General features: G+C 59.6%; 44 protein-coding genes and 1 pseudogene (1 of these 45 only partly in view). 21 read left to right on the top strand and 24 right to left on the bottom strand.

What is annotated here, in order from left to right:
- From FHL16_RS16425 to FHL16_RS16415, 3 genes are all read right to left on the bottom strand, one after another.
- On the bottom strand, positions 1-1,225 hold a 1,225-nt coding region (locus FHL16_RS16425; protein WP_077748726.1), incomplete at its 3' end, for a sigma-54-dependent transcriptional regulator.
- Positions 1,219-2,985: a sensor histidine kinase gene (locus FHL16_RS16420; RefSeq protein WP_077748725.1), complete on the bottom strand. Its 1,767-nt coding sequence runs from the start codon at positions 2,983-2,985 to the stop codon at positions 1,219-1,221. The genes FHL16_RS16420 and FHL16_RS16425, both read right to left, overlap by 7 nt.
- A 163-nt stretch (positions 2,986-3,148) precedes the next feature.
- Positions 3,149-4,672: a fumarate hydratase gene (locus FHL16_RS16415; protein ID WP_008156025.1), complete on the bottom strand. Its 1,524-nt coding sequence runs from the start codon at positions 4,670-4,672 to the stop codon at positions 3,149-3,151.
- Positions 4,673-5,242: 570 nt separating this feature from the next.
- Here FHL16_RS16415 and FHL16_RS16410 point away from each other — a divergent pair.
- From FHL16_RS16410 to FHL16_RS16400, 3 genes are read left to right on the top strand one after another with little or no spacing between them, the layout of a single operon-like run.
- Positions 5,243-6,349, top strand: coding sequence for a GGDEF domain-containing protein (locus tag FHL16_RS16410; RefSeq protein WP_010457559.1), 1,107 nt, complete (start codon positions 5,243-5,245; stop codon positions 6,347-6,349).
- Positions 6,342-7,277, top strand: coding sequence for an iron-sulfur-binding ferredoxin reductase (locus FHL16_RS16405; protein ID WP_077748724.1), 936 nt, complete (start codon positions 6,342-6,344; stop codon positions 7,275-7,277). The genes FHL16_RS16410 and FHL16_RS16405 overlap by 8 nt, the downstream gene beginning before the upstream one ends.
- Positions 7,278-7,308: 31 nt before the next feature.
- Positions 7,309-8,058, top strand: a complete 750-nt coding sequence (locus tag FHL16_RS16400) for an enoyl-CoA hydratase-related protein (protein WP_077748723.1) — start codon at positions 7,309-7,311, stop codon at positions 8,056-8,058.
- 91 nt (positions 8,059-8,149) lie between these two features.
- On the opposite strand, the gene pyk is transcribed toward FHL16_RS16400, so the two are convergent.
- Positions 8,150-9,601 (bottom strand): pyruvate kinase, encoded by a 1,452-nt coding sequence (gene pyk, locus FHL16_RS16395; RefSeq protein WP_077748722.1) that lies wholly within the window; start codon positions 9,599-9,601, stop codon positions 8,150-8,152.
- Positions 9,602-9,758: 157 nt separating this feature from the next.
- Between pyk and FHL16_RS16390 the strand changes: the two genes are divergently transcribed.
- Both FHL16_RS16390 and FHL16_RS16385 read left to right on the top strand, forming a co-directional pair.
- A complete protein-coding gene (locus tag FHL16_RS16390; protein WP_077748721.1) occupies positions 9,759-10,136 on the top strand; it encodes a tetratricopeptide repeat protein in 378 nt (125 codons plus the stop codon).
- 245 nt (positions 10,137-10,381) lie between these two features.
- Positions 10,382-10,741 carry a PilZ domain-containing protein gene (locus FHL16_RS16385; protein ID WP_010457554.1) on the top strand — a complete coding sequence of 120 codons (360 nt, stop codon included), beginning with the start codon at positions 10,382-10,384 and terminating at the stop codon, positions 10,739-10,741.
- A 146-nt stretch (positions 10,742-10,887) separates the two neighbouring features.
- Here FHL16_RS16385 and FHL16_RS16380 read toward each other — a convergent pair whose 3' ends face one another.
- The 8 genes from FHL16_RS16380 to FHL16_RS16345 all read right to left on the bottom strand — a co-directional run bounded on the left by FHL16_RS16380 (position 10,888) and on the right by FHL16_RS16345 (position 18,578).
- The gene (locus FHL16_RS16380) at positions 10,888-11,271 is read right to left on the bottom strand and encodes a DUF6124 family protein (RefSeq protein WP_077748720.1); all 384 of its coding nucleotides are present in this window, start codon (positions 11,269-11,271) and stop codon (positions 10,888-10,890) included.
- 265 nt (positions 11,272-11,536) lie between these two features.
- Positions 11,537-11,755 carry a hypothetical protein gene (locus tag FHL16_RS16375; protein ID WP_010457552.1) on the bottom strand — a complete coding sequence of 73 codons (219 nt, stop codon included), beginning with the start codon at positions 11,753-11,755 and terminating at the stop codon, positions 11,537-11,539.
- Between the two features lie 106 nt (positions 11,756-11,861).
- Positions 11,862-13,193, bottom strand: a complete 1,332-nt coding sequence (locus FHL16_RS16370; RefSeq protein WP_077748719.1) for a DUF58 domain-containing protein — start codon at positions 13,191-13,193, stop codon at positions 11,862-11,864.
- The gene (locus tag FHL16_RS16365; RefSeq protein ID WP_010457549.1) at positions 13,190-14,191 is read right to left on the bottom strand and encodes an AAA family ATPase; all 1,002 of its coding nucleotides are present in this window, start codon (positions 14,189-14,191) and stop codon (positions 13,190-13,192) included. Before FHL16_RS16365 ends, FHL16_RS16370 begins: the two co-directional genes overlap by 4 nt.
- A complete protein-coding gene (locus FHL16_RS16360; RefSeq protein ID WP_077748718.1) occupies positions 14,188-15,351 on the bottom strand; it encodes a DUF4350 domain-containing protein in 1,164 nt (387 codons plus the stop codon). Before FHL16_RS16360 ends, FHL16_RS16365 begins: the two co-directional genes overlap by 4 nt.
- Complete coding sequence (locus tag FHL16_RS16355) at positions 15,348-16,892, bottom strand: DUF4129 domain-containing protein (protein WP_077748717.1); 1,545 nt, start codon at positions 16,890-16,892, stop codon at positions 15,348-15,350. The genes FHL16_RS16360 and FHL16_RS16355 overlap by 4 nt, the downstream gene beginning before the upstream one ends.
- Positions 16,879-17,856 carry a stage II sporulation protein M gene (locus tag FHL16_RS16350; RefSeq protein WP_077748716.1) on the bottom strand — a complete coding sequence of 326 codons (978 nt, stop codon included), beginning with the start codon at positions 17,854-17,856 and terminating at the stop codon, positions 16,879-16,881. The genes FHL16_RS16355 and FHL16_RS16350 overlap by 14 nt, the downstream gene beginning before the upstream one ends.
- Positions 17,853-18,578, bottom strand: a complete 726-nt coding sequence (locus tag FHL16_RS16345; protein WP_077748715.1) for an RDD family protein — start codon at positions 18,576-18,578, stop codon at positions 17,853-17,855. The genes FHL16_RS16350 and FHL16_RS16345 overlap by 4 nt, the downstream gene beginning before the upstream one ends.
- A gap of 182 nt (positions 18,579-18,760) precedes the next feature.
- On the opposite strand from FHL16_RS16345, the gene sbcB reads away from it, so the two are divergent.
- Entirely contained in the window at positions 18,761-20,191 is a 1,431-nt protein-coding gene (sbcB, locus tag FHL16_RS16340) for an exodeoxyribonuclease I (protein ID WP_077748714.1), read from the top strand.
- A gap of 99 nt (positions 20,192-20,290) precedes the next feature.
- On the opposite strand, the gene mvaT is transcribed toward sbcB, so the two are convergent.
- Complete coding sequence (gene mvaT / locus FHL16_RS16335) at positions 20,291-20,668, bottom strand: histone-like nucleoid-structuring protein MvaT (protein ID WP_007933316.1); 378 nt, start codon at positions 20,666-20,668, stop codon at positions 20,291-20,293.
- Between the two features lie 340 nt (positions 20,669-21,008).
- Here mvaT and purU point away from each other — a divergent pair, with 340 nt between their 5' ends.
- Positions 21,009-21,857: a formyltetrahydrofolate deformylase gene (gene purU, locus FHL16_RS16330; protein ID WP_010457535.1), complete on the top strand. Its 849-nt coding sequence runs from the start codon at positions 21,009-21,011 to the stop codon at positions 21,855-21,857.
- A gap of 86 nt (positions 21,858-21,943) precedes the next feature.
- Positions 21,944-22,120: a hypothetical protein gene (locus tag FHL16_RS34045; protein ID WP_010457533.1), complete on the top strand. Its 177-nt coding sequence runs from the start codon at positions 21,944-21,946 to the stop codon at positions 22,118-22,120.
- Here the strand turns inward: FHL16_RS34045 and FHL16_RS16325 are convergent.
- The 5 genes and pseudogenes from FHL16_RS16325 to FHL16_RS35025 form a co-directional block, all read right to left on the bottom strand.
- The gene (locus tag FHL16_RS16325) at positions 22,107-23,102 is read right to left on the bottom strand and encodes a lysylphosphatidylglycerol synthase transmembrane domain-containing protein (RefSeq protein ID WP_077748713.1); all 996 of its coding nucleotides are present in this window, start codon (positions 23,100-23,102) and stop codon (positions 22,107-22,109) included. The genes FHL16_RS34045 and FHL16_RS16325 overlap by 14 nt on opposite strands.
- Entirely contained in the window at positions 23,099-23,875 is a 777-nt protein-coding gene (locus tag FHL16_RS16320) for a DUF2334 domain-containing protein (protein WP_042932629.1), read from the bottom strand. The genes FHL16_RS16325 and FHL16_RS16320 overlap by 4 nt, the downstream gene beginning before the upstream one ends.
- Positions 23,868-24,989: a glycosyltransferase family 4 protein gene (locus tag FHL16_RS16315; protein WP_077748712.1), complete on the bottom strand. Its 1,122-nt coding sequence runs from the start codon at positions 24,987-24,989 to the stop codon at positions 23,868-23,870. Before FHL16_RS16315 ends, FHL16_RS16320 begins: the two co-directional genes overlap by 8 nt.
- Positions 24,990-25,183: 194 nt before the next feature.
- On the bottom strand, positions 25,184-25,948 hold the full coding sequence (locus FHL16_RS35030) for a methyl-accepting chemotaxis protein (RefSeq protein WP_427701491.1): 765 nt from the start codon (positions 25,946-25,948) through the stop codon (positions 25,184-25,186).
- Positions 25,949-26,041: 93 nt separating this feature from the next.
- Positions 26,042-27,073 (bottom strand): annotated as a pseudogene (locus FHL16_RS35025) (HAMP domain-containing protein); the annotation flags it as partial.
- A gap of 188 nt (positions 27,074-27,261) precedes the next feature.
- Between FHL16_RS35025 and FHL16_RS16305 the strand changes: the two are divergent.
- Positions 27,262-28,749, top strand: coding sequence for a helicase HerA-like domain-containing protein (locus tag FHL16_RS16305; RefSeq protein ID WP_010457524.1), 1,488 nt, complete (start codon positions 27,262-27,264; stop codon positions 28,747-28,749).
- 68 nt (positions 28,750-28,817) lie between these two features.
- Here the strand turns inward: FHL16_RS16305 and FHL16_RS16300 are convergent, their stop codons facing one another.
- Complete coding sequence (locus tag FHL16_RS16300; RefSeq protein ID WP_008147416.1) at positions 28,818-29,273, bottom strand: DUF721 domain-containing protein; 456 nt, start codon at positions 29,271-29,273, stop codon at positions 28,818-28,820.
- A gap of 307 nt (positions 29,274-29,580) precedes the next feature.
- On the opposite strand from FHL16_RS16300, the gene secA reads away from it, so the two are divergent.
- The 4 genes from secA to FHL16_RS16280 all read left to right on the top strand — a co-directional run bounded on the left by secA (position 29,581) and on the right by FHL16_RS16280 (position 35,332).
- Positions 29,581-32,316, top strand: a complete 2,736-nt coding sequence (gene secA, locus FHL16_RS16295; RefSeq protein WP_010457520.1) for a preprotein translocase subunit SecA — start codon at positions 29,581-29,583, stop codon at positions 32,314-32,316.
- A gap of 121 nt (positions 32,317-32,437) precedes the next feature.
- Positions 32,438-33,655, top strand: coding sequence for a bifunctional glutamate N-acetyltransferase/amino-acid acetyltransferase ArgJ (argJ, locus tag FHL16_RS16290; protein WP_010457517.1), 1,218 nt, complete (start codon positions 32,438-32,440; stop codon positions 33,653-33,655).
- Positions 33,656-33,752: 97 nt separating this feature from the next.
- Entirely contained in the window at positions 33,753-34,385 is a 633-nt protein-coding gene (locus FHL16_RS16285; protein WP_010457515.1) for a glutathione S-transferase family protein, read from the top strand.
- The gene (locus FHL16_RS16280) at positions 34,382-35,332 is read left to right on the top strand and encodes a Nudix family hydrolase (protein ID WP_077748711.1); all 951 of its coding nucleotides are present in this window, start codon (positions 34,382-34,384) and stop codon (positions 35,330-35,332) included. Before FHL16_RS16285 ends, FHL16_RS16280 begins: the two co-directional genes overlap by 4 nt.
- Positions 35,333-35,446: 114 nt before the next feature.
- Here FHL16_RS16280 and FHL16_RS16275 read toward each other — a convergent pair whose 3' ends face one another.
- Genes FHL16_RS16275 through FHL16_RS16265 form a run of 3 tightly spaced genes read right to left on the bottom strand, consistent with a single transcriptional unit; the run spans position 35,447 to position 39,031 of the window.
- Complete coding sequence (locus tag FHL16_RS16275; RefSeq protein ID WP_010457512.1) at positions 35,447-36,028, bottom strand: cob(I)yrinic acid a,c-diamide adenosyltransferase; 582 nt, start codon at positions 36,026-36,028, stop codon at positions 35,447-35,449.
- Positions 36,029-36,031: 3 nt separating this feature from the next.
- The gene (locus tag FHL16_RS16270; RefSeq protein ID WP_042933026.1) at positions 36,032-38,068 is read right to left on the bottom strand and encodes a sensor histidine kinase; all 2,037 of its coding nucleotides are present in this window, start codon (positions 38,066-38,068) and stop codon (positions 36,032-36,034) included.
- 45 nt (positions 38,069-38,113) lie between these two features.
- Positions 38,114-39,031, bottom strand: coding sequence for a putative 2-dehydropantoate 2-reductase (locus FHL16_RS16265; protein ID WP_077748710.1), 918 nt, complete (start codon positions 39,029-39,031; stop codon positions 38,114-38,116).
- Positions 39,032-39,170: 139 nt separating this feature from the next.
- On the opposite strand from FHL16_RS16265, the gene FHL16_RS16260 reads away from it, so the two are divergent.
- The gene (locus FHL16_RS16260) at positions 39,171-39,656 is read left to right on the top strand and encodes a YajQ family cyclic di-GMP-binding protein (protein ID WP_007906601.1); all 486 of its coding nucleotides are present in this window, start codon (positions 39,171-39,173) and stop codon (positions 39,654-39,656) included.
- Positions 39,657-39,809: 153 nt separating this feature from the next.
- Entirely contained in the window at positions 39,810-40,652 is an 843-nt protein-coding gene (locus FHL16_RS16255; protein WP_010457503.1) for a mechanosensitive ion channel family protein, read from the top strand.
- A gap of 167 nt (positions 40,653-40,819) precedes the next feature.
- Here FHL16_RS16255 and FHL16_RS16250 read toward each other — a convergent pair whose 3' ends face one another.
- Positions 40,820-42,088: an OprD family porin gene (locus FHL16_RS16250; protein ID WP_010457501.1), complete on the bottom strand. Its 1,269-nt coding sequence runs from the start codon at positions 42,086-42,088 to the stop codon at positions 40,820-40,822.
- A gap of 874 nt (positions 42,089-42,962) precedes the next feature.
- On the opposite strand from FHL16_RS16250, the gene FHL16_RS16245 reads away from it, so the two are divergent.
- Complete coding sequence (locus FHL16_RS16245) at positions 42,963-43,388, top strand: HIT domain-containing protein (protein ID WP_042933027.1); 426 nt, start codon at positions 42,963-42,965, stop codon at positions 43,386-43,388.
- Between the two features lie 3 nt (positions 43,389-43,391).
- Positions 43,392-43,598, top strand: a complete 207-nt coding sequence (locus tag FHL16_RS16240; RefSeq protein WP_010457497.1) for a SlyX family protein — start codon at positions 43,392-43,394, stop codon at positions 43,596-43,598.
- Positions 43,599-43,658: 60 nt separating this feature from the next.
- Here the strand turns inward: FHL16_RS16240 and FHL16_RS34715 are convergent, their stop codons facing one another.
- A complete protein-coding gene (locus FHL16_RS34715; protein ID WP_010457494.1) occupies positions 43,659-44,261 on the bottom strand; it encodes a cold-shock protein in 603 nt (200 codons plus the stop codon).
- Between the two features lie 307 nt (positions 44,262-44,568).
- On the opposite strand from FHL16_RS34715, the gene FHL16_RS16230 reads away from it, so the two are divergent.
- The 4 genes from FHL16_RS16230 to aspS form a co-directional block, all read left to right on the top strand.
- Positions 44,569-45,039, top strand: a complete 471-nt coding sequence (locus tag FHL16_RS16230) for a Dps family protein (protein ID WP_010457493.1) — start codon at positions 44,569-44,571, stop codon at positions 45,037-45,039.
- Between the two features lie 264 nt (positions 45,040-45,303).
- On the top strand, positions 45,304-45,642 hold the full coding sequence (locus tag FHL16_RS16225) for a ribbon-helix-helix domain-containing protein (RefSeq protein WP_010457491.1): 339 nt from the start codon (positions 45,304-45,306) through the stop codon (positions 45,640-45,642).
- Between the two features lie 135 nt (positions 45,643-45,777).
- Positions 45,778-45,999 (top strand): FmdB family zinc ribbon protein, encoded by a 222-nt coding sequence (locus tag FHL16_RS16220; protein WP_010457489.1) that lies wholly within the window; start codon positions 45,778-45,780, stop codon positions 45,997-45,999.
- Positions 46,000-46,093: 94 nt separating this feature from the next.
- Positions 46,094-47,232, top strand: the 5' portion of a protein-coding gene (aspS, locus tag FHL16_RS16215) for an aspartate--tRNA ligase (RefSeq protein ID WP_042932630.1). Its footprint extends 637 nt past the window's final position; 1,139 of the gene's 1,776 nt are visible here — the first part of the coding sequence; it begins with the start codon at positions 46,094-46,096; the stop codon falls past the right edge of the window.

Here is a 47,232-nt window from a genome sequence, read left to right as displayed (position 1 = left end):
TGTGCCGGGTCAGCGCCGCGCGCAGGCAATGCGCTTCGAACGCTTCGGCCTGCGCCGCCAGCGACTGGCCGGGATCGATGCCGGCCGGTTCCGGCTCGCCCAGCCCCAGCACCTGACGTTCGGCCACGTTCGCTAGTTCGCGCACATTGCCCGGCCAGTCGTGGCTCAGCAGATGGCTCAACTGCGGGCCGCTCAACGGTGGAAAAGTCCGTCCCAACCGCTCGGCGGCCTTCTGCGCAAACGATTCGAACAACAACGGAATGTCTTCACGCCGCTCGCGCAAGGGCGGCAGGCGCAACTCAGCGACGTTCAAGCGATACGCCAGGTCCTCGCGAAAACGCCCGGCCCGTGCCTCGTCCAGCAGATCAGGCTTGGTCGCGGCGATGATCCGCAAATCCACGCGAATGCTCTGATTCGACCCCAACCGCTCAAGCTTCTGCTCCTGCAACACCCGCAGCAATTTCACCTGCTGGGCGAGGGGCATGCTTTCGATTTCATCGAGAAACAGCGTGCCGCCATCGGCGTATTCAAGCTTGCCGATACGTTTACCCGAGGCGCCGGTGAACGCGCCGCTCTCATGGCCGAACAATTCCGCCTCGAACAGCTGCTCGGGAATCGCCGCGCAATTGAGCGCCACGAAGGGTTTGTCCGCGCGCGGCCCGAAGTCGTGCAGGCAGCGGGCAACCAACTCTTTGCCGCTGCCGGTTTCACCACGAATCAATACGTTGACCGGCAACGCCGCCAGATCCAGCACCTGTCGGCGCAACGTCTGCAAGCCGCGTGACACGCCCAGTAGCGTCGCGTCGAGTTTGGCGCGGTTGTCGGCCAACTCATGCAAGGCGCGGTTTTCCAGCACCAGCCGGCGCTTGTCCAGCGCCCTGCGCAAGCTGCTCAGCAGGGTTTCCGGGCTAAAGGGTTTTTCCAGAAAGTCGTAGGCGCCATCGCGCATGGCTTCGACCGCCATCGGCACATCGCCATGGCCGGTCAGCAGAATCACCGGCAAGTCGGCATCACGACGCTGAACCTCGGCCAGCAACTCAAGGCCGGTCATGCCGGGCATGCGCACGTCGCTGAGGATCACGCCCGGGAAGTGCCCCGGCAATTGCGCCAGGCACTCATCGGCGCGGCTGAACAGTTGCACCTCGAAACCCGACAGGCTCAGCCATTGCTCGACGGCGCTGCGAATGCTGCTTTCGTCGTCGACCACCATCACGGAATTCAGCATGGACTGTGGGCCTCCAGGTCGATGGGTAAAGTCACGGTGAACACGGCGCCGTTGGCATGATTGTCGGCGCTCAGGCGACCGCCCGATTCGTGCACGATGGCAAACGATACCGCCAAGCCAAGACCCAGGCCATCACCCACCGGTTTGGTGGTGAAGAACGGATCGAACACGTTCGGCAGATGCTCTTCGGCGATGCCGCCGCCATTGTCGGTGACGGTCAGGCGCCAGAGTTGCTCGTCGGCTTCGAGGCGGATTTCCAGGCGTTTGCAGGGTTTGTCCTGCATCGCGTCCAAGGCATTGCGCAGCAGATTGATCAACACCTGTTCCAGACGGATCGCATCGCCGCGCACCCACGCCGGGCGCGTCAGGTGCAGCACGGTGCTGACCTGCTCATCACGCAGGCGCGCGTCGAGCAATTGCAGCGATTGGTCCACCACCGCCGCCAGGTCCAGACGTTCGCGCAAGCCGCTGGGGCTTTTGCGGGCGAAGGTTTTCAGGTGGCCGGTGAGGGCGGCCATGCGCGTCAGCATGTCGTCCACCGGTTTCAACGCCTTGTAGGCATCGTCGACCCGACCGTGATCGAGCAGCAGACGCAAGGTCGCCAGTTGCATGCGCTGGGCGGTCAGTGGCTGATTGATTTCATGGGCGAGGGCGGCGGACATCTGGCCGAGGGCCGCGAGTTTGGCCGATTGCACCAGACCGTCCTGAGCGGTGCGCAGGTCGCGGGTGCGCTCTTCGACCAATTGTTCGAGTTCTTCACGGCTGCGCTGGCGCATTTTCGCCAGGCGCCAGCGCTGGTTGAGGAACAGCAACAGAAACACCAGCGCCAGCCACAGCCCGGCAGCGGCGAGTGCGGCGTTGCGGCTGTCTTCGAAGGCGACGTGCGGGCGGCGCAGCAGGTGCAGGGTCCAGCCTTCCGTGCTCAGCGGCAGTGATTCCCAGAGGTAATTGGCCGTGCCGTCAGGACCGACGACCCGCGCCAGATCGCTGTTGTCGTCAAAGCGCTGCAGCGATTGGTAGTCCAGCGGGGTCAGCGGTTGTTTGTCGTATTGGCGGGTGGCCTTGAGCTCGGCGTGATCGCTGTCGCTCAAGGGTTTCAACGAGCGGTAGCGCCAGCCCGGCTGGTTGGCGATGAAAATAATGCCGCGTGCGTCGCTGACCAGCAGCGTGTCGCTGCCCTGACGCCATTCGCGCTCCAGTTCCGGAAACTCAAGCTTCACCACCATCGCGCCGAGGAACTCGCCGCTGTCGCTGGTGACCGCGCTGGACAGGAAATAGCCCGGAATGCCGCTGGTCACCCCCACCGCGTAAAAGCGCCCGGTGCCCTGAGTGCGGGTCTGGCTGAAGTAGGGGCGAAAACCGTAGTTGTGACCGACGTAACTGCTGGGCAAGCGCCAATTGCTGGCCGCCACGGCGAGGCCGGTGCGGTCGAGCAGTTCCAGGGTCGAGGACTGCGCGGCGCCGTTGATTTTTTCCAGTTTGCGGTTCAACGCGTCCTGTTGTTCCGCCGTGACCTGACCGTTGAGCGCGGCGCGCAACTCCGGGTCCAGCGCCAGCACGGCGGGCAGGGCGCGGTAGCGATCAATCAGGGTGTGCAGGGAATTGGCGTAGAGCGCCAGTTGCTGATTGGCCCGCGCAGCGTCCTCGACCAGCGCTTGGCGTTCGGTGTGACGCAGGGCAATTCCGGCCGCCAGTGCGGCACCGACGAAGATAAGGAGGGTGTATAGAGTTATGCGCAAAGAGCGAGAAGACTCAAGCATGCCGGGGAGTACACAAGTGTGCGGAGGGCGCGAACCATATCACGACGGTGTTAAGCATTCCCACGCTGAAATCCACCGCCTTTTTGACATAGATATATAAAGCAAATAAAAAAGGCGGCAAGAGCATAGCTCCTGTCGCCTTTTTTTTTCGTCGTCGACGTGCTTATTGCACTTCGACCGCCAAGCTTTCACTGATCTTTTTCTGCCAGATGGCAGGACCGGTGATGTGTACCGACTCGCCCTTGCTGTCTACTGCAACAGTCACCGGCATGTCTTTGACGTCGAACTCGTAGATCGCTTCCATGCCCAGTTCGGCGAATGCCACGACACGGGATTTCTTGATCGCTTGCGCCACCAGGTAAGCCGCGCCGCCCACTGCCATCAGGTAAACGGCTTTGTGGTCCTTGATCGCTTCGATTGCGGTCGGGCCGCGCTCGGATTTGCCGATCATGCCCAACAGGCCGGTTTGCTCGAGGATCTGACGGGTGAACTTGTCCATCCGCGTGGCGGTGGTCGGACCGGCAGGGCCCACCACTTCTTCGCGCACCGGATCAACCGGGCCGACGTAGTAGATGAAGCGACCTTTCAGATCGACCGGCAGGGTTTCACCTTTGTTCAGCATCTCGACCATGCGCTTGTGCGCGGCGTCGCGACCGGTGAGCATCTTGCCGTTGAGCAGGACGGTTTCGCCCGGCTTCCAGCTCTGCACGTCTTCCGGGGTCAGGGTGTCGAGGTTGACGCGACGGGCCGACGGGCCCGCTTCCCAGACGATTTCCGGGTAGGCGTCCAGCGGTGGCGCTTCCAGCGAAGCCGGGCCGGAACCGTCGAGCACGAAGTGCGCGTGACGGGTGGCGGCGCAGTTCGGGATCATGCACACCGGCAGCGAAGCGGCGTGGGTCGGGTAATCCATGATCTTCACGTCGAGTACGGTGGTCAGGCCACCGAGGCCCTGGGCGCCGATGCCCAGTTGGTTGACCTTCTCGAACAGTTCCAGGCGCATCTCTTCGATGCGATTGGACGGGCCGCGCTTTTTCAGCTCGTGAATGTCGATGGATTCCATCAACACTTCCTTGGCCATGACCGCGGCTTTCTCGGCGGTGCCGCCGATGCCGATGCCGAGCATGCCCGGCGGGCACCAGCCGGCGCCCATTTCCGGAACGGTCTTCAATACCCAGTCGACGATCGAGTCGGACGGGTTGAGCATGGCCATTTTCGACTTGTTCTCGGAGCCACCGCCCTTCGCTGCCACGTCCACTTCCACGGTGTTACCCGGAACGATGGAGTAGTGGATAACGGCCGGGGTGTTGTCCTTGGTGTTTTTACGAGCGCCCGCCGGGTCGGCGAGGATCGAGGCACGCAGGACGTTTTCCGGCAGGTTGTAAGCCCGGCGCACGCCTTCGTTGATCATGTCGTCCAGGCCCATGGTGGCGCCATCCCAACGCACGTCCATGCCCACGCGGACGAAGACGGTGACGATGCCGGTGTCCTGGCAGATCGGGCGGTGGCCGGTGGCACACATGCGCGAGTTGATCAGGATTTGCGCCATCGAATCACGAGCTGCCGGCGATTCTTCGCGCAGGTAGGCCTCGTGCATCGCCTGGATGAAGTCAACGGGGTGGTAATAGGAAATGAACTGCAGGGCGTCGGCAACGCTCTGAATCAGGTCGTCTTGCTTGATCACGGTCATGAGTCGCGCTCCTCTAAAAGACGGGAACATTCAATAGCTCTTCGAGCCAGCTTCAAGCTTTGAGCTACAAGCGGCAAGTAAGGGCAGTGTGTGTACTGCTTTGAGCTTGCTGTTTGGAGCTTGCAACTTGAAGCTGGCTCGAAGAGTCAGGGCACGCCGGGGCTGCTGGCGCGACGCTAAAAAGGCGCGGCAGTATACCGCGCCTCGGTTCCGGGCACACCCGCCGAAAGTCAATCTTGCGGCAGGCGGATTTATCTGCGGTGTGGGGATTTAGCGAAACGTCGCACCGCCCCGTTGGGTGGCGAAGCCGCCCCCGATAGCTACACCTCGGTGAGACAGGTATACCCCGTGTGTCGGATGGGCGATTGCTTCGCAGTCGAACGGGGATAAATCCCCTCGCCACAGGCAAGCTCCCTCACCGCAGGTTTTGTGTCATTCAGGGACATGCTTTTGACGCCAGTTTTCTGCCCCGAAAATTGAATGGTCATTTATCAGACACCCCACTAAAGTGGCATTCGGTCTGTAGAGTAGGACACTCGATCAGCCTCCTTTCGCACGGTGAGTCAACGATTGACCCATAACGCCATCCAACGGCTTTTGCTCAAACGCTTCGCCCTCGCAGCCGGCACCTACGCCCTGGCTTTGGTATTGCTGTGGATGGCGTTTTTCACCGGGCATTACGATGAGCCGCTGACCAGCGTGGCCATCGGCAGCGCGCTGGTGGTGATCACCCAGGGGACGTTGTTCGCGGTGTTTTACAGCGGCTGCAACCTGCGCTTTTCCGACCCGAGCCTGACCGAAGCACAAGTATTGATGGGCCTGGGGTGGCAGACATGGCTGGTTGCCAATCTGGATGAGGCGCGCGGCGCGTTCCTGGTGTTCTACCTGCTGATCATGTTGTTCGGGCTGTTCCATCTTTCGCGCCGTGCGTTTGTGCGCTGTGCCCTGTTGGTGTTTTTCAGTTTCAGTGCGATCACGCTATGGGAGGGCTACCACTTCCAGTTGCACGACCCGGCGCTGGCCGCGTTGCAGGTGTGCGTGCTGTTTATCGTGTTGGTGTGGCTGGAGCTTTATGCCCGTTACGTCCAGGCCTCGCGTCAACGTATGCGCCAACGACGGTTTGCCTTGCAGGCGCACCAGGACACCCTGCGCGGGATGATGCGCCAGCTCGAAGACCTGGTCGCCACCGACGAACTGACCGGGCTGTTCAACCGCCGGCATTTCCTGCGCCTGGCTTCCCGCGAGCTGAACGCGATGGAGGCGGGCGTGGTGCACGGCCTGGCGTTGATCGACCTCGACCACTTCAAACGCATCAATGACGTTCATGGCCACGCTGCTGGCGATCAGGTGCTGCAAGCCTTTGCCGGCGTGGCCACCGCCTGCCTGCGAGAGGGCGATGTGCTGGCCCGTTATGGTGGCGAAGAGTTCGTGGTGTTGCTGCCCGACTGCAACGCCGAACGCCTGACCTCTTGTTGCGAGCGGCTGCGCATCGCCTTTACCGATGTCGAGTTGATCGGACTCAACGTCGCCCACCTCAGTTTGTCCGCCGGCATGACGTTGCTGGAGTTGGGCGATGATCTCGATGACGCCCTGCAGCGCGCCGACCAGGCGCTTTACCGCGCCAAGCGTGACGGGCGCAATCGCTGCGCGGCGGCGTGGGAGAACGTCGATGCCTGAGTTGCGCGTCGGCGAGCGCCATTGGTCCGTGGCCCCGGGCAGCAACCTGCTCGATGCCCTGAATCAGAACGGCGTGGCCGTGCCCTACAGTTGTCGCGCCGGCAGTTGCCATGCGTGCCTGGTGCAATGTGTTCAAGGCTTGCCCAGCGACAGTCGTCCCGATGCCTTGAGCGCTGAACAGCGTCAGCAAGGTTGGCGTCTGGCGTGTCAGTGCCAGGTGGTCGAGGACTTGCAGGTGCATGCCTTCGATCCACACGTCGACGGCCGTCCCGCGCAAGTCGCCGCCGTTGATTGGTTGAGCGCCAGCGTATTGCGGTTGCGCCTGACCACCGAGCGACCGTTACGCTACAGCGCCGGGCAGCATCTGGTGTTGTGGGCGGGCAACGTGGCACGGCCCTACTCCTTGGCGAGCCTGCCGGAAGAGGACCGCTTTTTGGAGTTCCACCTCGATTGCCGGCAGCGGGGTGAATTCAGCGACGCGGCCCGTCAGCTGAAAATCGGCGACCCGATCCGCCTCGGCGAACTGCGTGGCGGAGCGTTGCAATATGACCCGGACTGGAGCACTCGACCACTGTGGCTGATGGCTGCCGGTACGGGACTGGGGCCGTTGTTCGGTGTGTTGCGCGAAGCGTTGCGTCAGGATCACCAAGGCGCCATCCGCGTCATTCACCTCGCCCATGACGCCAGCGAGCATTACCTGGCCAAGCCCCTGCAAGCCATGGCCGATGTGCGTGAAAACCTCAGCATTGAATGCTGGACCCCGGCCGAGTTGCCGCAGGCGTTGGCGCAACTGCGGCTTGTTTCCCGGCAAACCCTGGCCTTAGTCTGCGGAGCCCCCGACAGTGTCGACGCCTTCGCCCGGCGTTTGTACCTGGCCGGATTGCCGCGCAACCAACTGCTGGCGGATGTCTTTGTTCCCCGTGGTTGAGCGCTGATCGTTTAACGACGCGAGACTCGCCATGACCGATGCCATCCAGCTTGAACGCGAACGCGGCCTGCTGACCCTGCGCCTGAACCGCCCCGACAAGAAAAACGCCCTGACCCGCGCCATGTACAGCCACTTGGCCGACGCGCTGAAACAAGCCGACACGGACCCCGACATCAACGCCGTGCTGATCACCGGCAGCGCCGAGTGCTTCACTGCCGGCAACGACATCGCCGATTTCATCCAGCAACCGCCGAGCAACCTCGACAGCCCGGTGTTCCACTTCATGCTCAACTTGCTGGAATGCCGCAAACCGGTGATCGCCGCCGTGGCGGGCGCGGCGGTGGGGATCGGCACGACGCTGTTGCTGCATTGCGATCTGGTGTATGTCAGCCGTGATGCGCGGTTGCGCATGCCGTTCGTGAACCTCGGGTTGTGCCCGGAGTTTGGTTCGAGCCTGATCCTGCCGCGATTGCTCGGGCATGCCAAAGCAGCGGAGCTGTTGCTGTTGGGTGAAGGGTTTAGCGGTGAGCAGGCTGCGGCGTGGGGCATTGCCACCGAAGCGTTGGGCAGTGGCGAAGCGGCGTTGGCCAAGGCGCGGGGGATGGCGTTGCGGTTTGAGTCATTGCCACCGGAAGCGGTGCGGATCAGCAAGCAATTGATGAAAGCGCCGGACCGGGAGCAGCTGCGCAAAGTGATCGAAGAAGAGGGCGCGTTGTTCACCCAAAGGTTGCGTTCGCCGGAAGCGTTGGCGGCATTGTCGGCTTTTATCAGCCGACACTGACATCGATCGTTCCCACGCAGTTCGTGGGAGCGATCAACAAAAAGCCCCGCCATTCACATGGCGGGGCTTTTGCTTTTCAGCAGCCGATCACTCAGACCATCGGATCGCCAACGTGGAGGATTTTCATCCCGTTGGTGCCGCCGATGGTGTGGTAACTGTCGCCCTTGGTCAGGATGACCCAGTCGCCTTTATCGACAACGCCGCGCTTGAGCAACTCGTCGATCGCGGCCTGGCTGACTTGCTCAGGCGGCAGCGATGCCGGGTCGAACGGAACGGTGTAGACGCCACGGAACATCGCCGCGCGGGCCTGGGTTTCGCGGTGCGGGGAGAACGCGTAGATCGGCACCGAAGAACGGATGCGCGACATGATCAACGGCGTGTAGCCACTTTCGGTCAGGGCGATGATCGCCTTCACGCCCGGGAAGTGGTTGGCGGTGTACATGGCCGCCAGGGCGATGGACTGGTCGCAGCTTTCGAACACTTTGCCGATGCGGTGGCTGGAGGTCTTGCTGGTCGGATGCTTTTCCGCGCCGATGCAGATGCGCGCCATCGCTTGCACGGCTTCCAGCGGGTACAGGCCGGCAGCACTTTCCGCCGAGAGCATCACGGCGTCGGTGTAGTCGAGCACGGCGTTGGCTACGTCGGACACTTCGGCGCGGGTCGGCATCGGGTTCTGGATCATCGACTCCATCATCTGGGTCGCCACGATCACAGCCTTGTTGTGGCGGCGTGCGTGCAGAATGATCTTCTTCTGAATGCCCACCAGCTCGGCGTCGCCGATTTCCACACCCAAATCACCACGGGCAACCATGACCGCGTCGGAAGCCTGGATCAGCGCGTCGAGGGTTTCGTCGTCGGCCACGGCTTCGGCGCGTTCGATCTTCGCCACCAGCCAGGCAGTACCGCCGGCCTCGTCGCGCAGTTGACGGGCGTATTCCATGTCGGCGGCGTCGCGCGGGAAGGACACGGCGAGGTAGTCCACTTCCATCTCGGCGGCGAGCTTGATGTCGGCCTTGTCTTTCTCGGTCAGGGCCGGCGCCGTCAGGCCACCGCCGCGACGGTTGATGCCTTTATGGTCGGACAGCGGGCCGCCGATCAGTACGGTGCAGTTCAGTTCGGTGGCGGTGGCGGTATCGACGCGCATCACCACGCGGCCGTCGTCGAGCAGCAGCTCGTCGCCCACGCCGCAATCCTTGACCAGATCCGGGTAGTCGATGCCGACCACTTGCTGGTTGCCTTCGGTCAGAGGATGGCTGGTGGAGAAGGTGAATTGATCACCGATCTTCAGCTCGATCTTCTTGTTGGCGAATTTGGCGATCCGGATTTTCGGGCCTTGCAGGTCACCCAGCAGGGCCACGAAACGACCATGCTTGGCCGCGAGGTCACGCACCAGCTTCGCGCGAGCCTTGTGCTCGTCGGGGGTGCCGTGGGAGAAGTTCAGGCGGGCGACGTCCAGGCCAGCCAGAATCAGCTGTTCGAGAACTTCCGGCGAGTTACTGGCCGGGCCAAGGGTAGCGACGATTTTGGTACGACGGACGGACATGCAAAGACTCCTGAGTTCAAGCGCTGAGTGAGGCTACTATGGTCAGCGGGTGTAGTCATTGTTCGTTTGCACTACTTTTTCGTTTGTTTCTTTAACCGAACATTCCTGAAGATTTCTGCTCACGGGTCGATACAGAGCTCAAGACAGGAGATCCCCCATGCGATTCGTGCTCATTGCCGCCCTTGCCCTCAGTGTGACGGGTTGCGCCCGTTGGTCGATGAACCATCATTTGAATAATGCCTACAGCGCTTACGATCGCGGCAATTGCGAGCAGGTGATGCTCGAATTGTCCAAAGTCGAACGCTCTAGCCGTGCGCGGCCTTATGTGTGGCCGGAAGTGTCGATGATGCGTGGCCAGTGCCTGGAACGGCAGAAGCTGTTCATCGATGCGGCGCAGACTTATCAGTTCATCATGGCGTCCTACCCGCAAAGCGAATACGCCTACCGCGCCCGCGCCCGTCTGGAAACCTTGCAGAGCCTGGGCCATTACCCGACTCGCAGCGCCGCAGCGGTCGTGCGCCCGACGCGGTTCTGATTGCCGTTGTCGTGCAAAGGCTGGCCGCCCGGCGGTGGTGAGCTATAGTCGAATGGATCGGTTTTAGAGCCATGTCTCTAGACCGAGGTCATACCTGTGACCGGCAGCCGTAAGCGTCAGCGGATTCATGGACTGACGCACCGGGAACGGGGAGAGCGCGCCAGGCTTTTTCAACAAAAGCAAAAACGGCACGTTCCGAAGCATTAGTGCGGCCCTGCTTAAGGGCCTTGCTGGGCCAACTGCGCATGTTTACCGACCGCCGGATCGAGCGGCATCAACTGCCGTATTTTCTGAAAGTATTCAACAGTGTCACCGACAAACCCATCGGCTTTCTGGGCAATGTGTCCGCCGACGGGCTGATGCTCATCAGTCAGTTGCCCATGATGGTGGGCGTCGACTTTGACCTGCGTTTGAAAATCCCCGCCAGCGACGGCTGCCAGCAGGTCATTGACCTGACGGCGTGTTGTTTGTGGTGCCATGAAGACGAAACCCCCCACCATTACGACGCCGGGTTCAGCCTGCAACGGGCACCGCCGGAGTATGGGCAATTGGTGGAGGCGTTGACGCAGTACTTCAGTTTTCAGCCGATGCCGGCGTCTGCCTGAGTGTTGTGATGCATCGGCAATGGCCATCGCGAGCAGGCTCGCTCCCACAGGGGTATCGGCTGTCCATAAATTTTGTGGTCACTGAAAATCCCTGTAGGAGCGAGCCTGCTCGCGATGGCGTCAGCTCAGGCGCCTGATAATCAAGCTCAGGTCACCTTGATCGCCTTTTCGTTATCCAGCGAGCGTTCCACCAGCATCAGCCCCAACTCACTCATCCGGTAAATCGCCATCGCCAGATGCCGCGGCTTGTCCTCCAGACTTTCCGCCAGGTCGAGTAGCAGAATGCTGACCGTCGAGAATGTTTCGTAGGTCTCGATGGTCAAGGCTTCGGGGTTGGCATCAGGGACAACGGTGAACATCTTCATGGCGCGTTCCTCGGTGGTGCGTTCGTTAGCAAAGCACGATTTGGTTTTTTTTTGAGCGAGATGGTGGTTCAGCGCTTTTTGGGCGGCGGTATGAAGTTTTTTTGGATCGAAAGTGGCATAGGCTGAGCACGTAGGCTCGGAAGGGGCAGGTGTAGCCTTCGACATGGGGTTAACTCCTTATTGGATCGCTGATAAGTAGCGATAGGAGAACCTTAATCGGGGTGACTCTCGCCCGAAGTCAGTCGGGGGCACCGCAGGTTGTAGGCAGAAGCAACTGATTATGTAGCCGTTGTACGGCTTCTTGTATATACGTGTAGGACCAGGGTGAATGCAGGCTTGGCCAATGGTCATGACCATTGGCCACAGCAAAGCGAGTCTCTCCACTCCGTCACTCTTCGCTTCGGGTAAAGGGACTATAAAGCGGGGATACCTATTCTCCTTTGAAGTCAGTTGACACAGAGAGAAGAGCCAACGAGATAAACTCTTGATTTTGATCCAGCGTTTCTAGTGCATCTCTTATGTGGCCAGCGACATCGCTCGCACCTTGCTTCTCAGCCCAGATAGTGAGCTCATCCATAGCCGCACCCAACGCTAGTTGGTTCTGGTTGATCTTGATTAGCACTGACGCGAATAGATATTTATCGTCCATGATTTATTCCTTGCTAGCTATTTGGTATTTCGGATTGTCATTGAAATTATTAACTTCAGCTTTGCTGCATTGCTGAGACCGGACATCGCCACCTTTTTTATCGCTATTACATAGCACCTTCTTTCTTCCACCCCAAATACCGCGTCACCAACCCGGCCCCCAACTCTGAGGGCCGGGCATCCACCACCGGCACTCCATGAGCACTCAACTGCTCATGGAGTTGCGCCCGGTCATTCAGGTAATCCACCGTCCCGCAATAGGCCAGCGCCTCCGGCAAGGTTTGCACTGGCGCGTGCCGCAAATCGTCGAGCACGTCTTCGCGCAGACTCGCCACCAGCACCCGATGCAGTTTGCTCAGGCGTTTGACGGCGGTGAGCAGTTCGTCGTCGTCTTCGTCACGCAGGTTGGTGACCAGCACCACGAGCGCCCGGCGTTTCTGGCGGGCCAGTAGCTGGGTGGCGGCAGCCTGGTAGTCGGCGGGGCGTTGGGTGCTGTCGAGGTCATAGACGGTGTTGAGCAACACATTGAGCTGCCCCGTGCCTTTGACCGGGGCGAGGTAGTGCGCGCGATCACTGGCGAACGTGCTCAGGCCCACGGCATCACCCTGGCGCAGGGCGATGTAGCTGAGCAACAGGCAGGCATTGAGTGCGTGATCGAAATGGGCGAGTTCGCCGTCCTGGCTGCGCATCCGGCGGCCGCAATCGAGCATGAAGATGATTTGCTGGTCGCGCTCGTCCTGGTACTCGCGGGCGATCGGTGTACGTTGGCGGGCGGTGGCTTTCCAGTCGATCTGGCGCAGGCTGTCGCCTTCACGGAATTCGCGCAGTTGATGGAATTCCAGGCCCAGGCCGCGACGCTGGCGCTGGCGCACGCCGAGCTGGCTGAGCCAGTTGTCCACCGCCAGCAGCTCACCGCCATAGAGACGGGCGAAGTCGGGGTAGACGCGGGTGCTGTCGGTCACGTTCAGCAGGCGTTTGCCGGACCACAGGCCCATTGGACTCGGCAGGTTGATTTCGCAGTGTTCGAAGGTGAAGTGGCCGCGCTTGAGGGGACGCAATCGATAGCCCACAAGGCTCTGTTGACCGGGTTGCAGTGCTGCCAGCAGCGGGAGGTTTTCGAAGCTCAGGCCTTCCGGAACATGGTCGAAGATCTGGATGTTCAGTGGTTGATCAAAGTCATGCTCGACCTCCAGCCGCACTTCGCTCCAACGGCCGAGTGCAAGGCTGCCGGGCATCTGGCGTTGGAGGCGTGGCGAGGGCAAACGCTTGAGGCGAACGGCGTCGAGAACGGCCAGGGCCAGCAGCGCCAGCAACAATCCCCAGTTGATCGACAACAGGGTTGAGGGCATGTCGATGTCCAGTGCCCGCAACATGCCCAGCACGATGCCGATGGCGAGCAAGATGGCGAGCCAGATCAGCAACAGGCGCGACGGTTTCACAGACGCGGCGCCGGCACTTGATCGAGCAACTGCTTGAGCACCTGATCGACATCCAGCCCTTCGATGTCGAACTCGGGGGCGATCCGGACGCGATGGCGCAGCACCGACAAGGCGCAACCCTTGATGTCATCCGGGATCACGAAGTCGCCGCCACGCAGCAGCGCGCGGGCGCGGGCGCAACGCACCAGGGCAATGGACGCGCGAGGCCCGGCGCCGAGGGTCAGGCCTGGCCAGGTGCGAGTAGTGCGGGCCAGGCGCACGGCGTAATCGAGGACCTGATCGTCCAGCGGCAGGTCGCTGGCGATGCGCTGCAAGGCCATCACGTCCTTGGCTTGCAGCACGGTGCGCAGCGGTTGCACGTCGAGCATGTCGGCGCGGGTCGAGCGGCTGACCTGGCGGACCATGTTCAGCTCTTGATCGGCGTCGGGGTAATCCATGCGCACCTTGAGCATGAAGCGGTCGAGTTCAGCTTCGGGCAGTGGATACGTGCCTTCCTGTTCGATCGGGTTTTGCGTGGCAAGCACCATGAACGGTTGCACGATGGCCAAGGCGCGGCCTTCCAGAGTGACCTGGCGTTCCTGCATGGCCTCAAGTAACGCGGCCTGGGTTTTCGCCGGCGCACGGTTGATCTCGTCAGCCAGCAGCAAGTTAGTGAATATCGGACCCTTGCGCAGTTTGAACTGCTCGGTGTTCAGGTCGTAGACCGCGTGCCCGGTGACGTCGCTGGGCATCAGGTCCGGGGTGAACTGAATGCGCGCAAATTCGCCGCCGAAGCAGCGGGCGAGGGCACGTACCAGCAGTGTTTTGCCCAACCCCGGCACACCTTCGAGCAACACGTGGCCGCCGGCGATCAGTGCAGTGAGCACGTCGTCAATCACGCTGTTCTGTCCGATCACGGCTTTTTGCAACTCATTGCGCACGGCCTGGGCCAACTGACTGGCGCGCTGGCGTTGCTGGGCGGCGTGGGTCGCGCTGCCGGGCTCGATCTGTTGACTCATAGCGTGTTCCTCAAGGTTTGCAGGTGTGCGACCTGTCGACTGAACTCAGCGCTGGACAGCCGCTGTTTCGGTCGCGGGCTCATCGCCTGGCTGATGGCGCGTGTGGGCTGGCCGGTCAGGCGCGCGAGCACCAGCCATTGTTCGGCGACGCCGAGTTGTTCAAAGCCGGGGTGTCGGTGGCGGACACGGCGCAGGATGTCTTGCTGCAAGGCTTGCAACAGGCTGTGCTGACCGCTGCGGCGCAGCATGAAATCGGCGCTGGCGCGCAGGTGTTCCTGAAGTTGCCGGCGACCTTTAGACGCCGGTGCCAGCAGCGGACCCTGGCGTACCCCGACATGCCAGAGCGCAAGACCGATCAGGGCGATGAGGGCGACCAACGCCTGAGGGAAGTTGCGCAGCAGCAAGGTCAGCAGACTGTCGTGGTCGGTATTGAACAGCAGGGTCACGCGCGTGTCGGCGGTCAGGTACCAGAGCAGCCAGGCATTGTCGTATTGGGCAATGTCCGGAGTTTTCCACAGGTCGGCGTCGGTGACGACGATGATCGAGCCGAGCCCGTGTTTCAACTGCATCATGTGCGTGGCCTTGCCGCTGTTGGCCCAGGCTTGCGCGAGGTTATTCGGGTCTTCGAGGTGGAACGCCGTATCGAAACTGGCGTAGGCCGGCGCGTTCTCGTCTTCCAGGTACAGCTTGGTCAGTTTGGGGAACGGGTCGTCAAGGATGTCCGGTGGAGGCTCCTTGAGGTCTTTGCTCAGCGACTGATGCACCTGCACGCGATCGAGCAGCAGGTCATTGCTCTGGCCGGTCTTTTCATCCCACAGCGACTGGGCGACAAACAACAGGCGCCCGCCGGCCCGGGTCCAGTTCATCACTTGATCAATCTGGCGTGGGGTCATGTTGTAGCGATCACCGAGCAACAACAGGCTGTGCTGATGCGGATCGAGGCTGGGCAGCACGTCGAGACTGTTGGCATGGCCGACGGTCAGACCCTGTTTGCGCAGGAAATGCTCGGCGGCCAGATAGGGATTGGCCTGGGCTTCGGGCGTGGGGCCGTGATCGATTTCGGCCTGATACGGCGTGGCTTTCAGGTACAGATAAACACTCAACGCGCCCACCAGTACGGTGATGAACACGCCGACCGAAAGCCACCAGCGCCGGTTCAACGGACGGCTCCCGGGCCGAACAAGGTTCGCCAGCTGTCACACAGTTCCTGTTGCAAATGCGCGGGTGGCAATCGATGCCCGTAGGCCATGTTTTGCCAGTGCCCGGTCAAGGTTTTGCTGAAAGCGAGCAAGGCCGGTTGGTGCAGTTGTTCGACGCGTTGCAGCACCTCGCCTTCGGTGTCGGCGGGTTTCAGTGCCATGTTGTGGTCGTGCAACAAATGGCTGAGCAGGGCGCGATAGAGCAACCCGAGGGCTGCGCGCGGGTTGGTTTGCCAGAGACTTTCAGCGCTGGCGGCAATGTCGGCGGGCAGGGTTTCGCGGCTCAGGTCCAGGCCGAATGCTTGCTGCGGTAACGGACGCGCGGCTCGTCGGTTCAACACCGGCCGACGACTGACGAATGCCTGCAACCAGTCGCGGTAACGCCAGATCAACACGCCGATGGCGCTCATTACGGCGGCCCAGAGCAGAACTTCAATCAGGTTGGCAATAAAGCCGAAACGCTGGCTGTCGAGCAGACTGGCCAAAGCCTTCAGCCATTCGGGTGTTTTCCCGTCGTCCGGGGTTTTGGTGTCGGGTTTGTCTTCGCCAAATCGATAGCGGGTCACCGTTTCCTTGTTCGTGAACGGCGGCTGATCGAGGATTGTTTGGATGGTGTCCCTAGAGGCCTGGCTGGTCAGTGGTTGGTCCAGCAGACGTGGGCTGTCCGGGGTAATGACCGGCTCGGCGGCCCAGACGTTTTGCGTGGTCGGCACCAGTATTATCGCTGCCAGCAGCAGAGTGACCGCCGTGGTGTTGAGGCGTTGGCGCAATCGGCGGAACACCAGTTCGATGTCCCAGGCTTCCAGCACCGTGCGTCGATTCAGATAAAGGCTGAAACCGCAGGCCACGTAGATCGGTTCCCAGACAATCAGCACCAGCACGTAAAAGAAATTCGTCAGGTGTTCCAGCCAGCGCCAGTCCTGGCTGGCCACGTCGATCAAGGTCTGCCAGCTCCAGTCGAGTTCAACCTGCTGTGGCAGGAACATATAGAACAGCACCATCAGGCCAATCCACAGCGCACTTTCCAGGTGCACGCCAATGATCGTCAACCACTGCGCTGCACCGGCGTTGCGCTGCAGCAACACCCGCAAGCGCTGCTGTCGTTCATCGCCCGCCAGGCCTTCGAGTTGCACCACCGGCATCAGAAAGCTGCGGCTCAGGCTCAGGCGTCGCCAGGTCAGGCTGGCCAACAGTTGTGGCTTGAGCAGGTTCGGCCATTGGCGCAGCGCCTGTTTCAAGGTGGGCGTTTCGCCGAACATGGTTTTGGACAGGATATACAGCGGCAAGCGCTCGAATGCCGGTTTCAACCACCAAAAGATAAACACGGCGAGGGAGGGTGAATCCCACAGGAAAAAGCTGAGCAGCGCGAAGATCGGCAAGGTGATGATGGCCCAACTGGTCATCAGCAACCGTCGATGGCGCTGGCTCAGCAGCACGCCCAGGTCCATGGCTTCCCAGGAGTTGCGCGGGCGGATGACGACCGTGGCATCACTCAGGCGCATGGCGGGTCCGTCCGGCAAACAGCAAGTAAGTCGCCACCAACAACCAGAGCGCCGCGCCGACCAGGTATTTGGTCATGGGGGCCGGCGCGGTCATCGACGACCAGTAGGCTTCGATAAACGCGGCAATCAGCAGAAACAGCATGACGCCGCAGATCAGCAACACGCTTTTGCGCGCTGCCAGTCGCAACGCTTCGGCGCGGGGCAGGCGTCCCGGCGCGATCAACGCCCAGCCCAGTTGCAGGCCGGCGGCACCGGCCAGGGCGATGGCGCTCAGTTCGAACGCGCCGTGACCAATCACGAAGGACCAGAAGGTTTGCCCGAAACCGATGTGCGTCAAGTGTCCCGCCACCGCGCCGATCATCAAGCCATTGAACAGCAGGAAAAATGCGCTGCCCAGACCAAACAGCAACCCGCTGGCGAAGGTCTGAAAGGCGATGCCGATGTTGTGCATGATGTAGTAACCGAACATCACCCAGTCTTCGCTGGCGGCGCGTTCCGCCGAGCGGCCCAAGTGGCCGGCGACTGGGTCGTACATGCTTTGCATCTCACTGACCTGCTCGGCCGGGATCAGGCTGTAGACCAGGTCCGGGAACAGATACACCAGCAGCGCGAAGCCGATCAGACTGCCAAAAAACATCAGGCTGGCGGCGAGCACAAAGCGCCATTGTTCGCGCACCAGCCGCGGGAAGCCGGCAAGGATAAAGCTCAGTATGTTGGTGCCCAGTCGACTGCGATGCCGGTAAAGCTGTTGATGCCCGCGCAGCACTTGTTGCTGCAACGAGTCGATCAGGAAACTGCTGTAGCCCCGTTCCTGAGCCAGTGCCAGTTGTTGGCAGAGCCGTCGATAGTCTTTCGGGAAAGTGGCGATACCGGAAGCGTCCTTGCCGCGCTCCAGTTGTTCAAGCACCAGGGAAAACCTCGCCCATTCGGCCTTGTGGCGATTTTCGAAAAGGCTTTGCTTCATGCGGGCCCCAACAAACCACGAGCGATGGCGTTAAGTTCCGTCACGGCGCGTGGCGCGGGAACCTGCAAGGGTTGGGCAAGGATGGACGCGAGTTCATGGCTGCGCGCCTCGGAAAGTTCGCCTTGGCGCTCGGCAAACCCGAGGACGGCACGTTGCTCGGGTAGTGTCAGGGCAAAGGCCGGACGCCGAGGCTGGACGTCGGGCAGTTGCGGTCGGGTCAATGGCTGTTCGCGGTAGATCACCAGCGTGCCGGCGGCCAGGTCACCGAGGCGTTTGAAGGAGGGGTGTTGCAGGCAACTGATGGCGCCGAGGAAGTAGCCAAACGGCAACAGGTCGACGAATCGCAGCAGGTTACGCAACAGCGAGGCGGACCATCCGATCGGGGTGCCGTCGTCATGTACCACGCGCAACCCCATCCATTGTTTGCCCGGCGAACGGCCCTGATTGAGGACCTCGAACAGCACCATGTACCACCAGCTGACCCCGAACAGCAGGATCGAGCCCAGCCCGGCACCGAGTTTTCCCAGAAACGCCAACACGATAAACAGCACGCCGAGTATCAGCCCGCGCAACCCGAGGTCGATGGAGAACGCCAGCGCACGAACCATCAACCCGGCCGGGCGCAGTGGCAAGTCGATGCCTTCGGGCGTTTCGACTTGATACCGCGTGTCCAGTGGTGGGGGCAGCGTCGCTTTCCTTGGCAGTGCTGTGGTCTCGAGCATGGGCAACCTTGATGTGGCCTGTTCGGGATTCGATGTCCGTCCGATGCTAGCAGCCTCTCGGGGGAAAACGACATAACTATGTATTGCACGTTGCGAAACCATAAGTGATTGAATGACAAGTTACTGGCCGGGGCGGGATGTGAACGCCTAGACTTTGCCGATCTTCAGTTCAGGAACAGCCCGTGACCTCGATCTTCTGGTACGACTACGAAACCACCGGCATCAATCCCCGATGCGACCGCCCGCTCCAGGTGGCGGGGATTCGCACCGACTTCGATCTCAATGAAATAGACGAGCCGGTCAACCTCTTCTGTCAGCCCAGCGACGACATCCTGCCGCATCCAGCAGCCTGCGCGATCACCGGTATTACGCCCAGCCAGCTGGCCGAACACGGTTTGAGCGAAGCCGACTTCATGACCCGGGTGCACGCTCAACTGGCGGCACCGGGGACCTGCGGCGCGGGTTACAACACGTTGCGCTTCGATGACGAGATGACCCGTTACAGCCTGTACCGAAACTTTTTCGACCCTTATGCGCGCGAGTGGCAGGGCGGCAACAGCCGCTGGGACCTGATTGATGTGGTACGTGCGGCCTACGCCTTGCGCCCCGATGGCCTTGTCTGGCCAACCGATGATGAAGGGCGGGTGACGCTTAAACTCGAACGGCTGACCGCCGCCAATGGCATTGACCACGGCAATGCCCACGAGGCGCTGTCGGACGTTCGCGCCACCATCGGCCTGGCTCGGCTTATTCGCGAGAAGCAGCCGAAGTTGTATGACTGGTTGTTCCAGTTGCGCGGCAAACAAAAGGTGATGGATCAGATTCGGCTGTTACAGCCGATGGTGCACATTTCCGGACGATTCTCGGCGGCTCGCAGTTATGTCGGTGTGGTGTTGCCACTGGCCTGGCATCCACGCAACAAGAACGCCCTGATTGTCTGTGACCTGCATCTGGATCCCCAGGGGTTGCTTGATCTGGACGCAGAAACCTTGCGTCAGCGCCTGTATACCCGCCGTGATGACCTGGCCGACGGCGAATTGCCGGTGCCGCTCAAGCTCATTCATATCAATAAGTGCCCGGTGGTGGCGCCGCTGTCGGTACTTCGTCCTGACGATCAGCAACGCCTGGGGCTGGACATGGCGCTTTATCAGGATCGCGTACTGCGGCTAAGTGACGCACAACAAGTTTGGCGAGATAAAGTGTTGGCTATTTATGCCAGCGAAGATTTCACTCCGAGCCGGGACCCCGAACAACAGTTATACGATGGTTTTATCGGTGATCGGGATCGTCGTCTATGTGAGCAAGTCAGGGCCGCCGACCCCGCCCAATTATCACAACAGCAATGGCCTTTCGATGACGAACGTTTACCTGAATTATTGTTTCGTTATCGCGCACGCAACTTCCCCGATACGTTGAATTCCGAGGAGCAAGAGCGCTGGCAAACATTCTGTCAGCAACGTTTGTCGACCCCGGAGTGGGGGGCGCCCAATACGCTTGAAAGTTTCGTAGAAGCCGCAGCCCAATTGAGCGTTACTGCTACAACGTTTCAGCGAGAGGTACTGAGTGAATGGCAGAATTATGTCCAGGAATTACGCAAACGTTTGAATCTTTGAAAACGAAAAATGCCCGGGCTGTATTCCGGGCATAAAAAAACGCCAGCATCAGCTGGCGTTATTTTTTGTCACGGATAAGTCTTTGACAACCTATTGGGCTTAGCCCAGCAGGGTAGCCCAGCCTTCAACCACGTCACCGCCCCACTTGGCTTTCCACTCTTTCAGAGTCTTGTGGTTGCCACCTTTGGTTTCGATGACTTCGCCGTTGTGCGGGTTTTTGTATTGTTTAACTTTGCGAGCACGCTTGGTGCCAGTAGTTTTTACTGCGCCGCCACGTGGTGCTTTGGTCTTGGACTCTGGGTCCAGCAACGCGATGATGTCACGCAGGGACTTGGAGTATTCGCCCATCAGGGTGCGCAGTTTGCCTTCGAATTCCAGCTCGGTTTGCAGTTTGTCGTCTTGGGACAGGTTCTTCAAACGAGCTTGCAGCTCTTTGATAGCTTCTTCGGTGGCGCGATATTCGTTGATCAAGGACATGAGGACTACCTTATGTTGGGCGCTGGATGGCAGGGTGACAGTGCCGCAATAATAGTCAGGGTGTTTCATCAAGTAAACATTTAACCGGCTTTTTATTTAAATTAGTTGCGATGAATAGGGCGTCAATTCAACGCAGAGTTAAAAGTGTGATGCAGTCATCACAGATATTCACAATTGAGCGCTTGAAGATTGACTACAAGAACACCATCGCGCGGGTGGTGAGGGGTTGCCGGAATCTGTTCCACTGACCCGCGTGCAGGTCAATGTGTCATCGATACTGCAGTTTTGCTGCGCAATCGCTAGAATGGCGGCCTTTGCGAAGTTCTGGAGTTTCCCCCTCATGCGCACTTTTCGGCTGGTGATTGCTTGCCCGGACCGCGTCGGCATCGTTGCTAAAGTCAGTAACTTTCTGGCGTCACATAACGGCTGGATCACTGAAGCGAGCCATCACTCGGACAATCAGAATGGCTGGTTCTTCATGCGTCACGAAATACGTGCCGACTCGCTGCCTTTCGGTATTGAGGCCTTTCGCGAAGCGTTTGCACCCATTGCCGAAGAGTTCTCGATGAACTGGCGCATTACCGACACCGCGCAGAAAAAGCGCGTTGTGTTGATGGCCAGCCGTGAGTCCCACTGTCTGGCCGACTTGCTGCACCGCTGGCACAGTGATGAACTGGATTGCGAAATTTCCTGTGTGATTTCCAACCACGACGACTTGCGCAGCATGGTCGAGTGGCACGGCATTCCTTATTACCACGTGCCGGTCAATCCACAGGACAAAGAGCCGGCCTTCGCCGAAGTCTCGCGCCTGGTCAAACAGCACGATGCCGAAGTGGTGGTACTTGCCCGTTACATGCAAATCCTGCCGCCCGCGTTGTGCAGGGAATATGCGCACAAGGTCATCAACATTCACCACAGCTTCCTGCCGTCGTTCGTCGGCGCCAAGCCGTATCACCAGGCCTCGATGCGTGGCGTGAAGTTGATCGGTGCGACGTGTCACTACGTGACCGAAGAGCTGGATGCCGGTCCGATCATCGAGCAGGACGTGGTGCGCGTCAGCCACAGCGACAGCATTGAAGACATGGTGCGTTTCGGCCGTGACGTCGAGAAAATGGTGCTGGCCCGTGGTCTGCGTTATCACCTGGAAGACCGGGTGCTGGTGCATGGCAACAAGACCGTAGTGTTCTGATCGCCGCACATCACGGTTGAAGTTCGAAGGGCCTGGGCGTTCAATCGCTTCAGGCCCTTCGCCGTTTCTGCACTGAGGACATGACCATGGCCGATCCACTCGACAAAGCCACTTCCAAGGCCCCCGCCACGTTGGGGGAGGGCTGTTTGAGTCGCTACGACCCGGATGAGATGAGCCCTGAAGACGGCACAGAGTTTCCCGGTGCCGCCGAGTTGTGGGAGCAGTTGCAGCAGCAACCCGAAGACAAGCCTAAGCCTGCTTGAACTTCATCAGTTTCTTCAGCAGCGGCCGCCCCAGCATCAGCAGAAACACCGGGCCGCCCACTACCAGGTAGAAGTAATACGTCACCGTCCGCCAGATCAGAATCGCCGCCGCGGCGGTGGATTTCCCCACCATGGGCGCCAACAGCGCCGCTGAAGTCAACTCCGCCGCCCCCGCACCGCCCGGCAGCAGGCTGAATTGCCCTGCACTCAGTGAAAGCATCTGGATCAGAAAGCACCAGGCCCACTGCAAATCTGCCCCGAGCCCGCGCAACGCCAGATACAGCACGCTATACCGCAGGAGCCAATGCACGCAGGTCAGGGCAAACACCTTGATCAACGTCATAACGGGCAACTTCAGCGTGTCAGTGAACGCTGCCAGGAAATGAAGGAGCTTGCGTGCCCAGCGCAGGCGCGTGGTGCCTTTGACGTTGAGGCGAACGAGCAGTCGCCCGCTCAGGCGAATCAGCAGTCGATGGTAGCGCGCCACCACCACGCAACTGAGCAACCCGCCAAACATGGAGACGGCGCTGACGATCAGCAGCCATTCCAGGCGTTCGCTGAGGTGCTGGAACAACGCATAGATCAGAATCCCGCTCAGCGCGCAGAGGAAAAACAGCAGATCGCTGAGTTGGTCCATGGCGAACACCGCGCTGCCCCGTGCCGGGCGCACGCCATTGCGCGCCAGTAGGGCCATGATGGTCAGCGGGCCGCCGCTGCCGCCTGGGGTGGCGCAGTAGGCGAACTCGGCGGCCATCACTACGCCAAGACTCTTCACCCGGCCGACCTTGTTGCACTGATCGCCCAGCAACAGGCGCAAGCGCAGGGTGTTCACCACCCAGCACAGCAAGATCATGCCGAACATGATCAGCAATTCATTCAAGGGGAAATTTTGCAGCCGCGACCACGTCTCGTTGCCGCCCAGCAGCAATGGAATCAGCACCGCGGCGAGCAGGGCGATAAACAGCAGAATGCCCCGGCTCATGCGGCGCGACCGAGACGATCACTGTGAAAAGAGAGCCACTGGGCCTTGGTCATTGGCACTCGCCCCTCATCGAGCAAGCGCTTGAGTGTTTGCAGCCAATAGTTGCGCGAAAATCCATGACGCATGTCCACCGGGTGCAGTCCAAGGCGAATCACCGGCGCGTGCCGCCAGCGCTGTTCACGTTGGTCGCTGATGATTTTCGACAGCCCCCGGCGCCAGGCACTGCGCGCACTCCAGACCAGTCCCGGCGCATCGATGGCCTTGAAGTCCGGCAGCCGATAGAGATGCTGTGAATCGCTGGTGTAGCCCAGCGGTAACTGGCGTAACGCCTGCCGAGTGCCTTCGCTCATCAACCATGCCGGGGCGACAAAGCCTTCCAGTGGCCAATGATAACGATGGAACACTTCGATTCCGGCACGCAGACGGGCGAGGGCGGCGGCTTGCGACAAGCTGTAAAACTCGCCTTCGTGGGTATAGATCCGGCGCATGAACCAGTCTCTGGGATTGCTGGGAGGAGGGCTTTCGTCGCAATGAAAGTAGCCGTGCAATGCCAGTTCGTCACCTCGGGCGACTCGGCTGGTCAGCCATCGGCGAAATCCCGGATGCTCGTCCAGGTCGTTGTGCTTGTGGAAGTTCGGCACCACCAGCCAGGTCATCGGCACCTCGCCCAGGGCATCGACAGCCTCGACAAAAGGCTGGTAATCAGCCCAGGTCTGCGGCGCAACGTCATGCAGCACGAGTACCAGGCTGGGCAGGTTCATGGGCTCAACCATTGGCGGTCAGCGGCCATTGGCTGCCGAGCACTGCGTGATAGTGCCCCAGCAGGCTGTCGACCACGGTGTCCCAGGCGTAATGCTGTTCGACATGGCTGCGGGCGCGCTTGCCCAGGGCGGCGCTGTCGTGGCTGAACAGCTCGCGGACGGCATTGGCCATCGCCAGGGGATTGTTCGGCGCGCAGAGCACGCCGCATTGATCGGTGACGATTTCCTGAAAGGCCCCGGCGGCTACCGCCACCACCGGAATACCGCTGGCCATGGCTTCGAGGATCACCAGGCCGAAGGTTTCCTGATCGCCGGCATGCAGCAACGCGTCAGCGCTGGCCATCAAGCGCGCGACTTGCGTGGCCGGGCAGAACTCATCGACGACAGTCACGTTGTCCGGCACCACAGCGGGCATGGAAGAACCGACTAGCAACAAATGATAACGAGGCCCCAGACGTTTCATGCAACCGAGCAAGACCGGCAGGTTTTTTTCCTTGGCGCCGCGGCCGGCAAAAATCAGCAGATGGGTGTTTTCATCAATGCCTAACTCGGCCCGCAAGCCGCTGTCCCTTGCTTGGGGATTGAACGTTTGCAGGTCGACCCCCAACGGCTGGACAAACACATTCTTCACGCCAAGACCGATCAACTTGTCGGCCATGACCTGACTCGGTGCCAGCACCCGGTCGAAGTTGCCATACAGCTTGCGGACATAGGCCTCGACATTCGGGGTCACCCAATTGCCCATTCGATTGCTGACCAGCAGTGGCAGGTCCGAGTGATAAAAGCCGATCACCGGCACATCCAGTTGCCGGCGCGCATCCAGAGCTGCCCATGCGGTGAGGTAAGGGTCGCCGACTTCGATCAGGTCAGGCTGCAAATCATGCAGGACATTTCGCCATGGCGCCAAGCGGAGAGGAAAACGATAACCCTTGCCGAAAGGTAGGGCCGGGGCTGGAACTGAGTAGACGCCGTCATGCTCACTCAGGTGTGCCCCTGGAATCAGCAAACTGTGGCGAATGCCTGGCTTGATGCTCAGGCGACGGTGCTTGGCATCCAGATACGTGCGCACGCCACCGCTGGCCGGGGCGTAGAACATGGTGATGTCCGCGATATGCACAGTGAGCATCCCTCCGGTCCGTTGTTCTCCCTTGGTTGACCTTTATGAAGGATAGATGTTCGGTCGGGGTTTTGTGGCGCGCAGATCAGCGAGGTTCTTGCGGTGTATTTCAGACCGCCTTCGCGGGCAAGCCTCGCTCCTACAAATTAACGCTAATCCGTGTAGGAGCGAGGCTTGCCCGCGAAGAGGACCTCAATGCCGCATCAAATACGGAAACTGCCCACCAACTGCTTAAGACGCGCCGCCTGCTGCTCCAGGTCCGAACACGCCCGCAACGTCGATTGCAGGTTCTCCACGCCTTCCTGATTCAGCGTGTTGATCTCGGTAATGTCGACGTTGATCGACTCCACCACCGCCGTCTGTTCCTCGGTCGCGGTCGCCACCGACTGGTTCATCCCGTCAATCTCACCAATACGCAACGTCACGCTGTTCAAGCGCTCGCCCGCCAGGTTGGCGATTTCCACGCTGTCCTGGCTGTGGCGCTGGCTGTCGCTCATGGTGCTGACGGATTCACGGGCGCCGACTTGCAGCTCTTCGATCATGGTCTGCACCTGTTGCGCCGATTCCTGTGTGCGGTGCGCCAGGTTGCGTACTTCGTCAGCCACCACGGCAAAACCACGCCCGGCTTCACCGGCGCGGGCCGCTTCGATGGCTGCGTTGAGCGCCAGCAGGTTGGTTTGCTGGGAGATGCTGGTGATCACTTCGAGAATCTGCCCGATGTTCACGGTTTTGCTGTTCAGCGATTCGATGTTGGTGCTCGAAGCGCTGAGCATGCTCGACAGTTGATTCATCGCTTTGATGCTGCGATCCACCACTTGCTGGCCATCTTCGGCGAGGCTGCGGGCATCGCTGGCCTGGCTGGACGCCTGGGCAGCGTTGCGGGCGATTTCCTGAGCGGCGGCGCCGAGCTGGTTGATCGCGGCGGCCACGCTGCTGGTGCGCGAGGCTTGCTGGTCGGAGTTGAACATCGACGAATTCGACGCGGCGACCACACGTAGCGCGACTTCGTTGACCTGGCCGGTGGCCGAGGACACTTCACGGATCGAACCGTGAATACGTTCGACAAAACGGTTGAACGCTGTGCCTAGAACGCCGAATTCGTCGTTATTGACGATGGTCAGACGTTTGGTCAGGTCGCCTTCACCGTCGGCGATGTCTTCCATGGCGCGGGTCATGACGTGCAGCGGTTGGATCAGGATGCGGATCAACATGCCCAGCAACGCGATGATGATCGCCACGGCAATGATCGTCGCGACGACCGCCGAGGCGCGGAATTCGCTGAGCATCGAGAAGGCTTTGTCTTTATCGACCGACAGGCCGATGTACCAGTGGACCGATGGCAGGCCTTTAATCGCCGTGAAGGTGACGATGCGAGTCTTGCCGTCCACTTCGACTTCACTGAAGTCGCTGCTGATGCGCGGGGTATTGTTCGGGTACGCCTCGCTCAGGGACTTCATCACCAGGGCTTTGTCCGGGTGCACCAGGATCTTGCCGTCGGCGCTGACCAGGAAGGCGTAACCCATGCCGTCGAAATCACGGGCGCTGAGGGTGTCGATCAGGGTTTGCAGGCTCAAGTCGCCGCCCACCACACCCACGCTTTGCCCGGCCTTTTTCGAGGCGGTGGCGATGGAGATGATGGTCTGGCCGGTGGCCGCATCGATGTAAGGTTCGGTCACGGTGGCCGTGCTGCTGCTTTCGGCGCCTTTGTACCAAGGACGTACCCGCGGATCGAAACCGGCAGGCATTTTGGCGTCGGGACGAATCGTGAAGCTGCCGGTGGAGTCGCCCAGGTAGGACGCCATGAAAGTCGACGTCAGGGCTTTCTGCTCAAGCAGACTCGCGACGTTGGCCTGTTCAGGATTGACGGCTATGTTTTGAGCGAGGTTGTCGATCAGCAGGATACGGCCAGTCAGCCAGGTCTGGATGTTGCTGGCGGTGACGTCTCCCATCTCGTTGAGGTAATTGTCCAGGTCTTCGCGAATGGCGTTGCGCTGCAGGTAGTCGTTGTACAGTGTGAACGAGGCGAAGGCGGCAATGACGATGAGGGCGGCGGCAAGCAAGATTTTATGGCTGAAACGCAGGTTTTTGTTCATGGCTTGGGGTTCCGCTAAGGTCTTAATGTCCTGAGCGTGCTTTTATAAAGGCACGCAAAATGGGCAATGTTGAAAAAAAGCTGATATTTCCATCCTCTCCTTAGGGAATTACCGACGCTATTTTCGGATTGGTCTCACAACTATTTGTATCGGCCGTGCAGGATCAAAGATTAACCATGGGTGACAAAATGCCTGACTCATCGCAACTCGTTATCGGCGCTGACCTTGCCGGCCAGCCTATCTCCCAGGCCATGCGCCTGGCGAACCGTCACGGCCTGGTTGCGGGCGCTACCGGGACCGGTAAAACCGTCACGTTGCAGCGACTGGCCGAAGCCTTCAGCGACGCGGGCGTGGCGGTGTTCGCGGCAGACATCAAGGGCGACCTGTGTGGCCTGGGTGCCGCCGGCAACCCTCAAGGCAAAATCGCCGAGCGGATCGCCGGGATGCCGTGGCTCAACCACAAGCCTGCGGCTTACCCGGTCACCCTGTGGGACATTCACGGTGAGTCCGGTCATCCATTGCGCACCACCTTGAGCGAAATGGGGCCGTTGCTGATCGGCAGCCTGCTGGAGTTGACCGACAGCCAGCAGTCGGCGCTGTATGCCGCGTTCAAGGTCGCGGACCGCGAAGGGTTGTTGCTGCTGGACCTCAAGGATCTGAAGGCGCTGCTCAATCACCTGCGTGACAACCCTGAGTTGCTGGGGGACGACGCGGCGTTGATGACCACCGGTTCCAGTCAGGCGCTGTTGCGGCGTCTGGCGACCCTGGAGCAACAAGGTGCCGAAGCGCTGTTCGGTGAACCGGCGCTGCAACTCGAAGACATTCTGCAACCGACGGCTGACGGCCGTGGGCGCATTCATTTGCTGGATGCCAGTCGTCTGGTCCACGAAGCGCCGAAGGTGTATGCGACATTCCTGCTGTGGTTGCTGGCCGAGTTGTTCGAGCAACTGCCGGAGCGTGGCGATTCGGACAAACCGCTGCTGGCACTGTTTTTCGACGAAGCGCATTTATTGTTCGCCGACACGCCCAAGGCTTTGCAGGATCGCCTGGAGCAGGTGGTGCGGCTGATTCGTTCCAAAGGCGTGGGCGTGTATTTCGTCACGCAATCACCGGGCGACTTGCCGGATGACGTGCTGGCTCAGCTCGGCCTGCGTATCCAGCATGGTTTGCGCGCCTTCACCGCCAAGGAGCAGAAATCCCTGCGAGCGGTGGCGGAGGGCTTCCGGCCGAACCCGGCGTTTGATGCCCTGTCGGTGTTGACCGAACTGGGGATCGGCGAGGCGCTGGTCGGCACCTTGCAGGACAAGGGCACGCCGGAGATGGTCCAGCGTGTCTTGGTCGCCCCGCCGCAATCGCGGATCGGGCCGTTGACCGAAACCGAGCGCACGATGCTGATCGCCGGGTCGCCGTTCAAGGGGCGGTATGACAAGCCGGTTGATCGGGAATCGGCGTATGAAATATTGATGGGTCGTAAAGGGTTGGCGCCGGAGCCTGAGGCCGTTCCGGGTAAACCGGCCGCCGAAGAGCCGAGTTTCACCGACAAGGCCGGGGAATTCCTCGGCACGGCGGCGGGGCAGGCGCTGAAATCGGCGATGCGCCAGGCGGCCAATCAATTGGGCCGGCAGCTGGTACGCGGACTGATGGGCTCGCTGCTCGGTGGCAGTAAACGCCGCTGACAACCACTGGCTGGACACAACCCTGTAGGAGCGAGCGGTGCGGCGATCCTACAGGTGAAACATCAATTTCAGGTTTTGGGTTTGGCGTGCGCCGCAAGGCGTTCCAGCGCCGCTCGCAGATTCGGATCGCTGATGCCATCGGCCGTGGCCTGAATGGTTGCGCCGGCATCCGTCGACAAACTGATGGTATGCCCCGCCGCCCCTTGCTGAACGGTGGGGGGCTGCACTTTGAACAGAATCCGCGTCAGGCTGGCGAACTCGTCGAACATCTGTAACTGGCGTTGCAGGCGTTTTTGCTGGTAACGCAGGCGGGTGGCCCAATGACCGTCAGTGACGATCAGCAGTAAACTGCCTTCGCGCCACGAGGCCACATGGCAATGCTCGCGCGCAGCAGGCTGCAACTGGCTTTCGAGCAGACGTTGCAGATGACCCAGGCGTTGAGCATGGCCAAAAATGGCTTTCAGCGGCTTGGCTTCGCGAAGCAGAACGGCGGGTGCTCTGGCCGTGAGAGGGCGAAATGCCATGATCAGACACCTGAAGTAACAGAGCCGCCATGGTAGCAGAAAGCATCACATGCGCCCGACCCATTGCTTTGCGAGCGCTTTACCCATTAAATCAACAAGTAACTTCTGCCGCGAATGGCTTGAAGTTGTGCAAAAAGCCCTTATTTTAAGTGAGCCCCGTCACAGCGCAGTGCATGCATCGTGGAACAACGCCACTTTCCTCACCATCGTTTCCGGGTAGAATGCTCGTTCGCATGCGGCCATGAGGGCTGCACGGGCGACTCACGGGGCCGCCCTCCATCCCTTTAGTGTGGAAGATCCTGCCGATATGTTTGCGCCTTTGTTAAAGAAACTTTTTGGAAGCAAGAACGAGCGTGAAGTCAAACGCATGCTCAAGACGGTGCAACTCGTCAATGCCTTCGAAGAGCAAATGGTGGCCCTTTCGGACGATCAATTGCGTGCCAAGACAGACGAGTTCAAGGCCCGCATCGCCAAAGGGGAAACCCTCGACAAGCTGCTGCCAGAAGCCTTTGCGGTCGCCCGCGAAGCCGGTAAGCGTGTCATGGGTATGCGCCACTTCGATGTCCAGCTGATTGGCGGCATGACCTTGCATGAAGGCCAGATCGCGGAAATGCGTACCGGTGAAGGCAAGACCCTGGTGGCAACACTGGGCGTTTACCTCAACGCGCTGTCCGGCAAGGGCGTGCACGTTGTGACGGTGAACGACTACCTGGCCCGTCGTGACGCCAACTGGATGCGTCCGCTCTACGAATTCCTCGGTATGACGGTCGGTGTGGTCACCCCATTCCAGCCGCCGGAAGAGAAGCGCGCTGCTTACGCCGCCGACATCACCTACGGCACCAACAACGAATTCGGTTTCGACTACCTGCGCGACAACATGGCGTTCAGCATGGAAGAAAAATTCCAGCGCGAACTCAATTTTGCCGTGATCGACGAAGTCGACTCCATCCTCATCGACGAAGCCCGTACCCCGCTGATCATTTCCGGTCAGGCCGAGGACAGCTCCAAGCTGTACATCGAGATCAACAAACTGATCCCGCAGCTGGAGTTGCACGTCGAAGAAGTGGAAGGCGAAGTCACCAAGGCTGGCCATTACACCGTTGACGAGAAGACCCGTCAGGTCGAGCTCAACGAAGCCGGTCACCAGTTCATCGAAGACATGTTGACCCGCGTCGGCCTGCTGGCTGAAGGCGAGAGCCTGTATTCGGCGCACAATCTGGGCCTGCTGACCCACGTTTATGCCGGTCTGCGCGCTCATAAGCTGTTCAATCGCAACATCGAATACATCGTGCAGGATGGCCAGGTCGTCCTGGTCGACGAACACACCGGCCGCACCATGCCGGGTCGCCGTTTGTCCGAAGGCCTGCACCAGGCCATCGAAGCCAAGGAAAACCTGAACATCCAGGCCGAAAGCCAGACCCTGGCCTCGACCACGTTCCAGAACTACTTCCGTCTGTACAACAAGCTGTCCGGCATGACCGGTACTGCGGACACCGAAGCGTTCGAATTCCACCAGATCTACGGTCTGTCGGTGATGGTCATTCCACCGAACAAACCGCTGGCGCGTAAAGATTACAACGACCTGGTGTTCCTGACCGCCGAAGAGAAATACGCGGCGATCATCAACGACATCAAGGAATGCATGACCCTGGGCCGTCCGGTGCTGGTGGGGACTGCAACCATCGAAACGTCCGAGCACATGTCTGCGTTGCTGCAGAAGGAAGGCATCGAACACAAGGTCCTGAACGCCAAGTTCCACGAAAAAGAAGCCGAGATCATTGCCCAGGCCGGTCGCCCGGGTGCTCTGACCATCGCCACCAACATGGCCGGTCGCGGTACCGACATTCTGTTGGGCGGCAACTGGGAAGTGGAAGTTGCGACCCTGGAAAATCCGACCCCTGAGCAGATTGCCCAGATCAAGGCCGACTGGCAGAAACGTCACCAGCAAGTGCTGGAGTCGGGTGGCTTGCAGGTGATTGCTTCCGAGCGTCACGAATCGCGCCGTATCGACAACCAGCTGCGTGGTCGTGCCGGTCGTCAGGGTGACGCCGGTTCCAGCCGTTTCTACCTGTCGCTGGAAGACAGCCTGATGCGCATCTTCGCCTCTGACCGGGTGAAGAACTTCATGAAAGCCTTGGGCATGCAGTCCGGTGAAGCGATCGAGCACCGTATGGTGACCAACGCCATCGAGAAGGCTCAGCGCAAGGTCGAAGGTCGTAACTTCGACATTCGCAAGCAACTGCTCGAGTTCGACGACGTCAACAACGAACAGCGTAAAGTGATCTATCACATGCGTAACACGTTGCTGGCCGCCGACAACATCGGTGAAACCATCGCCGACTTCCGTCAGGACGTGCTCAACGCGACCATCAGTGCGCACATTCCACCGCAATCGCTGCCAGAGCAGTGGGACGTGGCCGGTCTGGAAGCTGCGTTGCAGAGCGACTTCGGTGTGGCGCTGCCGATCCAGAAATGGCTCGACGAAGACGATCACCTGTACGAAGAAACCCTGCGCGAGAAGCTGATGCAGGAGCTCATCGCTGCCTACAACGAGAAAGAAGATCAGGCCGGTGCCGACGCACTGCGCACCTTCGAGAAGCAAATCGTTCTGCGTGTGCTCGACGACCTGTGGAAAGACCACCTGTCGACCATGGATCACCTGCGTCACGGCATCCACTTGCGTGGTTATGCACAGAAGAACCCGAAGCAAGAGTACAAGCGCGAGTCCTACACGCTGTTCTCCGAGCTGCTGGATTCGATCAAGCGCGACTCGATCCGTGTGCTGTCGCACGTTCAGGTTCGCCGCGAAGATCCGGAAGCAGAAGAGCAACGCCTGCGTCAGGAAGCCGAGGCATTGGCGGCGCGCATGCAGTTCCTGCACGACGAAGCGCCAGGTCTTGAGCAACCGGAACTGCTCGGTGAAGAGGTCGATGTCGCCCTCGCCACTGCACCGGTTCGCAACGAACAGAAGCTGGGCCGTAACGAACTGTGCTACTGCGGTTCGGGCAAGAAATTCAAGCATTGCCACGGGCAGATCCAGTAAACCCGTTTCATACGCTGAAATACCCGCGCCGCGACCGGCATCAGCCGTCGCGGCGTTTTGCCATTTACACCACCGTTCTTCCTGAAAGCGGTGCTGACATCATTTATTAAGGAGCGCATTCATGGCTGTTGGTCTTGGTCCTTTGCCAACGTTGCACCCGGTTGCCGGTTTTGAACTCGGTATCGCCTCGGCCGGCATCAAGCGCCCGGGGCGCAAGGATGTTGTGGTCATGCGCTGCGCCGAAGGCTCCACGGTCGCGGGCGTGTTCACCCTGAACGCCTTTTGCGCCGCTCCGGTGATTCTGGCCAAGCAACGAGTGCAAGGCCCGGTACGTTACCTGCTGACCAACACCGGCAATGCCAACGCCGGCACGGGCGAACCTGGCCTCGCCGCCGCCGAGCGCACCTGCGCGAAACTGGCTGAATTGACCGGCGTTGACGCCAGCCTGGTGCTGCCGTATTCCACCGGTGTGATCGGTGAGCCGCTGCCGGTCGAGAAAATCGAAGGTGCGCTGCAAGCCGCCCTTGACGACCTGTCAGTGAATAACTGGGAAGCCGCCGCCACCGGCATCATGACCACCGACACCTTGCCCAAAGGTGCCAGCCGCCAGTTCCAGCATGACGGCGTGACCATCACCGTCACCGGCATCAGCAAAGGCGCGGGCATGATCCGTCCGAACATGGCGACCATGCTCGGCTACATCGCCACCGACGCCAAAGTTTCCCGCGACGTGTTGCAGAATCTGCTGCTGGACGGTGCCAACAAGTCGTTCAACCGCATCACCATCGACGGCGACACCTCGACCAACGACTGCTGCATGCTGATCGCCACCGGTCAGGCCGCGCTGCCGGAAATCACCCGCGCCGAAGGCGAGTTGTTTGCCAAGCTGAAACAAGCCGTGTTCGAAGTGTGCATGGACGTGGCCCAGGCCATCGTGCGTGACGGCGAAGGCGCGACCAAATTTGTGACCGTTGAAGTCAATGGCGGCGGCAATCATCAGGAATGCCTGGACGTCGGTTACACCGTGGCGCACTCGCCGCTGATCAAGACCGCGCTGTTCGCGTCCGACCCGAACTGGGGCCGCATCCTTGCTGCCGTTGGCCGTGCCGGCGTGCCGAACCTGGACGTCAGCAAGATCGACGTGTTCCTCGGCGAAGTCTGCATCGCCAGCCGTGGTGCCCGCGCCGCGACCTACACCGAAGCCCAGGGCGCGGCGGTGATGCAGCAGGAAGAAATCACCATCCGTATCGAACTGGGTCGCGGCGATTGCAGCGAAACCATCTGGACCACCGACCTGTCCCACGAATACGTGAAGATCAACGCCGAATACCGCACATAAGATAGATCGCTTTCGCGGGCACGTCGGATCGCCCGCGAAGACGGCCGACCAGACACTGCAAATGCTGGCCCGCTTCCCTTCTCAAAAGGTCCCGAACATGAGCCTCCACCTGATCATCGGCGACAAACTGCTTTCCTCCTGGTCCCTGCGCGGCGCACTGGCCCTTGACCTCACTGGCGCCCCGTACACCGAAGAACTGATCAAGCTGGGCCAGCCGGACACCCGCGAACGCCTGCTCAAGCATTCGCCGACCGGCAAAGTCCCGCTGCTGAAATCCGTGCACGGCACCATCGCCGATTCTCTGGCGATTGCCGAATACCTGGCCGAGCAATTCCCCGACGCTGGCCTCTGGCCCAAAGACACCGCCGCCCGTGCCCAGGCCCGTTCGGCCTGTGCGCAGATGCACGCCGGGTTCTTTGCCATGCGCGGCAACATGCCGTTCGACCTGAGCCGCGACGCACCGCTATCGCCGACGCCTCCTGAGGTTCAGGCAGACATCGAGCGCATGCTGGCGTTGTGGGCTGAATGCCGTGCGGTCGCCACTGAAACCGGTCCGTTCCTGTTCGGCGGCGCGACCCTCGCCGATGCCTTCTTCGCCCCGATTGCCGTGCGCCTGCGCACCTATCAGGTGAAATTGCCGGCGGTGGACGAAGCCTACGTTGAAACCGTCTATCAATGGCCGTCGTTCAAGGCCTGGCAGAAGGCTGGCCTGGAGGAGATTGGGCAGTGAAACGAGTACACGTAGCCGCCGCCGTTATCCGCGACAGCAGCGGCAAGATCCTTATCGCACGCCGTGCCGACACCCAGCACCAGGGCGGCTTGTGGGAATTCCCCGGGGGCAAGGTCGAGGATGACGAATCCGTCGAAAGCGCATTGGCTCGCGAACTCCAGGAAGAGTTGGGCATTGTGGTCAGCGCCGCGCGACCGTTGATCAAAGTCCGCCACGATTACCCGGACAAGCAAGTGTTGCTGGACGTTTGGGAAGTTTCGTCCTTTACCGGCGAGCCCCATGGCGCCGAAGGCCAGCCTTTGGAATGGGTGGGCCAGCGTGATCTGCTGAGCTATGAGTTCCCGGCAGCCAACCAGCCGATCGTGGCGGCTGCACGTTTGCCTGCGCAGTATTTGATTACGCCTGAAGACCTGGAAACCCCGGCCTTGCTGCGTGGAATCCAGAAAGCCATCGCTGGCGGCATCAAGCTGATCCAGCTGCGGGCACCCAACGGCTACGATCCGAAATACCGCGATCTGGCGGTGGATGCGGCGGGGCTGTGTGCGGGCAAGGCGCAGTTGATGATCAAGGGGCCGTTCGAGTGGCTGGGCGACTTCCCGTCCGCCGGCTGGCACATCACGTCAGCGCAGTTGCGCAAATATGCAGCGGCGGGTCGACCGTTACCGGCGTCGCGCTGGTTGGCGGCGTCTTGCCACAACGCTGAAGAGCTGGCGCTGGCCGAGCAGATGGGCGTGGATTTTGTGACCTTGTCACCGGTGCAGCCGACCCAGACTCATCCGGATGCGCTGCCGTTGGGCTGGCAGCAGGTGGCGGCGTTGATCGACGGTTTCAGCAAACCGGTGTTCTTGCTCGGTGGTGTTGGCCCGGCGGAACAGCAAAAGGCTTGGGAGGCGGGGGCGCAGGGAGTGGCGGGGATTCGGGCGTTCTGGCCTGATTCTGTGATGTAGCCACCGGCCTCATCGCGAGCAGGCTCGCTCCCACCTTTGATCGCATTCCTTCTGGAGGAACTCGGTCAACTGTGGGAGCGAGCCTGCTCGCGATAGCGTCCTCGAATACGCCAATTACTCCTGAGGCTTGGCGGCCGCCTGCCACAAAATCTCGGCAACCCCCTGCCGCTTGGCTATCACCCTCGCCACCACAAACAACACATCCGACAGCCGATTGATATACGCCAAGCCAACCCCGGCCAACGGTTCAATCGCATTCAACTGCTGACACCGCCGCTCCGCGCTGCGCGCCAGGCTTCTGCACACATGGGCCTGGGCAATCAGCGCTGAACCTCCCGGCAGAATGAAATTCTCCAGCGGCCCCAACTCCTCATTCCACAGATCGATCGCCGTTTCCAGCCGTTCGATTTCCGCTGCATTCAACGCCTGATACTCCGGCATCGCCAACTCGCCGCCGAGGTCGAACAACCGATGCTGGCAAGGCGCCAAAACCTCAATCACCTCGTTCAAACCCGGATTCGCAGCACTTTCTGCGGCCAATCCGGCCAGCAGCACGCCCACTTGGCTGTTCAGCGTATCGACTTCGCCAATCGCCTCGATACGCGGATGGTCCTTGGGCACGCGGCGACCATCGCCGAGCCCGGTTTCGCCTTTGTCGCCGGTGCGGGTGTAAATCTTCGACAAGCGAAAGCCCATGGGTTACCTCGATAGCTGATTGAGTTCTTGAGAGATGACGGGGGAGCCCGCCAGCGGCAGACGCAAAGTGAAACAGGTGCCTTGGCCCGGCGTCGATTGCACCTCCATCTGCCCCTTGTGGTTATTGGTGATGATGAAATACGAGACCGACAAGCCAAGGCCTGTGCCCTGACCGATTTCCTTGGTGGTGAAGAACGGCTCGAAGGTGCGTTTGCGCACGTTCTCGCTCATGCCGATGCCGTTGTCCTCGACCTGGATTTCGGCCCACGGCGGATTCAGCCGGGTGCGCAGAATGATTCGCCCGGGTTCACTGTCGTCTTCACGTTGGTGAATGGCCTGGGCGGCGTTTTTCAACAAATTGAGCAGCACTTGTTCCAGTTCGTTGGCCGTGCCGGGCACCGGGCCCAGCGCCGGGTCGAACTGACGGATGATCGCCTGGCCCTTGAAGTCGAAACCGATGGCCAGGTCGAAGTCGTTACCGGCGATTTCCACCGCCTGATCGATCAGCGCCGGCAGGTCGCACGGGGCCATTTGCCGGGTGCTGCGGCGACTGAAGCTGAGCATGTGCGTGACAATCTTCGCCGCCCGGGCGCCAGCCTGTTGAATGCCATCAAGCAACTGCGGTACTTCGCGCAATTGCAGGTATTTGTTGACCGTGTCCAGGGAAATGCCGGCTAGCTCAGCCTGTTCGAGGTTCTTCGGCAAGTCAGGTGACAGGCGCCGCCGAATGTTCTGTACGTTGTGCAGGATCGCGCCCAACGGATTGTTGATCTCGTGGGCCATGCCCGCGGCGAGGCCACCGACCGAGAGCATTTTTTCTGACTGCACCATCATCTCTTCCAGCGACAGACGCTGGGTGATGTCATCGATCCGGATCACCACGCCGCGCCCGGCGCCGCCCATCAGCGGGTAGAAGGTCAGGGCGTAATGCTTGGGTTCATCGTCCTTGAACCAGGTCACGCGCTCGATCTTCGCCACGGTGTGCTGCTCGACGGTTTGCTTGAGCTGCGGCAGAAATGGCTTCAAGGGTTCGAAGGCGAGGAAGATCGGCTGGTTCAAGGCTTCGTCCAGACGCGTGCCGGACAGCGCACTGGCTTCCTGATTCCACTGGGTCACGTAGAGCTGCTCATCAAGGGCGATCAGGGCCGACGGCATGGAGTCGATGATGCTGTTGAGGTAGTTCTGGAAACCGGTAAGTTTCTTCTCGATCTTGCTGCGCACCTGGACTTCGAGTTCCAGCTTGCGATTGGTGTGGCGGGTTTCTTCGGCCAGGCCTTGCGCCTGATCGTAAGCCGCCTGGGAATCGTCCCGGGCCCGTTTGAGCTGCTGTTCCCGGGCTTCGATCCGCGAGAGCATGGTGTTGAAGGCCTCGGCGAGGCTGCCGATTTCGTCGTGGTTGCCACGGGAGGCGCGCAGTGCGTAGTTTTCTTCGCGGGTCACTTGCCGAGACAGCTCTTCGAGCTGATGGATCGGCCGGGTAATCAGGCGCTTGATCTGCCGGGCGATCACCAGCCACAACAGTACACTGAAGATCAGAATGCCGAGACTGGCGGTCAGGGTCCCGGTGTAGAACGCCATTGGCAGTTCACTGCTGGCCACCAACAACAGGTGGCCCGGCGCGGTGCCAGGGCGGGGCAGGGTGATGATCTGATTGCTGCGAAACTCGGTGGCCTGCCAGGCTTCGATATGCCGATAGCGTTCTGGCAGTTGCAGCTTCTCGCCATGTTGCAATTGTGCCAATCGCTCACCCTTGCCGTCATACAAGGCCGCCGCCCGCAGCGGTGAATAGCTGTTGAGTTCGTTGAGCAGGCGTTCCGCGCTTTGCGGCGACTTCAAGGCGTCGGCCACCAGGCTCGGGTTGGACACCAGTCGGCCGATGGTCTGCAAGGCCTGGGGCGCCATGCTTTCCTGGGAGATGTAATACGCGGCGCTGATAAAGGTCAGGTTGGCGACCAGCAGGATGGTGATCAACAGCACGAGCAGGGCGGCCAGCAGTTTCTGGCCGACCGGAAGGTTTTCGAGACGCTGGCGCAATGGCATCAGGTTCATCGCTGAAAAGGAACAAGTGGCCAGCGTAGCCGCTGCTCAGTCGCTGGGCAATCCAAGGCTTTGAAGATGGGCAATCAGCCGCTGCTGTAATTGATTGAGGTGGGGCAGGTTCAACTGGTGCCGCGAGGCCACTTTGCAGACATGGCCCAGCAGATAGCTGATTTCGGTTCGGCGCTGGCTTGCGACGTCCTGGTGCATCGAGGAGTAATTGGCCGCGGTGGCATGGATCACCCGTTCGACTTCCTGTTGCAGGTCCTCGGCGGCTGCCGGCTGACCGCAGCGTTCCAGCAAGTCGGTCAGTTCGACGCAAAGGGTGGCGACTTCGCAATGGTGTTCCTGCAAGCCGCCGTTGCGGCAATCGTGCAGCACGGTCAGCGGATTGATCGCACAGTTGAGCGCCAGTTTGCGCCACAGCCTCGTGAGAATGTCGGTGCTCCATTCGTGAGGAATACCGGCGGCAGTCAAGTCGTCCAGCCAGATCGGCGCGACCGGATGACCGGCATCCCCCAGCCAGGTGTAGCCGTGACCGGCGAACACCACACGCCAGTCGCCATCGCGAAACGCGCCTTCGGTGCTTGAGGCGCATACACAACGCGCTTGGGGAGCCTGCGCGGCGACGGCGTCCTGGCTGCCGAGGCCGTTCTGCAACAGGATCAGTTCGGCATCAGGCGCCAGGCGCGGCGCCAGTTGCGCCACGGCCTTTTCGGCATCGTAGGCTTTGCACGCCACCAGCAGACGGTGGATCGGCTCGTTGCCGTGGGGTGTTTCACCGGGGATGTCATAGGTGCTGGCTTCGCCGTGTTCCACCAGCGTCAGCCCTCCGGCCGCCTGATAAGCCTGCAAGCGTTGCTCATCGCGCAGGATCAACCGGACCGGCACCCCGGCCCGCGCCAGGCGGGTGGCCCACAAGGTGCCGAGGCTGCCGGCGCCCAATACATGCCAGGTGGTGGACATCAGCTTTTTGCTCGGTTTGGCACAGGCATGTGAGGCTCGCAGTATCGGTTGGAAAAGACCCGTTATAATGAGCCCGATTTTAACCGCAAGCCAAGCGCGCGCCATCGCTATCGAGCGCGCCTTTTATTGGAGAGATTACATGCCGTCGTTCGACGTGGTATCCGAACTGGACAAACACGAAGTCACCAACGCGGTCGAGAACGCCGTCAAGGAACTCGATCGCCGTTATGACCTGAAAGGCAAGGGCACCTTTGAATTCAAGGAAAAGGACCTGACCGTCAACCTGACCGCCGAGGCTGACTTCCAGCTCGAGGCGATGATCGAGATCCTCAAGCTGGCCCTGGTCAAGCGCAAGATCGACGTGCAGTGCCTTGAAGTCAAGGATGCCTACGCGTCGGGCAAGCTGATGAAACAGGAAGCCGTCCTCAAGGAGGGCATCGACAAAGAGCTGGCGAAGAAAATCGTCGCTCACGTCAAGGACGCCAAGCTCAAGGTTCAGGCCGCCATTCAGGGCGAGCAAGTGCGCATCACCGGTAAGAAACGTGATGATTTGCAGGAGGCGATTGCAGCTCTGCGTGCCAAGACTTTCGATATGCCGCTGCAGTTCAACAACTTCCGCGACTGACCTAGCAATGCGGGAACCCTGTGGGAGCGAGCCTGCTCGCGAAAGCGGTGGGTCATTCATTGGTGATGTCGACTGATCTGCCCTCTTCGCGAGCAGGTCGGATCGCCGCACCGTCGCTCCCACCCGGATTGTGCTTAACCCAGGAGAAAGTAGATGGATTTGAATACCGAAGTGGACAACCTGGTCAAGGCATCCCAAGCCTGGATCCCGATGATCATGGAGTACGGCAGCCGCGTGCTGCTGGCAGTCATTACGCTGGCAGTCGGATGGTGGTTGATCAGCAAGGTGGCGCAAAAGCTTGGCGGCCTGCTGGCGTTGCGTAATGCCGACCTCGCGCTGCAAGGTTTCATCAGCAGTCTGGCGAACATTATTCTCAAGGTTTTGCTGGTAGTCAGCGTGGCATCAATGATCGGCGTGGAAACCACTTCGTTCGTGGCGGCCATTGGTGCGGCGGGTCTGGCCATCGGTCTGGCCTTGCAGGGCAGCCTGGCAAACTTTGCCGGCGGCGTGCTGATTCTGTTGTTCCGTCCGTTCCGCATTGGTGACTGGATCGAAGCCCAAGGCGTTGCCGGTACGGTCGACAGTATCCAGATTTTCCACACCGTACTGCGCACTGGCGATAACAAGACCATCATTGTGCCTAACGGCAACTTGTCGAACGGTATCATTACCAATACAAATCGTCAGCCAACCCGCAAAGTTGTATTTGATGTGGGCGTGGACTACGAAGCGGACTTGCAGAAGGCCCGTGAAGTGTTGCTGGATTTGGCCAAAGATGAACGCATCCTGGCAGAACCTGCACCACAAGCCGTTATTTCGACCCTGGGAGACAGTTCGATTACTGTTTCGCTGCGTGTTTGGGTGAAGACCGCGGATTACTGGGATGTGATGTTCATGTTCAATGAACAGTCCCGTGATCGTTTGAAAGCGGCGGGTATCGATATTCCGTTTCCACAGCGGGTTATTCGTGTGGTTCAGGAGACTGTGCCGCAATAACGTCTTCGTTGTCACTTGGAGGTTGTCAGTATTGTACTGTTAGGTTGCTATCGAACTGGCAACAATCAAAAGACGGTATGGAAACCAGGCACAAAAAAACGCTCACCTGATTCAGGTGAGCGTTTTTTTTTGTTGCCGTGCTGTGTAGCTGTCGAATTAGCGCTGAATTACAAGATGCTCAGCGGATATTCAATGATCAGACGGGTGTCAACTTTGTCGCTATCGTATGCGGAGTTTGCACGATAGACCGCGTTACGTACGCGGAAAGACAGGTCCTTGGCTGGGCCGCTTTGCAGAACATACTTGGTCTCGAAGTCCCATTCGTGTTCTTTGGACTCAGTGTCACCGGTGGTGATGTTGTCGCCACGGATGTAACGAGTCATGAAGCTCAAGCCAGGAACGCCGTAGCTCTTCATGTTCAGGTCATAGCGAGCCTGCCAGGAGCGCTCGTCTTGACCGTTAAAGTCGGAGTATTGAACGGAGTTGGAGAGGAAGATAGTACCGCCGCCGTCAACGCCGTAAACATAACCGGTGTCACCGGTCGAACGCTGGTGAGCCAAGGTGAATTTATGTGCGCCAAGGCTATAGGCCGCTGCGAGGGACCAGATGCGGTTGTCAACGTCACCGCTCAGCTCTTGACCCTGGCTCTTGGAGCGATAGCCGTTGAAGTCGAAGTTCAGGGACTGATCTTCGTTGATCGGCAGGGTGTAGTTGGCGTTGATGTATTGCTTCTTGAAATGGTCGTCAACATCGGAAGCAGCTACGCCGGCAACAAAATTGTCGGTGAACTGGTAGGTTGCACCGGCAATATCTGCGGCTTTCAGACCAAGGCTATCGCGCCCCATTTGGTTCTGCGCCCGCATCGCGGTGAAATGACCAGCACTCAATTCAAGGCCTTTGATTTCTTTGCTGGTGATCAAAGTACCGGTAGCAACTTCTGGCAGCAAACGGCTGTCGTCAGTAGAGAAGACAGGGCTGGCAACGTATTGGTTACCGTATTTCAGAACAGTGTCGGACAAGCGGAATTTAACTGCGCCGCCAGCGTTGGATTGGGTGTCTTCTGGCGTGCCATCACTGTCCTTGCCGAACATGCCGTTACCGGTGCGGCCTGGACCGCTGTCCAGTTTGATCATGCCATTGGCCAAGGCGTCTAAACCGAAACCAACAGTACCTTGGGTGAAGCCCGACTCATAAACAGCTTGGACGCCCAGGCCGGTTTCTTCGCGGTAGCCTGTGATACGTTGTTTATTTGCGGTGCTTTGGTTGTTGGAGGCACCGTTCTTGAAATCGCGGTTCATGTACAGCATGCGACTTTTGACATTCAGGCTCTGATCTTCAAAAAAGCCCTTGGATTCCTCTTGAGAAGACGCCATTGCGAACTGCGAGGTACTAGCCGAAACAGCCAGTGCGATCATGCTCCACTTCATCACGCGCATCGTGATTTGCTCCTTTGGTTTTTAGAAGAGTACTGCCGTCCCACCTGTTTTATTATCTGGGCGGCTCTTTCTTTTTGTGTCGGCGCAAACTTATATCACGCCGACCATGTTGGCGATACTTGCGTATCTAACCTTTCAGCTTCTTTACGACCCTGTCGCAAACAGCTTGGTAGATGTCGCAAATTTACTGCCTCGACGCAAGCGGATTGGCAACTTTAACGTTGTTTTCCAAGGCTTGTGCATCGCTAAAAAGAGTCCCTGGTGAAACGTTTGAATCTCCATTGGGCAACCCTGCCGCTATTTTTATTGGCCTTGAGGCTTCCACTTCCAGCGGAGGCTTCCAAAGCTATGTGGGTGTGAATGCAACAAGCGTGCACAAACCAGAATTCTGTAGCTGTTTTTTTCTGGAAACCTGCCTGTCGCTATAAAAACCTCATGAAACCGGGGGCTTCAAGCGTGTTTTTTGTACGCTTGACGCCGTGCATTGCATGGTGTTGCACCACTGAAACGGAAAGCGTGACAACGAAAAATGTTACCGGTTCACCCCTCGTTGAGTAATTCTCGGATGCTGACGCACTCAGCGTAGACGCACTGTGCGGTTTTGGTGCAAAAAATCTTAATCACTGTGCTGATATCAAACAGTGCGGTAACGGACTCATCTGGAACTTTTCATTGGTTATCAGTCATTTCAGCATTTTTGGCGTGGTCTGCGGTTCTGTAATGGTGCGCCGTGAGCAAAAAAGGGCCATTTAGGGGCGCTCGTGCGGCGTGAAGGCAGTGGCGTTCACGGGTATGCTGGCGTCCTGTCGCTTGGTGCGCAGCCTGTCAGGATGGGCGCTAAGCTGAAAATGATGACCTGGCGGGAGTGCGCGCGGTGTTCGCTTTAGATCCACGACTTCAACAAGACACGCTACCGATTGGCGATTTCCCGCTTTGCCGGTTGCTGTTATCCAATGATTCGAACTACCCCTGGTTCATCCTGGTGCCACGCCGTGAAGATATCAGTGAGATATTTCAGTTAGGTGTCGCAGATCAACAGCAGCTGTGGCAGGAAACGACCGCGCTGGCGGAACTGCTCAAGGATTCGTTCGACGCCGACAAGCTGAATGTCGCGGCGCTGGGTAATGTCGTCAGTCAGTTGCACATGCATGTCATTGTGCGCAAGCGTGAGGACGCCGCCTGGCCAGCCCCGGTCTGGGGCAAACACCCGGCCGTGCCTTACAGCGCAGCGCAAATTGCGGCCATTCGCGAGCGCCTGCGTCTGCTGTTAACCGAACATTTCACGTTTCTGGAGGGTTGAATCATGAGCCTGGAAGATCGCGTTACCGATCTGGAGAGCCAACTGGCGTTTCAGGATGACACCATCCAGTCATTGAGTGATGTGCTGGCAACGCAGCAGCGCGCCGTTGAACGCCTGCAATTGCAGATGGCTGCATTGCTCAAGCGCCAGGAAGAAATGGCCGGGCAGTTCGAAACCTTCGAGGAAGAAGCACCACCGCCTCATTATTGAAACCGCAGGCAATAAAAAACCGCGAACAGCTCAGCTGCTCGCGGTTTTTTTAGCCTTGAATCAGCGACGCGGCAATGCAGCGATCACATCTTCGGCTTGCAGCCCTTTGTCACGATTCATGACAGAGAACTCCACGCGCTGGCCTTCAACCAGAACACGGTGACCTTCGCCACGAATGGCCCGGAAATGCACGAAAATATCATCGCCGGAATCACGGGAAATAAAGCCGAAGCCTTTGGAGGTGTTGAACCACTTGACGGTGCCGGTATCGCGGTTGCTCATGTCGTAGCTTGGCGAGGCGGCGGCCGGCGAGGATTTGTAGAAGCTGATAGCCAGGTGCAGGAGAACGGCGATCAGTGCAGCCACCAGGCTGAACAGGACGGCAGGTTGACCGGCGATGACAGGCATCGGCGCGAGCAACGTCAGGGTTTGCAGGACGACGGCCAGGACCAGCAGGGCGCTGACCAGGTTTTGCAGTTGGTGACGAGGACCTTTGTTCCAGTAAGGGATAACCGGAGCGAGGGTCAGGTTAAGCAGGCCGAAAAAGGCCAGGTACAGCGCAGCGGGTTGTTGCAGGTAAGGAGCAGCTTCGGGTTGCAGGCTAGGGATGAAGGACAGCAGCAAAGCTGCTGCGCCCATTAGCAGGTGGACGATTTTCAACATTTTGATTAACTCACGTTAAGACGGATCACAAGGAAGAGCTGATGGAGCACGGTTCGCTTCAGAACAATAAGAGGCGTTGGACACGTACCCGGTACCAGCCTATGCGCAGCCCCCGAAAAATAGGCGGTCGCGACACACGGTCTATTTAACAGCAAAGCCTGCAGCTACTCAAATCAGGCAGTCCAGCGGTGCTTCGCGGGGCGATTTGTCGCAGGTTATTGTGCAATCCCGGGCGGCGAGGGGGTGGCAGGCTTGCTAGAGTGGTCCTGCACCTGTTGGATGAACTCATCACCTTTAGGGGAAAAACATGGCAATCGATATCGGTATCAGTGAAGAGGACCGCAAGTCCATCGTTGACGGGCTTTCGCGTCTGCTGTCGGACACTTATGTGCTGTATTTGAAAACTCATAACTTTCATTGGAACGTCACCGGTCCCATGTTTCGGACCCTGCACCTGATGTTCGAGGAGCAATACAACGAGTTGGCCCTGGCCGTCGATTCGATTGCCGAGCGCATTCGCGCCCTCGGGTTTCCTGCCCCCGGCGCCTATTCGATTTATGAGCGGCTGTCTTCTATTAAAGAAGAAGCCGGTGTGCCGAGCGCTGAAGACATGATCAAGCAGCTTGTCGATGGGCAAGAGGCGGTCACCCGTACCGCCCGCGGAATCTTTCCGCTGCTGGAAAAAGTCAGCGACGAGCCGACGGCTGACCTGCTGACCCAGCGCATGCAAGTCCACGAAAAAACCGCATGGATGCTGCGGTCTCTGCTGGATCAGTAATATCGTCACTACGCGAATGACGCCCGTCGGGTGTTATTCGCGGTCTTTTGCCTTCTTCAAATCGCTTTTAAGCTCGTTAAAAATCGTCTGGCGGCGTAGGAAAATAGCCGGCCTAGGACGCTCTCCATGATCGCCCTTCAGTTGTTGGCTTATCCTACGTCGATGGTCATAAAGTCATCTGGATATACCTTTGCGCCTGCGCTTTTATAGGGCCACGGAGAGTGCTCTTACAGAAGGCAAGGATGACAAAGGAGTGTCAACGATATGGATTACGAAGACAGGCGAAGCGAGGGGAGGGTCAGTCCGGTCAAGGAGATAAGGATTGATCCATTTGTCAGCGAATTTGATATGGGGCTGGCCCGGCCTTTATCCCGGTCGGTGCGGTTGAACGGCTTTGCCACCTGCTTGCGGCTTGAGCAGGTGTACTGGGATATTCTGGGCGATATGGCCAAGGTCAATTGTTGTACGGTCAGTGCGCTGCTGTCCCATGTGGATCGCGAAGTGCACTTGCGTCATGGCGGGGTCAAGAACTTTACCGGGCTGGTGCGGGTTGTCTGCGTCGTGCACAGCCTGAAAGAAGGGGGCAGCGTCGCAATGCCCTAGCCATGCAGGTGATCGGACAGAGTGTCAGTCTGTGCAGTCTTACGGCTGCACAGGCTGCATTTAATGGATATAATCCCGCTCTTTGCCGCAAAACCCAGCGTGCGCGGTAGCAATCTGATCGCCGAGACAACCCCCATGCCGATGTACGACTATCAATGTGCTTCCTGTGGTCATCAGTTGGAAGCCATTCAAAAGATCAGCGCAGCACCGCTGGTCGACTGCCCTGCCTGCCAGGCGCCAGAGCTTAAAAAGATGCTGTCCATGCCGGGCTTCCGCCTGAGCGGCACCGGCTGGTACGAAACCGATTTCAAGACCGGTTCCAAGAAGAATCTGGCCGGCGGCGACAAAGCTGACTAAGGTCTGGAACCTGAGTTGAACGACACGCGCGAGCTCTTGCAACACCTGCAAGGCCTCCAACCGAATTTCGATTACGAGAAGTGAAACCACTACCATGATGCGCAGCCATTATTGCGGCCAACTGAACGAAGCCCTGGAAGGCCAGGAAATTACCCTTTGCGGATGGGTGCACCGTCGCCGTGACCACGGTGGGGTGATTTTCCTCGATATTCGTGATCGTGATGGTCTGGCCCAGGTGGTGTTCGACCCGGACCGCGCCGAGAGCTTCGCCGCCGCCGATCGCGTGCGCAGCGAATACGTCGTGAAGATCACCGGCAAGGTTCGCCTGCGTCCGGCAGGTGCCACCAACGCCAACATGGCGTCGGGCATGATCGAAGTGCTGGGCTATGAACTGGAAGTGCTGAACGAGTCGGAAACCCCGCCGTTCCCGCTGAACGAGTTCTCCGATGTCGGTGAAGAAACCCGCCTGCGCTATCGCTTCCTCGACCTGCGTCGCCCGGAAATGCTCGAGAAGCTGCGTCTGCGTTCGCGCATGACCACCAGCATCCGTCGCTTCCTCGACGAAAACGGCTTCCTCGACGTCGAGACGCCGATCCTGACCCGTGCCACGCCAGAAGGCGCTCGCGACTACCTGGTGCCGAGCCGTACCCACGCCGGTAGCTTCTTCGCCTTGCCGCAATCGCCGCAGCTGTTCAAACAACTGTTGATGGTCGCCGGCTTCGACCGTTACTACCAGATTGCCAAGTGCTTCCGCGACGAAGACCTGCGCGCCGACCGTCAGCCGGAATTCACCCAGATCGACATCGAGACCAGCTTCCTCGATGAAAAAGAGATCATGGCCATCACCGAACAAATGATCCGCAACCTGTTCAAGGAAGTGCTGGACCTGGAGTTCGGCGACTTCCCGCACATGACCTTCGAAGAAGCCATGCGTCGTTACGGTTCCGACAAGCCTGACCTGCGCAACCCGCTGGAACTGGTTGACGTTGAAGACCAGCTGAAAGACGTCGACTTCAAGGTGTTCAGCGGCCCGGCCAACGACCCGAAGTGCCGTATTGCCGCCCTGCGCGTTCCAGGCGCTGCGAGCATGCCGCGCAAGCAGATCGACGACTACACCAAGTTCGTCGGCATCTACGGTGCCAAGGGCCTGGCGTACATCAAGGTCAACGAGCGCGCCAAAGGTGTTGAAGGCCTGCAGTCGCCAATCGTCAAGAACATCCCTGAAGCCAACCT

The organism is Pseudomonas sp. FSL W5-0299, from assembly GCF_005930655.1.
In the GTDB taxonomy this organism is placed as follows: Bacteria; Pseudomonadota; Gammaproteobacteria; order Pseudomonadales; family Pseudomonadaceae; genus Aquipseudomonas; species Aquipseudomonas mandelii.
The sequence above is the reverse complement of the archived record's forward strand: the minus strand, read 5'-3'. Positions and strand labels throughout refer to the sequence as shown.

Bases quoted from the DNA above. Each gene is read 5' to 3' on its own strand.
- FHL16_RS16220 (WP_010457489.1), top strand. From the start codon at position 45,778: ATGCCGATGTACGACTATCAATGTGCTTCCTGTGGTCATCAGTTGGAA.
- FHL16_RS16255 (WP_010457503.1), top strand. From the start codon at position 39,810: ATGGATTTGAATACCGAAGTGGACAACCTGGTCAAGGCATCCCAAGCC.
- FHL16_RS16225 (WP_010457491.1), top strand. From the start codon at position 45,304: ATGGATTACGAAGACAGGCGAAGCGAGGGGAGGGTCAGTCCGGTCAAG.
- FHL16_RS34715 (WP_010457494.1), bottom strand. From the start codon at position 44,261: ATGTTGAAAATCGTCCACCTGCTAATGGGCGCAGCAGCTTTGCTGCTG.
- FHL16_RS16275 (WP_010457512.1), bottom strand. From the start codon at position 36,028: ATGGGCTTTCGCTTGTCGAAGATTTACACCCGCACCGGCGACAAAGGC.
- argJ (WP_010457517.1), top strand. From the start codon at position 32,438: ATGGCTGTTGGTCTTGGTCCTTTGCCAACGTTGCACCCGGTTGCCGGT.
- FHL16_RS16305 (WP_010457524.1), top strand. From the start codon at position 27,262: ATGCCTGACTCATCGCAACTCGTTATCGGCGCTGACCTTGCCGGCCAG.
- FHL16_RS16375 (WP_010457552.1), bottom strand. From the start codon at position 11,755: ATGGACGATAAATATCTATTCGCGTCAGTGCTAATCAAGATCAACCAG.
- FHL16_RS16230 (WP_010457493.1), top strand. From the start codon at position 44,569: ATGGCAATCGATATCGGTATCAGTGAAGAGGACCGCAAGTCCATCGTT.
- FHL16_RS16380 (WP_077748720.1), bottom strand. From the start codon at position 11,271: ATGTCGAAGGCTACACCTGCCCCTTCCGAGCCTACGTGCTCAGCCTAT.
- FHL16_RS16265 (WP_077748710.1), bottom strand. From the start codon at position 39,031: ATGTCCACCACCTGGCATGTATTGGGCGCCGGCAGCCTCGGCACCTTG.
- FHL16_RS16320 (WP_042932629.1), bottom strand. From the start codon at position 23,875: ATGGTTGAGCCCATGAACCTGCCCAGCCTGGTACTCGTGCTGCATGAC.
- FHL16_RS16400 (WP_077748723.1), top strand. From the start codon at position 7,309: ATGACCGATGCCATCCAGCTTGAACGCGAACGCGGCCTGCTGACCCTG.
- FHL16_RS16300 (WP_008147416.1), bottom strand. From the start codon at position 29,273: ATGGCATTTCGCCCTCTCACGGCCAGAGCACCCGCCGTTCTGCTTCGC.
- FHL16_RS16315 (WP_077748712.1), bottom strand. From the start codon at position 24,989: ATGCTCACTGTGCATATCGCGGACATCACCATGTTCTACGCCCCGGCC.
- FHL16_RS16405 (WP_077748724.1), top strand. From the start codon at position 6,342: ATGCCTGAGTTGCGCGTCGGCGAGCGCCATTGGTCCGTGGCCCCGGGC.
- purU (WP_010457535.1), top strand. From the start codon at position 21,009: ATGCGCACTTTTCGGCTGGTGATTGCTTGCCCGGACCGCGTCGGCATC.
- FHL16_RS16390 (WP_077748721.1), top strand. From the start codon at position 9,759: ATGCGATTCGTGCTCATTGCCGCCCTTGCCCTCAGTGTGACGGGTTGC.
- FHL16_RS34045 (WP_010457533.1), top strand. From the start codon at position 21,944: ATGGCCGATCCACTCGACAAAGCCACTTCCAAGGCCCCCGCCACGTTG.
- FHL16_RS16415 (WP_008156025.1), bottom strand. From the start codon at position 4,672: ATGACCGTGATCAAGCAAGACGACCTGATTCAGAGCGTTGCCGACGCC.
- FHL16_RS16355 (WP_077748717.1), bottom strand. From the start codon at position 16,892: ATGCGCCTGAGTGATGCCACGGTCGTCATCCGCCCGCGCAACTCCTGG.
- FHL16_RS16350 (WP_077748716.1), bottom strand. From the start codon at position 17,856: ATGAAGCAAAGCCTTTTCGAAAATCGCCACAAGGCCGAATGGGCGAGG.
- FHL16_RS16240 (WP_010457497.1), top strand. From the start codon at position 43,392: ATGAGCCTGGAAGATCGCGTTACCGATCTGGAGAGCCAACTGGCGTTT.
- pyk (WP_077748722.1), bottom strand. From the start codon at position 9,601: ATGTCCGTCCGTCGTACCAAAATCGTCGCTACCCTTGGCCCGGCCAGT.
- FHL16_RS16325 (WP_077748713.1), bottom strand. From the start codon at position 23,102: ATGAGCCGGGGCATTCTGCTGTTTATCGCCCTGCTCGCCGCGGTGCTG.
- secA (WP_010457520.1), top strand. From the start codon at position 29,581: ATGTTTGCGCCTTTGTTAAAGAAACTTTTTGGAAGCAAGAACGAGCGT.
- FHL16_RS16285 (WP_010457515.1), top strand. From the start codon at position 33,753: ATGAGCCTCCACCTGATCATCGGCGACAAACTGCTTTCCTCCTGGTCC.
- FHL16_RS16345 (WP_077748715.1), bottom strand. From the start codon at position 18,578: ATGCTCGAGACCACAGCACTGCCAAGGAAAGCGACGCTGCCCCCACCA.
- mvaT (WP_007933316.1), bottom strand. From the start codon at position 20,668: ATGTCCTTGATCAACGAATATCGCGCCACCGAAGAAGCTATCAAAGAG.
- FHL16_RS16260 (WP_007906601.1), top strand. From the start codon at position 39,171: ATGCCGTCGTTCGACGTGGTATCCGAACTGGACAAACACGAAGTCACC.
- FHL16_RS16250 (WP_010457501.1), bottom strand. From the start codon at position 42,088: ATGCGCGTGATGAAGTGGAGCATGATCGCACTGGCTGTTTCGGCTAGT.
- FHL16_RS16270 (WP_042933026.1), bottom strand. From the start codon at position 38,068: ATGCCATTGCGCCAGCGTCTCGAAAACCTTCCGGTCGGCCAGAAACTG.
- FHL16_RS16365 (WP_010457549.1), bottom strand. From the start codon at position 14,191: ATGAGTCAACAGATCGAGCCCGGCAGCGCGACCCACGCCGCCCAGCAA.
- FHL16_RS16420 (WP_077748725.1), bottom strand. From the start codon at position 2,985: ATGCTTGAGTCTTCTCGCTCTTTGCGCATAACTCTATACACCCTCCTT.
- FHL16_RS16385 (WP_010457554.1), top strand. From the start codon at position 10,382: ATGTTTACCGACCGCCGGATCGAGCGGCATCAACTGCCGTATTTTCTG.
- FHL16_RS35030 (WP_427701491.1), bottom strand. From the start codon at position 25,948: ATGTTCAACTCCGACCAGCAAGCCTCGCGCACCAGCAGCGTGGCCGCC.